Annotated in this window: 41 protein-coding genes and 2 pseudogenes (1 of these 43 running past the window's edge); 20 read left to right on the top strand and 23 right to left on the bottom strand. The window is 49.8% G+C overall.

The features are described from left to right. The first annotated feature begins 221 nt into the window (after positions 1-221). The 4 genes from KGA96_RS20625 to KGA96_RS20610 are packed head-to-tail and all read left to right on the top strand — an operon-like array spanning position 222 to position 6,259. Positions 222-1,433, top strand: a complete 1,212-nt coding sequence (locus KGA96_RS20625) for a site-specific integrase (protein WP_223514802.1) — start codon at positions 222-224, stop codon at positions 1,431-1,433. Beyond that, positions 1,420-2,928 (top strand): site-specific integrase, encoded by a 1,509-nt coding sequence (locus KGA96_RS20620; protein WP_223514799.1) that lies wholly within the window; start codon positions 1,420-1,422, stop codon positions 2,926-2,928. Before KGA96_RS20625 ends, KGA96_RS20620 begins: the two co-directional genes overlap by 14 nt. Positions 2,929-2,939: 11 nt before the next feature. Next, positions 2,940-5,870 carry a hypothetical protein gene (locus tag KGA96_RS20615; RefSeq protein WP_223514797.1) on the top strand — a complete coding sequence of 977 codons (2,931 nt, stop codon included), beginning with the start codon at positions 2,940-2,942 and terminating at the stop codon, positions 5,868-5,870. Further along, complete coding sequence (locus tag KGA96_RS20610) at positions 5,867-6,259, top strand: hypothetical protein (protein ID WP_223514795.1); 393 nt, start codon at positions 5,867-5,869, stop codon at positions 6,257-6,259. The genes KGA96_RS20615 and KGA96_RS20610 overlap by 4 nt, the downstream gene beginning before the upstream one ends. Before the next feature lie 221 nt (positions 6,260-6,480). Here the strand turns inward: KGA96_RS20610 and KGA96_RS20605 are convergent, their stop codons facing one another. Both KGA96_RS20605 and KGA96_RS20600 read right to left on the bottom strand, forming a co-directional pair. After that, the gene (locus KGA96_RS20605) at positions 6,481-7,866 is read right to left on the bottom strand and encodes a DEAD/DEAH box helicase (RefSeq protein ID WP_223514793.1); all 1,386 of its coding nucleotides are present in this window, start codon (positions 7,864-7,866) and stop codon (positions 6,481-6,483) included. Continuing rightward, positions 7,863-8,444, bottom strand: coding sequence for a hypothetical protein (locus KGA96_RS20600; RefSeq protein WP_223514791.1), 582 nt, complete (start codon positions 8,442-8,444; stop codon positions 7,863-7,865). Before KGA96_RS20600 ends, KGA96_RS20605 begins: the two co-directional genes overlap by 4 nt. Positions 8,445-8,555: 111 nt before the next feature. On the opposite strand from KGA96_RS20600, the gene KGA96_RS20595 reads away from it, so the two are divergent. Together KGA96_RS20595 and KGA96_RS20590 are read left to right on the top strand one after the other, a co-directional pair. Next, positions 8,556-8,810 (top strand): helix-turn-helix domain-containing protein, encoded by a 255-nt coding sequence (locus KGA96_RS20595; protein WP_223514789.1) that lies wholly within the window; start codon positions 8,556-8,558, stop codon positions 8,808-8,810. 892 nt (positions 8,811-9,702) lie between these two features. Then, entirely contained in the window at positions 9,703-12,492 is a 2,790-nt protein-coding gene (locus KGA96_RS20590) for a hypothetical protein (RefSeq protein WP_223514787.1), read from the top strand. Positions 12,493-12,739: 247 nt separating this feature from the next. Here KGA96_RS20590 and KGA96_RS20585 read toward each other — a convergent pair whose 3' ends face one another. Then, positions 12,740-14,176: an IS1182 family transposase gene (locus KGA96_RS20585; RefSeq protein WP_223514786.1), complete on the bottom strand. Its 1,437-nt coding sequence runs from the start codon at positions 14,174-14,176 to the stop codon at positions 12,740-12,742. A 1,058-nt stretch (positions 14,177-15,234) separates the two neighbouring features. Between KGA96_RS20585 and KGA96_RS20580 the strand changes: the two genes are divergently transcribed. Then, on the top strand, positions 15,235-16,938 hold the full coding sequence (locus KGA96_RS20580; protein ID WP_411741595.1) for a hypothetical protein: 1,704 nt from the start codon (positions 15,235-15,237) through the stop codon (positions 16,936-16,938). 222 nt (positions 16,939-17,160) lie between these two features. Here the strand turns inward: KGA96_RS20580 and KGA96_RS20575 are convergent, their stop codons facing one another. Continuing rightward, on the bottom strand, positions 17,161-17,514 hold the full coding sequence (locus KGA96_RS20575) for a VOC family protein (protein WP_223514782.1): 354 nt from the start codon (positions 17,512-17,514) through the stop codon (positions 17,161-17,163). 311 nt (positions 17,515-17,825) lie between these two features. On the opposite strand from KGA96_RS20575, the gene KGA96_RS20570 reads away from it, so the two are divergent. The 4 genes and pseudogenes from KGA96_RS20570 (at position 17,826) to KGA96_RS20555 (ending at position 20,902) form a co-directional block, all read left to right on the top strand. Next, the gene (locus KGA96_RS20570) at positions 17,826-18,023 is read left to right on the top strand and encodes a hypothetical protein (RefSeq protein WP_223514780.1); all 198 of its coding nucleotides are present in this window, start codon (positions 17,826-17,828) and stop codon (positions 18,021-18,023) included. Between the two features lie 153 nt (positions 18,024-18,176). After that, positions 18,177-18,686 carry a hypothetical protein gene (locus KGA96_RS20565; protein WP_223514777.1) on the top strand — a complete coding sequence of 170 codons (510 nt, stop codon included), beginning with the start codon at positions 18,177-18,179 and terminating at the stop codon, positions 18,684-18,686. Further along, positions 18,683-19,549 (top strand): annotated as a pseudogene (locus KGA96_RS20560) (hypothetical protein). Before KGA96_RS20565 ends, KGA96_RS20560 begins: the two are co-directional and overlap by 4 nt. 45 nt (positions 19,550-19,594) lie before the next feature. After that, positions 19,595-20,902: a hypothetical protein gene (locus KGA96_RS20555; protein WP_223514774.1), complete on the top strand. Its 1,308-nt coding sequence runs from the start codon at positions 19,595-19,597 to the stop codon at positions 20,900-20,902. 243 nt (positions 20,903-21,145) lie between these two features. Here the strand turns inward: KGA96_RS20555 and KGA96_RS20550 are convergent, their stop codons facing one another. The 3 genes from KGA96_RS20550 to KGA96_RS20540 all read right to left on the bottom strand — a co-directional run bounded on the left by KGA96_RS20550 (position 21,146) and on the right by KGA96_RS20540 (position 24,551). Continuing rightward, a complete protein-coding gene (locus KGA96_RS20550) occupies positions 21,146-21,532 on the bottom strand; it encodes a hypothetical protein (protein ID WP_223514771.1) in 387 nt (128 codons plus the stop codon). Positions 21,533-23,056: 1,524 nt separating this feature from the next. Beyond that, positions 23,057-23,794 carry a DUF5677 domain-containing protein gene (locus KGA96_RS20545; RefSeq protein WP_223514768.1) on the bottom strand — a complete coding sequence of 246 codons (738 nt, stop codon included), beginning with the start codon at positions 23,792-23,794 and terminating at the stop codon, positions 23,057-23,059. Positions 23,795-24,041: 247 nt separating this feature from the next. After that, positions 24,042-24,551 (bottom strand): hypothetical protein, encoded by a 510-nt coding sequence (locus tag KGA96_RS20540; protein WP_223514765.1) that lies wholly within the window; start codon positions 24,549-24,551, stop codon positions 24,042-24,044. Positions 24,552-25,256: 705 nt separating this feature from the next. Between KGA96_RS20540 and KGA96_RS20535 the strand changes: the two genes are divergently transcribed. Next, positions 25,257-25,925, top strand: a complete 669-nt coding sequence (locus KGA96_RS20535; RefSeq protein ID WP_223514763.1) for a serine protease — start codon at positions 25,257-25,259, stop codon at positions 25,923-25,925. A 331-nt stretch (positions 25,926-26,256) separates the two neighbouring features. Here the strand turns inward: KGA96_RS20535 and KGA96_RS20530 are convergent, their stop codons facing one another. Further along, a complete protein-coding gene (locus KGA96_RS20530; RefSeq protein WP_223514805.1) occupies positions 26,257-26,589 on the bottom strand; it encodes a hypothetical protein in 333 nt (110 codons plus the stop codon). Between the two features lie 228 nt (positions 26,590-26,817). Between KGA96_RS20530 and KGA96_RS29760 the strand changes: the two genes are divergently transcribed. The 6 genes from KGA96_RS29760 to KGA96_RS20500 all read left to right on the top strand — a co-directional run bounded on the left by KGA96_RS29760 (position 26,818) and on the right by KGA96_RS20500 (position 36,685). Further along, entirely contained in the window at positions 26,818-27,162 is a 345-nt protein-coding gene (locus KGA96_RS29760) for a hypothetical protein (RefSeq protein ID WP_317850355.1), read from the top strand. A gap of 603 nt (positions 27,163-27,765) precedes the next feature. Then, positions 27,766-30,456: a type I restriction endonuclease gene (locus tag KGA96_RS20520; RefSeq protein WP_223514757.1), complete on the top strand. Its 2,691-nt coding sequence runs from the start codon at positions 27,766-27,768 to the stop codon at positions 30,454-30,456. Positions 30,457-30,639: 183 nt separating this feature from the next. Next, on the top strand, positions 30,640-32,013 hold the full coding sequence (locus KGA96_RS20515) for an IS1182 family transposase (RefSeq protein ID WP_223514753.1): 1,374 nt from the start codon (positions 30,640-30,642) through the stop codon (positions 32,011-32,013). 512 nt (positions 32,014-32,525) lie between these two features. Next, positions 32,526-34,004 carry an APC family permease gene (locus KGA96_RS20510; protein WP_223514750.1) on the top strand — a complete coding sequence of 493 codons (1,479 nt, stop codon included), beginning with the start codon at positions 32,526-32,528 and terminating at the stop codon, positions 34,002-34,004. Between the two features lie 60 nt (positions 34,005-34,064). After that, positions 34,065-35,258 carry an iron-containing alcohol dehydrogenase gene (locus KGA96_RS20505; RefSeq protein ID WP_223514746.1) on the top strand — a complete coding sequence of 398 codons (1,194 nt, stop codon included), beginning with the start codon at positions 34,065-34,067 and terminating at the stop codon, positions 35,256-35,258. After that, positions 35,255-36,685: an aldehyde dehydrogenase family protein gene (locus KGA96_RS20500; protein ID WP_223514743.1), complete on the top strand. Its 1,431-nt coding sequence runs from the start codon at positions 35,255-35,257 to the stop codon at positions 36,683-36,685. Before KGA96_RS20505 ends, KGA96_RS20500 begins: the two co-directional genes overlap by 4 nt. Positions 36,686-36,693: 8 nt before the next feature. Here KGA96_RS20500 and KGA96_RS20495 read toward each other — a convergent pair whose 3' ends face one another. Further along, complete coding sequence (locus KGA96_RS20495) at positions 36,694-37,590, bottom strand: LysR family transcriptional regulator (protein WP_223514740.1); 897 nt, start codon at positions 37,588-37,590, stop codon at positions 36,694-36,696. Positions 37,591-37,943: 353 nt separating this feature from the next. Here KGA96_RS20495 and KGA96_RS20490 point away from each other — a divergent pair, with 353 nt between their 5' ends. Further along, positions 37,944-38,162, top strand: a complete 219-nt coding sequence (locus KGA96_RS20490) for a hypothetical protein (protein WP_223514737.1) — start codon at positions 37,944-37,946, stop codon at positions 38,160-38,162. A gap of 114 nt (positions 38,163-38,276) precedes the next feature. On the opposite strand, the gene KGA96_RS20485 is transcribed toward KGA96_RS20490, so the two are convergent. The 12 genes and pseudogenes from KGA96_RS20485 to KGA96_RS20435 all read right to left on the bottom strand — a co-directional run bounded on the left by KGA96_RS20485 (position 38,277) and on the right by KGA96_RS20435 (position 55,311). Continuing rightward, positions 38,277-38,897: a tyrosine-type recombinase/integrase gene (locus KGA96_RS20485; RefSeq protein WP_223514735.1), complete on the bottom strand. Its 621-nt coding sequence runs from the start codon at positions 38,895-38,897 to the stop codon at positions 38,277-38,279. A 364-nt stretch (positions 38,898-39,261) separates the two neighbouring features. Beyond that, positions 39,262-42,081, bottom strand: a complete 2,820-nt coding sequence (locus KGA96_RS20480; protein WP_223457577.1) for a TrlF family AAA-like ATPase — start codon at positions 42,079-42,081, stop codon at positions 39,262-39,264. 312 nt (positions 42,082-42,393) lie between these two features. Next, entirely contained in the window at positions 42,394-43,257 is an 864-nt protein-coding gene (locus KGA96_RS29940; RefSeq protein ID WP_411740688.1) for a methyl-accepting chemotaxis protein, read from the bottom strand. Further along, positions 43,252-43,437: pseudogene (locus tag KGA96_RS29935) on the bottom strand (HAMP domain-containing protein); the annotation flags it as partial. The gene KGA96_RS29940 and the pseudogene KGA96_RS29935, both read right to left, overlap by 6 nt. Positions 43,438-44,533: 1,096 nt before the next feature. After that, the gene (locus KGA96_RS20470; RefSeq protein WP_223514731.1) at positions 44,534-46,996 is read right to left on the bottom strand and encodes an efflux RND transporter permease subunit; all 2,463 of its coding nucleotides are present in this window, start codon (positions 46,994-46,996) and stop codon (positions 44,534-44,536) included. Between the two features lie 4 nt (positions 46,997-47,000). Continuing rightward, on the bottom strand, positions 47,001-48,104 hold the full coding sequence (locus KGA96_RS20465; RefSeq protein ID WP_223514729.1) for a WD40/YVTN/BNR-like repeat-containing protein: 1,104 nt from the start codon (positions 48,102-48,104) through the stop codon (positions 47,001-47,003). Positions 48,105-48,180: 76 nt separating this feature from the next. Beyond that, positions 48,181-49,542 (bottom strand): DUF1329 domain-containing protein, encoded by a 1,362-nt coding sequence (locus KGA96_RS20460; protein ID WP_411740687.1) that lies wholly within the window; start codon positions 49,540-49,542, stop codon positions 48,181-48,183. Between the two features lie 12 nt (positions 49,543-49,554). Next, positions 49,555-51,258, bottom strand: coding sequence for a DUF1302 domain-containing protein (locus tag KGA96_RS20455; RefSeq protein ID WP_223514728.1), 1,704 nt, complete (start codon positions 51,256-51,258; stop codon positions 49,555-49,557). A 672-nt stretch (positions 51,259-51,930) separates the two neighbouring features. Next, positions 51,931-52,833 carry a transporter gene (locus tag KGA96_RS20450; RefSeq protein ID WP_223514726.1) on the bottom strand — a complete coding sequence of 301 codons (903 nt, stop codon included), beginning with the start codon at positions 52,831-52,833 and terminating at the stop codon, positions 51,931-51,933. An 85-nt stretch (positions 52,834-52,918) separates the two neighbouring features. Further along, positions 52,919-53,269 carry a Rieske 2Fe-2S domain-containing protein gene (locus KGA96_RS29930; RefSeq protein WP_223514724.1) on the bottom strand — a complete coding sequence of 117 codons (351 nt, stop codon included), beginning with the start codon at positions 53,267-53,269 and terminating at the stop codon, positions 52,919-52,921. Between the two features lie 18 nt (positions 53,270-53,287). Further along, positions 53,288-54,214: a VOC family protein gene (locus KGA96_RS20440; protein ID WP_223457563.1), complete on the bottom strand. Its 927-nt coding sequence runs from the start codon at positions 54,212-54,214 to the stop codon at positions 53,288-53,290. Positions 54,215-54,312: 98 nt separating this feature from the next. Continuing rightward, positions 54,313-55,311, bottom strand: coding sequence for a fumarylacetoacetate hydrolase family protein (locus tag KGA96_RS20435; protein ID WP_223457560.1), 999 nt, complete (start codon positions 55,309-55,311; stop codon positions 54,313-54,315). Between the two features lie 244 nt (positions 55,312-55,555). Here KGA96_RS20435 and KGA96_RS20430 point away from each other — a divergent pair, with 244 nt between their 5' ends. Beyond that, the gene (locus tag KGA96_RS20430; protein WP_223457557.1) at positions 55,556-56,197 is read left to right on the top strand and encodes a TetR/AcrR family transcriptional regulator; all 642 of its coding nucleotides are present in this window, start codon (positions 55,556-55,558) and stop codon (positions 56,195-56,197) included. A gap of 114 nt (positions 56,198-56,311) precedes the next feature. Here KGA96_RS20430 and KGA96_RS20425 read toward each other — a convergent pair whose 3' ends face one another. Together KGA96_RS20425 and KGA96_RS20420 are read right to left on the bottom strand one after the other, a co-directional pair. Continuing rightward, entirely contained in the window at positions 56,312-57,238 is a 927-nt protein-coding gene (locus KGA96_RS20425; protein ID WP_223457555.1) for a 3-keto-5-aminohexanoate cleavage protein, read from the bottom strand. Continuing rightward, a protein-coding gene (locus tag KGA96_RS20420) for a cupin domain-containing protein (RefSeq protein ID WP_223514721.1) crosses the window boundary here: on the bottom strand, positions 57,235-57,671 show its 3' portion. The gene runs 106 nt beyond the window's last position; only the last 437 of its 543 coding nucleotides appear in the window; its start codon lies off the right edge, out of view; it ends in the stop codon at positions 57,235-57,237. Before KGA96_RS20420 ends, KGA96_RS20425 begins: the two co-directional genes overlap by 4 nt.

Genomic DNA, 57,671 nt, shown 5'->3' with positions numbered 1-57,671 from the left:
TGTACGGGTGATCAGCGTTGACTTTGATGTTTCATAATCAAGGAAATCGTTGATATGCCTCATACACCCGCTCCCCCTGTGAGTTATAGCTCGCTTATCCCGCTCAAAAAAATTGCTGTCAGCCCATTAGTTGTTTTGGACAAATTAAACCAGCTTAAACCACAAAAAAAAATTATATCAAAATCATGCTACCCCTCATTGTACATATTGAGGAAAGCAGTATGAAAGTCCGTGAGTTTAAAAATACTGACGGAATACCCACAGCACTAATCTTCGACGACAACAAACCTGTGTTTTGGGCTAACTATTGGCTGATAAATCTAAAAAGACAAGTCAGACCCAAATCATTAATCACATATAGCTATGATATCTGCATAGTGATGTTGTTTTTTAGATATAAAAAAATTAACTACATAAAAAGATTCAGAGAAGGAAAATTCCTTACCAACGGAGAGTTATCAAAATTACGTAACTGCTTGATGGAAACCAAGAACACTATCGAACGCCGAATTTCAGGATTAGGCTTCATCAATCAAAACAATGTATGTAACTCAGCGTACGATAGAAGATGTCGGCTCGCAAAACCTTACTTACTGTTTTTGGCCGAAGAATTATTGGTTGACACTAAGGCAGAGAAAGGAACGGCAATTGTTGATTTTTCAAATCGACTTGAGAAGCAACTTAGAAGCAGTAACTCTAGTGATGATAATTGTGTAGAGCCTTGGACACAAGATGATTACACGATGATGGATCGTGCCATTAAACACAACTTTAATCGCAAATCTAAATTTTTATTGCATAGGGACCTTGTCTTATTTCATCTACTACGAGAACTGGGGGTCAGAAATAGTGAACTACTTGGAATAACCATTGATTGTTTTGATCGAAAAAAGCACGGATATGTAACAGTAAGAATAGAGTCAAACTCAGACTTGAGCACGGACCCTAGATCTTCGCCTGCCACCGTAAAAACATTAAACAGAGAATTAAAAATCTCTGACGCCTTATGGACCCTTATCGAAAGATATATTATCGAAAGAAACAAAATAAAATCATGCATAAAACATAATTTTTTGATAATTGGAATATCTGGCGCTCCATTATCGAATGATGCAGTTGGTAAAATATTCAATCTATTGAGCAACAAAACTAAAAGAAAAATAAATCCGCACAGTCTTCGGCATTCGTGGGCATGCAATTTTATACTTCGAGAATATGAAAAGGCCGATGGATTCACGGGACGCGATAGAGAGAGAATTATTTCCAACGCTCTAAGTATTCTACGAGTTCAGATGGGGTGGAGCTTGCGTTCAAAGATGCCAGAGCACTACGCCAGATACGCATTTCAAAAAATCGGGAACGACCGATTGTTTGCAGAGGATAACATATTAAACACAAAACTAATGATGGGTAATCCTCATGAAAATCTCTAATAAACATGACTACAAAAACGAAGCTTTCGAAGAAATAACTGTTTACCACCAGAAAACTCAGCTCACTTTTAATGTTGGGCCTGCACTCACTGTTACACACGAGTCTCTTCGTAGAAAAGGACATATCGAATTCGAGCCGATGCGAAAGTACCTGGAATTCGAAATTATAGAATCATTTCGCAACGAACTATGCTCTAGGATAGCAGAAAGTTATTCCCTTTCCTCTATTGAATCTTACTGCACCAAATTAAACGAACTTTGTAGAAAGCTTGAAGGATTCAGCTTACTGCAGAACAAAATCATACGAAAAATAAGTGAAACTAACGAATTATGGTCAATCTTCATAGAATGGCTAAACAAGAACCAGAACTTAAAAGGTTTTTTATCTTCATGTAACGGTGAGGATGGAGTGCTATGGAGCGAAGAGTACAATTTAGCAATTGATATGATCAGCAGCGCGAATTACAAAATATTAAGTCCTGTTAGAGCGGCAGATCCAACCAATGGCGCACTGACTGAGCTTGAAGTTAGAGATGTCACATTTGCGATCTGCAGTGGATATGAAAAAGGTTTGCTCCAACTTGAGCATCTAGCGATTTTCTTTCTTGCTTTAGTACTTGGATATAGGCAAAGTCAAATTCTCAAGATCAAGTTAGACGACTTGACTTACAGTCAAACTCAAAAGAACTGGATATTAAAAATCGAGATCATCAAACAAAAACTCAAAAGCAAATCTATTTATAGAAATATAAGACTCCCACCCTTAGTAAACACACTGATCAATTATATGATACCAATCTGCCGCAGCAGAAATAGAACTTACTTAATTCACAAATCCGTGGGTGTTGCTGGACTTGTGATTCCCGAAGAAAAAATCAAAGAACTACCTGATATCCCATGCTCTGCTTCTGTAATACTGACAAGATTGAAAGATGTGGTTTACGATCTTGGTGTTAGGAGCGACAGAGTTACTGACGGAAAAATAAACTTAAACTTCATTAGATTCAAACATACACTACTCACGCGCGCCGCTGTCCATGGAGCAAGTATACATGAGTTGATGTTTTTAGGATTACACAGCGATGCTTCGTCAGCCAGTTCATACATTGACTCCATTCCAGAATCTCAGGCCCGGATCAAAGAGGAGTTAGGCTCCGCGCTCGCATCTATCGCGAATTTATTTCTTGGCGGACCCTATGAGGGTGGATATGAACGGGCAATCATGGAAATGCCCGACTCGATACAGCGCCATTACGGAATTGCTCAAGCTAAACCAATAGGAGTTTGTGGCAGTATGAAAAATTGTACGGATCATGCACCAGTTGCATGCCTACTTTGTTCTAAATTTGAACCTTTCCGAGATGCGCCATTTGGGGAATACAAACAATATCTAATTCAAGAACACCAAAATCAACCTGACATTAAAGTAAAAAAAACTGTTATGGAATATATCGATGCTTGCGACATGTGGATTACCAAACTTAGCATTAAATAGGAGTATCTATCATGAACAAAGAAAATCCCCAACTAAATTTTGCGTGGTTCAAAGACACTTTTACTCCCCAATTCAGAGAACAGATCATCAAAAACAACACCATTGATATGTCATTAAAATATAAGCTACCCCACAAAATGCTGTTAAAAGCCGACCCATGTGACTTTACGCATGCCCTCCCTTCCACTTTCGATAAAAAGACTCCTATATTCGAACAAGTCTGCTCTGATGAAGACTGGATCATCGCCCTCAAACTATTTCACCTAATACGTTCGCTCGAGAACAAAAAAAAATGTCGTGAGGTCGCTACTGGGTTTTATTTTCTCATTGACACGCTTCCAAAATTCAAAAAACCTTGGGAATTAGTTAATTCAGACCTTGCCAGAGCCTCAAACAGAACCGATTTATCACCAGGACTTACCTATCGATTAGGAGCCGGCTTGGCGTGTATAGGCAAGACGTTAAAAAAATATAATCTCTCACCGGAGAAAATAAGATATCTTCAAAACCCTCATATTAGGCCTCAACGCTCAGCTAAAACTTTTTTACCAAACCTCGAGGCATGTAAAATTCTTGCCGAGTCGTTTAGATCCCCACTGAACGGGTTCGAAATATTAGTTTCATCAGCGTTTGCACTGTTGAACTATGCACCGTCCAGAGGTTCAGAAATATTGACGTTAGATGTCGATTGCATAACTACACTTAATGGTTTTGGACTGTGTTTTCCTAGGCCGGCGAAGAATGGAAAATCGACGGTTAAAAGAGCGCCATGTATCGAATTTGAGAAAGTGGTAACGGAGGCATGTCGAAAACTTAACGAGTTTGGCGAATCGGCAAGAAATGCTTCAGCGTGGTACAAAAAAAATGAAAGCATCTACATACCTGAAGACCTCGAACATTTGAAAGGCAAGAAGGAATATAGTATTCAGGAGGCGTTATCAATAATTGGCTACAGAAGGAGTGACAATAATTACTCACAACCGTTGTATTTTAACCGGCCAAAATCTCCACCTGCTGCAATGATGCCGCCGGGACTAAATAGGTTATTTCAATCAAAAAGCGGAGTTTACTACCAAGATACTAAAATACGACTGGATGATGAAAGCTTCATAAGCGCCTCTAATCTTTATAAATGGGCAACAAATAACCTATCACCCACATTTCCTTTTATAGACGGTGTCTCTCAGGTTGAGTACAAAGATTGTTTATTTGTACATCCATATGCTTCTCGCACTCCCTACACAAAAACATATTGGCAATGTGAAAACGTACCATGTTTTTTTACGACTACGAAACTTCAGCAATGGTTTGGCAAACTTTTTTTCCGCGGTCGTAACAGAGAGGATCTTTCATTAGGCACTCACGCAATGCGACATTTACTCAATACCTTGGCGCAAAGCAAACAGATTGATCAACGCTTGATTGCCATATGGTCTGGCAGGAGCTCCGTAGACCAAAACAGCTCATACGATCATCGTACGCCCACAGATAAAATTGATCTCGTCGATGAGAATGCGAACGGATCAGGATTTGAGTTTGGAGGCTTTCTCGATGAGTTATATGAAGATGAGTACAAGCCGACGGGAGTGTCAACGGAGGATTTTTTCAAGAATGTTATTGGATCTCTTCACGTCACCGAGCTAGGTCTATGCCGGCACGATTACAATTCTGGACCCTGCCCCAATATATTTCAGTGCATTGATTGCTCAGAACACTGTTTTAAAAAAGGTGATGAGAGATCATTGGCAGTTGCGCACAGAATGATCGAAAAATTAACACCTGTTATTGAAGCCGCTCAAATAGCAGTAAATAGTGGAGAACCTGGTGCGGAAAAATTTCTTAACTCCCATAAAAGAAAGATTTCCAGATACAAAAAACAAATAGATATTTGTTCTGACCCAACAATCTCCAGTGAGGCGATATGCGCCTTACCGCCATCTACACAAACAGACAATATAGTTTCAAAGGCACTTGCCCTACGCGATAACAACACAAAGCAACTGAGACAAAACTTGTATGAAAGGGGCAGAATTGGTCATTGCGACATTGATCGCGAGACGGTAAATTTGTTCAACTCATTAATGACTTCCTGGACGGTGGATAGAGGGCTTCCTACTTGGGATAATGTTTGTGAGATTTTCAGGGATAAACACGACATACAGATAAAGCATCAGTTTATTAAGTGCAATAAGGAAATGGCACGATCCTACGAAAACATGAGCAAGCGACTACTAGAGAACAACTTAGTCAAGCGAGACTCTTCTTCAAGATGGCATTGGAATATTGAATACATAGTTTCACACATTTTGGACAATTGGCACTTCGAATCTCTTGGCTCGCCCTCTCTTTCTAAAGTTGCACAGTACATACAAGAGAAATATCCATATGCAAAAACACCCCCTATGGCTCTTCAACAAAATCTCAAAACACGAAAGCTTCTTTCAGACAAGTTACTGGATCTACATGCCAAGGGAATGATATTTCTTTCTGCCCATGGATGGGTAATTTGTGAGCGAAAACTAACTTCACAACATAGTACATATTTAAACATTCATGAATCTTTCGCTGTTTTTGCGGAAGACTGGGGAGTCAAGGATGGACTTCCTTTCGTGGACATTATTCTAAAGAATTTTTCGGAGAAAACTGGATTTACGTTTAGAAAATCATACCTTTTTTCTGATAAAAAACTTCTTGAAAGCCTCAACAAAATAAAAGAAAGCGCTCTCAATACGGGCTTCGTAAACTACGGCAGATCAAATGTACCCTCCTGGAATGTAGACCATATAGTTTCATCTTGCTGCATTAATACTAATAGAACCTTAAAAACCGATCACACCAATGAAATGTATAACAACATTATATCCCTCTTCCCAGGTATTAAGCTCAACGAACGCGATTTCCTGAGAACATTGAAAACTCAGTTGCATGAGGATTCTGAATGAAGCGCAGAAGAATTACCGACGACGATGCCGCGACATTTATTAATATCCTCAAAAGCTGGGATATTAATAAAGACGGCGAACTAAACTGGAATAGCTTTATCGCCAGCATTCAGGTGATAACGGGCTATTTATATGAGAGAACTTCACTATACAAAACAAAAGAAGGAGCAGTTTACAGAGAGTTTGAGGCGGCTAAAACCCAAATAAGAACAGGAACGAAACCGAAGGGAAATTCCATGTCTAGGAAGAACTTATTACTAGCACATTCCAAATTGAAGTTTGAGATTGAAACACTACGCGCCGAAAACCTCAGTTTACTTCAACTACACGCTAGGTATCTGAAATTATTGTATGAAAACGATATAGTACCGGAGCTCGATGGGCTGTGAGGATTATCACCTGTATTGGATACTATTGCTGTGGCCGAATTAACTCAATTGGCGAGATATTGCTAAACCAATATATTCCTCGAAACAATCGCCGGACGAGGCTGCCTTGGTGATTTTTTTGCAAAACCAATTTGACATTACCGTTGGCTGGAAACATATCTATTGGAAAGCAATGCATTCCGGCGATCGGCAAAGACTACTACTTAATTTGGATAAACCCATTACAAAACGGCCAGCAGTTGCTGGCGATAGCTTTTCGAAAAATATATTCGATAAGTCGATTCGGAGGTCAGATCGGCAAACTGTAAGATCTTCTGCACGGAGGTGGTAGGAGCTTGGCTGATTGGCTTATTTAGTTCACCGTTCACCGGGCTATCCAACTCGCCGTCTATTGAGCTAGCCTCAGGTGCAGGTACACCTACTTCGCACACGACAGCCAAATGTTCCGGCAGATCATCTGCGATACGCTGTGAGAACTGCTTCAGCGTCGGCTCCGCCAGGACGAACAACCATGCTTGATCGTCAATGTCGCCTATACGGCGAAGGACCCTCCCTAAGACCTGACGATAATGCAGTTCAGTTCGAATTCGACTGAGATAGCAGCAAACCTGTAGCCGAGGTATATCTGTTCCCTCGCTGATCATTCCCACAGCAACAATCCAACGGCAATCGCTAATTTTAAAACTGTTGATTACCTGCTGCGCATCTGGTGTTCTCGTAGTCACGACTTGGAAGCTTTCACCCTTGCTCTTTAGCGCCAACGCTACTTGGTGGGCATGCTCGATATTAGTAGCAACAATCAATCCCGCAGCATTCGGCTTGAGCATCCGCAACTCACCGAGTTTCCTGCTTCCCAAATCGAGCAATTGGTTGAGCGCGTCTTCATGATAAACCAGATCCTGGTATGAGACCGGAGATTCACGTAGCAGTTTAGCAATGCTGGGAAAAAGTTTGACGGTGCTATCATTCGCGAAATCCTCTTTGAATCTCACCATCTGGTTATCTAGCAGAACAATGTGAGGTGACCGGCACACGCCATCGGAAATGGCTTCCTTGAGCCCATAACGATAGTCGCAAATCAATCGGCCTTCCGGATTGGAGTAGCGAGCCAGAGCAATGCTACTGTCATCGGAACGCCATGGCGTGCCCGATAGCGCCAAGGTAAAAGCGGCACGGTCCTGCATTTTCAAAAGAATTTGTTGTCCCCAAGCATTGCTCAAAAGCGGATCGTTTCCTGAGCAGTGATGAATCTCGTCGAAGACTGCAAACACGCGGTAGTCATCAAAAAGCCGCCAGAAAGACTCATCCTGATGATCCATCGCTTGATAGGTACTCGCGGTTCCAACAGCACCGATAAGTCCATCCAGACGCCTCCCCAATACAGAAGAGAACGTCGAGCGAAAGCCGTCGACGACTTGGCATGACGGAGCAAAACAGAGCACAAGATCAATTTTGCCACTTTCCAATAGTTGTCGAGCCAGCTCCGCGGCCATTCGTGTTTTGCCGGCTCCTGGGGTGGCTTGACAGAAGAAGTGCGGCGTTGTGGTGTAGTGCTTCAGCGCAATTTCAATGCATTGGCTCTGCCATTTTCTCGGCGATGCTTTCATCGTGTGGACATAACTGTCTTGAGCGTCTTTTCGACCGCTCGGAGATGCCCTAGAAGACGAGAGCTTCGATCTCGAGCTTCGAGAAAATCACCTTCGACTTGGTCTTTCAGATGCGGCATTTCGTCGAGCAGTTGCTTATAGCGCTCCGTCTCTCCCATGGAGGAAAGGAAGTCGAGCCGAATCTCTTTGAGTATGGATTCCAGGTGTTCGACCAAACCCGGCCCAGGCCGCTCTGAGTCGATGCTTTGTGCGGACTGTTTCAGCAATTTATTCACTGACTTGAGACTGTTCTCGTACCCATTATCGATGAGCTCCACCTGCTGGTTCGCTGGAATACTCTGCCAGTGATAGATCTGCCCCCGCTTTTGTCGTTTTTCATCCTGAATAACCCATCCGGTACGCAGCATCCGTCTGATCTGCTCATAGACATATCTGCGGAGGTCGCTGCTGTTGAACGTAATACCCGCCAATTGAGTGGCGTAAGCGTTACGTAAGTCGTTGGTCGTAAACTGGTTTAGGTGCCCCTGCTGAAACAGGTCGTAGAGCCGCCTGTCGAAGATGAATGAATCGGGTTTCATGCAGGCACCTGGAAGGGAAATTCGGGGAACGATCAAAATGCGGATTATAGTCCGTGGCCGATGCATCCGCAAACACAAGATAGTGCCGCCTCAGTGGAGACCGAGGCGGATATGCATCAGCTTGCAAAGGCATTGGGCGAAAGAATACGGACACAACGGAAAGCCAAAGGGTTTTCCCAAGATGCCTTGGCGCACTCCTGCAGTGTCGATCGTAGCTATATGGGGCGTATTGAGCGCGGCGAAGTGAATATCACCGTAGAAAAGCTATATCGCATAGCCAACGTTCTGGAGTGCGAGCCTCAGTACCTCTTGCCTGAAGCGCTTTCTCTCCACGAGTTAGCTTCTGATCCGGCGGCAAGCGACTGAACCAAAATTAGTCGGCACTCAATGACCAGAACTGACAAATTACTGATTCATATGCGCAGCATCCCTTGGCAAGGGCCAGTATGAACCCTATCCGGCACGCCACCTGCCATGAGTTTTCACTTCGATTGGAACTCTTTTCATTAAGAATGGAATCAACGCGAGCAGTAAGTAGGCTGGAGATGAATGAGAGGCAGGAACCCTCTCTCCAAAACGACCCAGGCATCTTGCTGATGGAAGATCACCCCTTTCAGCGCATCGCTGCCTTCCAACGACCACGTCCGACCTCCATAGAGATTCATTAGATTTTGAACCAGGGTCATTAAAAGCTGAATCGGCCCGTAATGGCCCTACCCTTCACCGACATTTCATTTGACTGAAGCAACCATTGCAGAAGCTGCGCTTGATCGATTACAACCCTTGCCAACGGGCAGAAATCGGCCAGAAGTTGTCTTTCGTGAATGGCAGAAACCCATACCGACAGCTTTAAAACACTCCAGAAGTGGCTTATGGTTGGGCTAAAACTGGCCGAATAAGACCAATCAGATTTTTGTCAGTTCACCCCAATATTGATTGCATCAACTGCGGCATTCTACACGCCATAAACCCTTTAAAATCTTCAGGGCTCAATGATTGCACGACTGGTAGGCGCCCCACTCAAAGAAAATTCGAGCAGGGAGGAGCGGCCTTTTTCGGTAAATTTAAGAGTGTAGTAAAGCCTGCCGAGCACAGGAGAAGCATCTACGGCTTCATAGTTCGCTTGCAGGTCAAAAAGAGCAAGCACAGCCTATCACCAGGCGTGAAAACGTATTTTTAACGTCCCACTAATGCACACCGTTTCAGATTTCTATACAATTATTGTCAAGCCAATTATAGTTATCCGAACAGGACTCTCATGTCAGCGGAAGATAAAGTTTTAATCCAGCAGATAGCCCAACGACTTCGTACAATCGGCGCAAATGAGCTGCAGGTATTAGCTGAAGAAATGGCCATCCTTGCTTGTCCGGATCGCTTTAAATGGCAACCACTAGTTAGGCAAGGTAGAAACATCGACGGCCAAACCAATAAAGGTTGGCCTGATGCTTACGTGCAGACATCTCCAGGTGTCGTGGATGGTATTGAAGCCACGCGAGATGTGCAGAGCTGGTCAAAGCATCTGACTGCTGATCTAGAGAAAGCCAAAAACCCTCTGAACTTTAACCTATCTGGATATTTTTTTGTCGCTGGCTATCCTGATCACGAACCTACCGGAGCAGAAATTAAAGAGTGGTCCGAAAAGTTTGTAAATTTAGGTATCCCTGCAAAAAACATACAGCTTATGATCGGCAAACATCTCGTGATGGAGCTGTCTCGGCCGAAATACGCTCAAATTCGTCAATCACTTTTAGGTCTCGCGTCCTCCTCTATCTACTTTGAAAGTATTCGTGAAAGCTTGCTGTTAAAGAGATCTGCCAATTTAATCCAACCAACCGAGGATGAATTTGCCTCAGGGAAAGTTTTCAAACCGAACGTCGCAGACTCAGTTATTGAAGAGCTCCAAAATGAGGGCCTTTGTTTGGTTCGAGGTCACGGCGCTTGCGGAAAGACTACACTTGCATACTGGATTGGTCTGAGCGATAGATACTTTCCCGCGCCGGTATATTACTTCGACCTTGCCAATCAGAATGAAGCTCCTATTGGTGCAATAAAAAATGAGCTCGTAGAGCTTACCGGCACGGGCGCTTTGTTTATCATCGACAATATTCACATTAATGAGAACTGGGCCGAAGTTTTGTTGAACCACTGGAGGGAGCATTGCGAAATCTCTGGCAGCCACTTATTGATGCTGGGGCGGGAGACTGGCGCAAAGGATGGGACCTCACTTGGGAGTGTCAAACCTAAAATCATGCACGCAGGAAAGGAAGAGTTTCGGCAACTTGTCAAAATTCGGCTGGACGACAAAATAGAAGTTCCTGACTCAGTTCTTGATCAATGGCTAAACATCTTCGGAGGAAGACGAGGGCTATCTCACGGCAACCGGATGGTAGTTGTTGACTTGATTGCCTTTGGTGCAGCACTAGAACGTCGACAAACATACATTCAATCGGGAAATTTCAAGTTAGCTGCAAGTGATGCTGTAGAGGCCATCCGTGAGAGATACCTCCAGCCTATTTCAGATCCTGGAACAATGGCAAACCTTCTCCGCTTGGCAGCGGTATCCGAATTCGAGTTGCGTGTGCCTCGCGCAGCGCTTAAATATCCTGCCGCAGGATTAGAGAATGACTGCGTTGCTACGGGCTTAGTATTGTCTCACCACGGTGGCTTCGCTTTAGCACATGCGGCCTTAGGACCGCTGTTGCTGGAAGCTGCTCCCGAATTCGATATCCCATCAGAGCGCGTAGATATAGCTAAGAGCTTCCCTTATTTAGGGTTGGGGATGGTGCGGACCGGGATGCAGCCCGAAGAACATGACGCCATGAAAGAAGTACTAAAGGACATTCTCCACTCCGACACCTGGGTCAAACAATGCTCAAACCTGCATGATATTTCAGGCGTTGTGCTTTCGGCTATTCGAACATTAAAAATCGAAAAATCAATATTAGATTCAGTCGTAAGTAGTCATGCTCACTTCAGGAAACTGATTCTGAAAACCCGAAGCCTAGAAACGTTAACTTCTGCAGCCGGCAGTTTAAAAGGTGTCGGGCTAGTTAACTCTGCTAGCACCATCCTCGAACCATCAGACTCTCAGGGACTGACTGCTATATTGGGGCATCTAGTATCAGCCAGAAATGGTGAGGTTTTAGGATTTCTGAAAAGTCTTGGTCGCCCTAAATGCAAAGAGTTTTTGACTAAGATCAACATCAACGAGTGGACGTCTTCCCGTTCGGTTGTTGCGGTTGATCACGCCTCAATAACCTGCCAGCTCTGCCGCTTTTTAGAGTCTATAGGTCACAAGGATCTAGCAGCTTCGCCGGCGCACGAGACAATAAAAAAAATCAGCCCAAGCTATCTATTTCGCTCAGACCTTGGTGACATATCAAATCTGATTCGATTAGCATCTCCTGAAGACAATATCCTTGAGCCATTCCTTGAGCACTTGATGGAAACGGGTTGGCTCAGAACAGCATACTTAGAGACTCGTAGTGGCCAATTGTGCGGAGCGCTAATGTCCTTCGCGAATACAATCCCTAGTTGCTTTAGGTACAGAATGCTTCTTCCCGAAATCGTCTCTCGATTAGAGGATGAAGCTACTAAATTATTAGTGAGCGAGGATGAGTATTATTCTTATTGTTGGTCTAGAGGCATACGAGAAGAACGACTACCATTTGAGCTCGCAAAGCACCGTAGCATAGCTAGGTTCGTTTGCATGCTAGGGGCTGGATACGCGCTTTGGGGATCTTCACTTTCAGCGGTCCAATGGGCATGGCCCGAAGAAGCTACTATTGAAGACGTTTACTTCTCCAGGTCGGCTGCAGACTCTGAATCTCTTCATCTTGGCATGTATGAACTTCAGTATTGGCTCGGCCTGAAATTCCTCCATCAAATAAAAATCGACTTGCCCATCATAAGCGACAACACACTTATAGATAATTTCGTGAGGCGATTAGAGGCTAGCCCGGCCCCTACAGACGAAGGCGCCATACTACGACTCTCCCTACTGGAATGGGTTAACCATTTCTCGTCTCCCATGGGCCGAGCTTCTTGATGACGAGCGCGGAAGAAGGAGCTTGGCGCGCCTGGGCCACAGGATCGCTTTCAGCAATGTCCGCTATGGGTCCAGGCTATGTGAAAACACACTGAATACGTCTAAAACTGAGAGTTGCGTGCGTTGCCTGCGAAACCAGCAGACGGAAGCACGAATTGCCCTGGTCAGCTACATAGGTGTTTGTAAATGCGGTTTGGGCCGCGCCAGCGGCCCAAATCGCCGCTCACGGACGATCACGCGGCTGGATTCACGCCCTGATCGCTTCAAGCAGTCCTGCGATGCCGAAGATGCTCATCATTCGCTTGAGGTTGTAGGCGAGCACATGAAGGCTCATTTCAGTGCTCACTCTCGGCAGTGTTTTGGTCAGGAAGTGGGTACTTCCCATCCAGTATTTGAGCGTTCCAAAAGGATGTTCAACGGTCTGTCGACGAACCCTCATCATCGCTGGATCATGTTCTAGCCGAACCTGCATCGCGTCGACTACCGCTTCATGCTCCCAGCGTTTCACACGGCGCTCCTTACCCGTCGTACATTGCTTTTGCATTGAGCAGGACTGGCAGCCCGAGAAGTAGTAACAATGCAATAACATGCCGTCTTCCATCGACGAATGCCGCCTGGTTAGTAATTGCCCCGCAGGGCATCGATACGCATCCGATGCGGCAACGTAGATGAAGTCCTGCTTACCAAATCGGCCTTCGGCTTTGCTGCCAGATGTCAGGGGTTTCGGTACGAAGGTGGTAATGCCGGCCTGCTCGCAGGCAAGGATTTCCAATCCCTTGTAATAGCCTCGGTCGGCCACCACCGTCAGCGATTCAGCCCCGATTTCTTCACGCGCCTGGTTCGCCATATTGCTCAGTTGCCCACGATCATTGCGAACGTTGGTCACCTCATGGGCAATGATCAGATGGTGCTTGTCGTCGACTGCTGTTTGTACGTTGTAGCCAACCGTTCCGGTGCCTCGGCCGCTCGTGGCCATTGAGCGTGCATCTGGATCGGTAAGAGAGATTTGTTGGTCTGGACTTTCGTGAAGCTGCGCCTCGATGTCCTTGAGTTTCTGCATCTGCTTTTTCAGCGTTTCTATCTTTTCTTTCAGCCGCTCTGCTTTGGCCTCGGCCACTTCGGGCATTGCCCTATCCGCTGAATCCATCGCCGCCAGATAACGGTCAATGCTCTGCTCGATCTGTTGCATGCGCGCCTTCACTTTGCCCTGGGTGAAGTTATGGTCACGGTTGTTGACGGCTTTGAACTTGCTGCCGTCGATGGCGATGATTGATTCGGCGAAGAGATTGAGGTTGCGGCAAAGCACTACGAACTGGCGGCATACGCTGCGAATGGCTTTGCCGTTGTCCTTGCGAAAGTCAGCAATGGTTTTGAAGTCCGGGGCCAAACGCCCTGTCAGCCACATCAACTCGACGTTGCGCTCGGCCTCACGCTCTAGTCGGCGGCTGGACTGAATCCGATTGAGGTAGCCGTAGATATAGATCTTCAGCAAGATCGCGGGATGGTAGGCCGGACGCCCCGTTGCAGCAGGATCAACCCCTTCAAACCCAAGTGCACCCAGGGCGAGTTCATCGACGAAAACGTCGACCACTCGCACTGGATTTTCTTCGGTAACGTAATCGTCCAGGCACTCCGGCAGCAACGTGACTTGCGTCCGAGCCTCACCTTCAATGAATCGCTTCATGATCGTCCCCACCACGATCTAGACGATCAGAAGATTAGACAATCGCAGGCGTTTTCACACAGCCTGGGTCGTTAGCTGCCCTCCTCGAAGGGCAGCTATATTGGGTCGATGACTGCCCTGGGTGACAGACAGAAATCGGCCAGAAGTGGACTCTCAAAAGCTCACGGTAATGGCCAACGGGGAAGGTTCGCGAATAAGTGCGAGTTTTGCGGCTTCCTTGGATATTCCTATAAAATTGATGGTAAATTTTTGGCGCAGTGGTAAAAACGACAGCGGTGCTTAGGGAGAAACGCCGCTATTGGCAACGCTCAAATCAGACATAAAAAATGGTCTAAACAAAGACACATTCTTACCAAGATCACCGGACGTTAAAATACCTTTATACTCATGCGCCACCAGAATTTAAAATATTAACAACTTGCAAAAATAGCCAAACCAACATTCCACATAGCCATCAGCGATAGAAATGAATACAATCAAAATAGAAGAACCGGAACATACTACGCAAGGTGCCATAAGAAACCTAGCATTGCACACTTTAGGCTGGAAAGCTTTCCAGGATCTTTGCAGTCAAATATGTGAAGAAATCCTAAAATTACCAGTTTCCATTTACAGAGAAGCTCAAGATGGAGGTCAAGACGCCGTATTCTTAACCAGTCCAAAGTGCGGAGAACCTTCGAGCACCGGAACGATTCAATGCAAGTTCACTAGCAACCCAGAAAAAAGACTGAAACCAAGCGACTTAACACCTGAGTTAGAGTCTATAAAACAACTAGTCACCGATGGGGCGGCGACCCACTATTACTTCATAACCAACATGGGGGGTTGACGCCCCAGTTGCCCAACAAATAAGAAGCACTCTTTCAAAACTAGGCGTAGAGCACCCTCAGGTTTATGGAAAAGAATGGATCACATTAAAAATTCGAGAGAGTGCAAGGCTACGAGCGCTTGTCCCTCGCATATATGGTCTCGGCGACCTTTCAATAATTTTAGACGAGCGTAAGGCAGAGCAAACCCAAGCTCTACTGGGGCATCTACAAACCGAGCTTAGATCTTATGTGCCAACTGAGGCTCATAGAAAAGCTGTCAAATGTCTAGATACTAACGGAATAGTGCTTCTCCTCGGCGCTCCTGCTACTGGTAAGTCTATGATTGCAGCCGTCCTAGCCACTACAGCTCTAGACGACATAGAACATCGCTGTTTTCAACTCGACGGCCCTAATGAAATTACAAATCACTGGAATCCAAATGAACCCGGCGGATTCTATTGGATTGACGATGCATTTGGCGCAAGTCAAGTTCGGAATGATTACGTTGACACATGGATATCTATAATGAGCAAAGTCAAGACAGCTATCGCCAATGGCAATAGATTCGTCTTAACTTCCAGGCAGCATGTATGGGCAACAGCAAAAGAAAAACTTGGAACAAGGAATCATCCTAGCTTCTCAGACAGCCAAGCAATTGTAGACGTAGGAAGCATCTCACCAGAGGAAAGAGCACAAATTCTGTACAATCACATAAAAGCTGGAACACAGGAAAAGAACTGGAAAAGCCAAGTAAAACCATATCTATACGAGATTGCATGCAATGAAAGTTTCATACCAGAAATAGCTAGAAGAATTGCAAATCCTCAATACACAAAAAATATTAAATTAACCCCCCAGGACCTTAAAAATTTTGTTTCAAGCCCAAAATCCTTTCTATGCGAAACAATTAATGAGCTTGACAAAAAACTTCACTCCACCTTACTTCTAATCTTCCTAAATCGATCAAAGCTCACGCAAGACAATATTACATCCCCTAAAACAGCAGATACCGCCAAGGAACTAGGCATATCAACGTCTGAAATATTCCACAGCCTGAACGCCCTTGAAGGGTCATTCATCAGAAAAAGAACTGAAAATCACAAAAACGTCTGGATATTTTCTCACCCTACAATATCGGATGCTTTATCCCATGAACTGTCAACTCGTCCTGACTTAATAGAAATATATCTTAGCGGAGCAAGAGTTGAAACACTGTTATCCGAAACCTACTGCGAGGGAGCCCCTCCCATACTTAATGCCATATCCATACCAAAAAAGTTCAATCAGATACTTTATAAGAGACTGTCTGAAACCCCTGACGAACCAGCCTTAAACAGATCATTATTTAACTATCTAGAAACACGAACTTCCGATCAAGCACTTGAAGAACTATTAGAGTCCGACCCCAGCATACCCGACAGACACCCGGAGCCAAACAACTGGGACATTTGTTTCGATCCAAAAATAAAACTATATTCGCGTGCGAATGAACTAGGACTACTAAACCACGACCAATTAGCACAGGCGGAATTAGCACTTGAGAACGCCATCACCAACGACCTTGACAGTTCGTTTATAGAGGACAATTCAATACTCTCACTAATTACCCCTAAAAGACTTATGCATATCACGTCAAAACTAATAGAAAACGCCGAAAACGACATAAATCAACATATAAATGAAACACTGGAAAGTCCAGACCATACAATCAATCCTATGGAAAATTTTGAAGAGATAATATCTCACACCTGCAATCTGAAATCTGCATTCCCGGAAGCTGGCGTACTGCAAACAAAAATAATTAAAATCGAAAATAATATATACGCTGCAATAAAAGAACTTGAAACCATCATCAACCAACAACATAGTGATTGGGTCGGCATAGACACCTCCCCAGCTAAAATCACAGCTAGCGCAAGTAACCGCTCTATTTTTTGTGATATCGATGAATAGAATTATTAACGTTCGACAGGAAGGTCCCTATGGGTCGGTTGCAGTCCTTCTGCGACTGGCAACAACCGGCCAAGAGCAGCCCATCGCATGGGGCGGAAAACGGCCAAAAACGGACATGACAGTTACACGGCTGTAGCAAGACTTACCTGCAATGACGGACACATCGCTGCCACGGTTAAGCATTAATGCCATAAAGTTGGTTTCTCGCGACCAGACCAGTCATCAGGAAGCCGACCATACGGCTAGCTCATAGCCATCCGGATAGATGAAGTGGAAACGGTGACCGCCCGGGAACGAGAAAACTTCACGACTAATGGTAGCTCCTGCTGCTTTGAGCCTGAGCTGGGTACAATCGAGATCATCCGCGTACAGGATGACCAACGGCCCGCCCGTCCGCACAGGTTCACCTGTAGTGAATCCACCTGTCATGCGACCGTCGCTGAATTCGATATAAGTCGGGCCGTAGTCGACGAAACTCCAGCCGAATATGCTTCCATAGAAGGTCTTGCTTCGGGAGATGTCGTTGACATTGAACTCAATGTTGTCGATCTGACGGTCTTTACCTCGAATGCCCATTGACGCTTCCTTGACTGATTGGGAGGAAGCGAGTTTAGGACATTCGGTCATACATATGTTCATGCACATAGCCATTACTGTTTCTGAAAATTGCTTGAGCTGGCGAGCGACCGCTAAGGGTTGTGCAGCCCTTCGCGACAGGCAGAAATCGGCCAAAGGCAGTAAATTGCGATCGACTGCAAACGGTCAGCGTCTCGCTGTCAGGCCATGGCAGAGTTCACTTACGCGTTGACGACCTCCGGCCCAGCAGCTGACACCTTGTTTTGCTATACCTAGGCCATACTCGGTCAAAGACAGCACAAGGAGACGCCATGGAAGTGCTGTTGGAGGTTGTGTTCGGCGTCATCTGCTACCGAGTCGGATATTGGGTGCTCAAGGCGATAACGCTGGGCCGGTTCACCGGAAAAAGCAGCTATTGGTTCGCAGTGGTCTGCACCGTAGGCGCACTGGTATTGCTGTCCCCTATCATCACAATCATTGCTTGGAAGTTGATGGCGAACGCCAGGTAAGCACTGACCTGACTATCGTATTTTTCGCTCAGAAGCGCCCCCCTCCCGCTCTTCCGTTTAGGGAGCACAACCTGGAAAAAAACACTACCTGCCATACAATTGGCAAACAAAGGCACATTTTTGTTTTCCGGCTAGCTAGCCCAGGTCAGGCCTATGAACCCCCGTTATCACGAGATACACCGGGTCGAGATCAAACGACGGTTGTATCGCCGCGCCGATCAACAGTGGGATGCTCTTTCTGGTGCATTCGCCACAAGCATTATCTTTGCTGGCTTTGGAGTCAGATTCTTTTTTTCGCCCATACCGGGAAGCTGGATCATAGGGTTCGTATTCTTTTCCTTGAGTGCACTTTTTTTCGCCATGTATAGGTGGTTACTTCGTACCCAGAGAAAGCGGGGAGCAGACAGCGGATGGCTCAATACATCTGATCAATTAATTTTCACAGCGCTTATTTGTCTGGCTATATTTTTATCTGATCCCAATCGATGGGTAATGCTTTTTTTCTTTCTTTGCGCAGGTGCCTACGGTACTTGGCGTCTAAGGCAGAACCTGCGAATTCATTTGAAGCGCTACTATTTTCGCGAAGCGCGCGAGTACATTCGAGAGATAGAACGTTACAGCCCTCGCCCTAAACCCTCGACCAAGCTGAAAGCGCCACTATAGGGAAAAGGTCGCAAGCTGACCTCTTGACCGGCAGTAAACGGCCGCGCTATGCGGTCGACATCGAGGTCCTGAGGCCAGATGGCGAACCAGACAGCCAACTGCCGATACTCGCCGGCGTGCCCTTGCCACTGCCCACCGGTGGCGAAGAAATGGGTATTTACGCCTTCCCTGAGGAAGGCACCTAGATGGTGGTGTGCTTCGCCTACGGCCTGCCGCACAAGCCCTACATCCAAACCATCCTGCCGCACGGCCTGAGCATGCCCAGCGTGCCGAAAGGGGATCAGGTCTGGCAGCACAGCGAAGCCTGTCAGCAGCGTGTCGACGCCGATGGCAACTGGTTGCGCCAGACTGACGGCAAGATCCTGGACAAGGCCAACGAGCGCGAAGTGGAGGCCATGGGCAACACGGAGCGCTTCCAGAATCACACCAGGACGGTGGACGACCACTCCACTGAATCAGTGGGTGGAATCAAGACGATCGAGGCGCTGGGAGCGCTGAAACTGTTGTCAGGAGGATCTGCGAGCCTAGCGGTGGTGGACGATCTGCACCAAGCGACCGGGCGGGATTTGAACCCGGTAGTGGGGCAGAAGCACAACGCCACAGTGGGTGGCGACATGCATGAGAAGATCCAAGGATTACGTGAAAGTATTGCTATCGTCGGACAGCACCTTCAAGCACCAAAAACGTGGTTAGGGTCTGATGATGTGAACGTGCTTCGGGTCATGTGCCAGCTACTGGATATAGTAGAACGCATGGGTGTTCAGTTCGCCGGGCATACGCATCTACCAGGACCAAGCTATTTTGTTCAGGAAGCACAAAATGTGGCGGTGCTTGGCATTAGCTTGAAGAGAATTACAATCTAGTATATTTAATATGTTCTAGCCGTTTGGTCTTGGGGGAGTATGGAGATGTCAGAGCAAGTAGAACGTTATTATAAAATAATGGTTTACGGGGCAGAGCAAAAATACCTTAAGTTGCCCGACGATGTATTAAAAGCAAAAAACTTCGAGATCCATTACTGCCCGCTGAAAGCTCTTGAGCGATTTAATGATTATGACGGAGTAGTGGTTTTTAATCAGACCTTCGAAAGCTTTGAGGTATTCAACGGAAGTTGGGGGGAGTCTATCCGTCATCGTCATAACTCAAATGAAATGGATAAACGACAAAAGGAACTTCAGCTATTACAACGAAAGGGAGGGTTTGTTTGCTTTTTAATGGATGATTCATTTATTGACAATACAAGTTCTGGCAATTATCAAAACACTGACCTATCTAAAGTTTGTTTGAATAAGCGCCGTTTACATAGGGAGAATTATCGCTCGAAAGTTCATGAGCTGGAAGTTAAAAGTGACGACTTTAGGACATTTCTCAATACGCATGGGGTAGCCTCAAGCTTTTTTTCTGATCATTACCATGATAGTGAAATAAAAGTCATAGCGACTGATGTTGCGGGGAGATGTGTTGCGATGCAAGTCAATAGAAATGAGTTCTATTTGCCTGCAATTTTACCTGTCAATTCTCATGAGAGAATTAATGAATACTTCAATTCACTAATAAGTGGTCTCACATCATGCTATAGCAAGTTGGCGGTGGAGATCCCTGACTGGGTCAAAGCGTATCCTTTTGTTGAGGATGAGCAAATTGAAGCTGAAACAGAAGCGCTGAATATTAGGATTCTTGAGTTGGAGAGCCGTCGACAAGTGATCAATGTATATAAGTCAACATTGCTTTTTTCAGGTGATGACTTGGTTTCAAGTGTTGCAGAGGTATTTCGTTCCGGCTTTAAAATTGAGGTCGACGCTCTCGATGATCTTCGTGAGGATCTTAAGCTTCTAGATGAAAATGGTAAAATATTTTGTCTTTGTGAAATAAAGGGTACAAATAGAGGGATTACTCGCGAATTCATAAATCAAACTGACTCGCATCGAGAGCGCTCGGGTTTGGGTGCGGATTTTTCTGCTGTTCTTATTGTGAATGGAAATATAAAGAACTCCAAAACTATCGTGGACAAAGAAGTAAACCAAGAGATCGCGTCGGATCAAATAAAGCACGCAGTAAAAATGAATGTCCTGATCTTTCGTACTATCGACTTGCTCAATCTACTAAATTCCTTCGTTCGAGGGCATATTACAAGGGCTGAGGTGCTACAGATTTTTAAACTGCGGGGTGGTTGGTATAAGTGTACTGATAATGAAAGAGGCTTGCTGGTTGAGTGATGCTGCCAGTTTTACCAAGCTCCTGCAGTAGTAGACGCATTTAAGTAGTGAGTTCCACTGCTATATTAAATGCGCGCTACATATCGCACACCTCTAAGTTTGTGTACAAGCGCAATTTTCTACATATTAATTTGTGTTCAATAAAACTTCATTTTAAGCGGCGCGCAAGCCTTTTAGCGATAGGGATATACACTCCCATAAAAGCCAATACATCGCAGATGTGAGAAAATCACTATTTGAGAATTAAGTAATATGATCCAACTTCATTAAAGGCGTACAGTAGTTGGCAACTTTGAACTCAAAGCTGCCAGCGGTATGTCGAACAAACTTTGTTTCTACGTGAGAATAGCCTGGATCTTTTAGTAAATATTCAACAGACTGTATTAGCTTCAAGCTTGCATTAACCCCAAAAATTACCGAGCGGAGCGCTTCCGGTGGGAAGTTTATTTCTCCAGACTTATTAGCGACAAGTCGGTACTCTTCCTCGTATTTCCATTTATCAGACTTAACCAGAAGATTTGCATGCATTAGTTCGGATAATTGACGTGTGTAAAAGTTGTCACCTGTTTCATCAAGAAAGCTATTGCCAGGCTCCCATGGCCTTGCAAATTCGCTAAACTCTTGTGCCAACTGTTCAAACAATTCTTGATAGGGGGGGGTGCTTGGCGTATTTCACTAAAGAACGTATGAATATTTCGTTCGCTACGATCAAGTCCGTATCAAACTCTAAGCATATTCCCGAGTGCGCCCCCCATAATGCGACCACAATAGCGCATCGGTATAGGTTGCAGATAAAGAATATATCCCCAGAGTAGAGATATACCATTGCAGCGCGCCATTGAGTCCCATGCTCCTCCCTCCCGCGTCAAAAAAATTGTGTTGATTAAGCATGTGTATGCAAAATTACTTTCTTAAGTATTCTTCGCTATGATTTGGCGGATACCGCTCTACAACTTTGTTGTATTCTTGATCAATGTTTATTTGAGAGTCGAGAGGATCATTAAGTTGCTTTGCATGAGGAAAATAAATCTTTCTAGATTCCAGTATTTTAAGGCTTCTGGGGCTGTCATCTCTATATTTGTATACAATCATACTTGTCATCTTGAGTATTGATTAGGGGGGCAACTTCAAGCGTCTGCGTTTTTGCTTTCTGTCACTAAACGTAGCATGTTTTTCAGGTGGTGGATGGTACTGATGAGGCGCTGTTCTTAACTCAGTCTTTCACCCCTCTCGGCACCACCAGGATTGCGCATAAGCACAGCCATCAATGCAGTGAATGAGCCTGCTCCACTAGGTTTCTATAGTGAGGCCCAGGGTGTGCGAGCAGCGCGGCACTGTCCTTCAGCATGGTTTTCCACTCCGCAACCGTCCCAGCTTTTCTGTTCGGTGTTTCGAGGTGTTCACGGGTCATAACTCGGGTCCTCATGGAAACAGATAGCGCGCGGTATGAATAAACAGAGTGTGTGCCGCAAGTGAATCGACGGCACTTGTCCGACGAAATTCTACGGAGGCGCCATGAGGGAAAGTTATCTCGCGAAGAAAAAAACGACGGAAAAAGCACATATCCCCCTCCCGCCGACGGGCCTTGCGTCCCTTTTTTGTGCAAGCCCGCAGGGTGGTGCAATCAGGGCGCCAGGCCAGGCTGGCCGTGGGGCTTCAAGGGGCAATGGTCATTGCACGATGTGAGATGATTTGCAAAGAAGTGCAGCGCAGTTACATCGCAACGCTGTAGACGGTCAGGAGAGGATAGTTGCTGAAGGCCTCGATTTCATTGGGCGAAAAACTAAAAAACGCGAATCTGAGTACGTTTTCAAAAATAGAACGGTTCATCACAACGATCTGAATGCTCGTGGCCTACGTTGTGGCAAGTAGAGCTATAGCCCTTGCTGGCTATGCCTCTAGCGAAACCATAGCCGTTTCAAAAGCCTGCACCCATGTGCGAAATTGCACTCCACTTGACCACCCGCTTGCATTCGACCTGACCAGTCATTTGCATTCGTTCTGACCACCGATTGCATCGGATTTGACCAGCACGCTTTGTAACCATGATCGGCAGAGAACGGCCAAAAGCGGCCATCTTGAGAGCAGCGGTATTAACAGCAAGATATCTCGTGGCACGATGCTAGGATGCTGCAAGTAACATTTGACAAAATGTTATCGCTCCACAGATTGGTCTAGGACACTGTTCCATTTCTGATTCATCGCTGCAAAAACCGAGTCAAAATGACTGTCGGGAAATCTGGCGATTTTGCCGAACTGTTGTGTTGCATCCATGAGTACCAGCAACGCTGTGGAGATGACTGATACTACAAGCTCCGGGGAGTCGCCCTGCTTATAGACCATGCTCTTTTCTCCCTGATGCCGGAGAGCCAGGACGGCCAGGTCGTTATGAGAGAATGCGCACAGCATCGAGTACGGCCCAACCAAATGCCATAATTTCGCTGCGCCAAAGTCGTCGCTGATTTTTTTCGGCTTGCGGCCTGCCGCACGAAAAGCCTCACACTCAGATATGCAAATGTCGTTTTTTTCCTTGATCGACTCCTTGAGGTCATCGGGAATATTGGGGTCATTAAATACCCCTGCATAGACGCGTCTCTCACCTCTTAGCTTTTCGTACTTCATCTGGTCGACATAGCCACCATCGGACTCAAGCATCTTCATCGCTACGAGTGCTTCGATCATCGACCGAGCATGCGTAGCGGAGTGCGTAATCATATGGGCCTTCGCGAGTCGCAACGTCGCCTCAAACTGCTCGGTGATCGTTAGTACTAGGCTGACCCGCAAACGGTCCGGTCCACCCATCGGAGGGCGGGAGCGGACAATGAGACTTTGAAGATCATCAAGAATCTGCCCCGCGGTGTGGAGAAGTTGTACGACCGTTATTGTGTTCATAGCCCTCTACTTAGGAGTGGTTCAAATCTTCATAAATCATAGCAAGGTTCACGGAGGCTTTTTTGTACACTGCGGGAGGATAGTTGCCTGTTGCCACCGGCAGCAATGGGTCGGTGACAGCTTTTCGTGACAGGCAACAATCGGCTGTGGATTCAACCGGTCGATGCAATAGATTGGCTAAATCGTTCAGCGGGCGTTTCGAAACTTAGTGTTTTCCGATGGAGGCTATTTAGTTGCCTTATCCACTTCAACCCCTCCTCGCCTTCCTTATTAAGAAAGCCAAAATACAAAATCCGACAACACCGGAAAGCCCGTACACCCAAAAATCAATTTTCATACCGTTCGCCTGACGATACTCAGAGTCTGCTCTGCTGATAATTTCTTTTCCGTCCACCACCAGGACAACCAACTTTCGGTTTTCCACTGCTAAAAACACAGGTTGGTAGTACCAGTAAACAGTTGCGTTTTTTCCATCCAACCCCGGAAAAGCCTCCGTGGTAAGACACTTAGTGTATGATCCGAGCCTGTCAGCACAGGTAAACAAATACTTTGTTTCGCCATCAGTAATCTTGGTCATAATATTTCTGCCAACTCTTTCCTCCGAAAGTACGCCTGATAGTCTGTTCAGTTCACTCGGAATGTGAGATGACCACTGATAGAAAAAGACAACAAACGCAAACACGATAGAACCAACACAAAAAATTATCTCGGACATCCTGCGCCGTCCACTAGGACTATCGGATTTACTTTCGGGCATAGTGCACTCCCCTCAAAGCCAAAATACTCCAGCATCAGTGAAAACGATCTCCACTCCCCCACACACAAATAGTCAATAATCTTTCAACTTGAGATATCTACCCATGACTGAGTTGCTCTGTAAAGTCAGCTATATTATTAAAGTGAGCAGGAATAGCTAGCTAAATTCGTTAGGTGTCTGCTGTCTCGAGTGACCGCTCTGCGGCTGTATCTTCGTCTTCAGCAATAATCGCACCCATACATACATAGCTCGTCCCTGCTCCTGATGAAGAGACACTGGGGGGAGTGTAGACCAGAAATATCAGGGAGAATTAAAAGCTCTTAGATCAAAATATAATCATGGCGTTCTTTGTTTAGATATAAATGACGACTACTTGTCCGTTTGTATACGTGAATCCGTTCAAGCAACTTTAATCCTAGCCAGCCCTCAGTTTGATATAGACGGGATATGCAACCAAATCATCAATGACAGCTTCGGGTCGCACGCTGCCCTTCGCGACAGGCACCGATCGGCCAATAGCAGTCGATGGACAGAACTGTAGTAAATAGGTAGTGTCAACCTGATACGCTAAGTCTTTACTGCGGTTGCGCTTGGCGCCAGCCATATTGCGCTTCTGCTATAACTAACTACACTCATTCCATTCGCTAGGCAGTCAAATGCTAGTATTTTGCCTGTTGGCTATTTTAAACATTAGAGACCTCACGCATGATCCTTTCAAACATTCTTTACCGAACATTTTTTATAAAGGCAGAGCAATACGGAACGGCCTTCACCATCGAGGTCGAAGGCGCAGAATATCTGGTAACAGCCCGGCACTTGCTCGACCCGAACGATAGCGAGCCTGTCATTCGAATTTTTCGCGAAAACGCATGGCTACAGGTTCAAACAAAAGTAGTTGGTCATGGCCGCGGTGAAATTGATATCTCAGTCCTACAACTAAGTTTCCGGCTTACAGATCTGGAGTTTATTGTTGTCCCGTCTACGGACGAAATTATTCTCGGTCAAGATGTCTACTTTCTTGGTTTTCCATACAAAATGTGGGGCGATGTAGGGGACTTCATGGATGGCTTGCCATGCCCATTCGCAAAGAAAGGGACTCTCTCGTCCATCAGTATTACTAAGCCGCAAGTGTTGTACGTCGACGCAATCAACAACGAAGGATTCTCAGGCGGTCCGCTGTTCTTCTATCCAGCAGGAAAGCCTAATGAACTTCGTATCGCTGGTGTCGTTTCTAAGTTTCGCGTCGAACAGGAGGCAGTGCTCGACGAAAAAGGAAACCCAACCCAGATGACAGTGCCATACAATACTGGGTTTTTAGTTGCATACAGCATTAAACATGCACTCGATATCATTCACCCACAATCATGTGGCTAACATACAATTTTAGATCGTTTGCTTCGCTAATTCATGACGAGCAAAAGCCGCCCTCTAGACATGGTGTTCGATGGGGGGTTGAGGTGAGGTAACAATTCGGTGCTTTCCGCTACTGGCCGATTTCTGCCTGTCGCCACCCTCAGTTATGTGGCTTGGGCTGGCGACCAATTAACATTGAGAACGGTATGGAGTGATGATGTTAAATCCAGTCCGGGATACGACTACCGTCCCCTAATGTTTGAGGCTTCATTCGACACGAACCTGTTGGGTGATCCGCGGTAACCGAATGCGGTTTAATGCCCAGGCGGGTGAGCCAAGTGGAAGTGCCCACTTACATCGACTTGACCGATACCACTTCCACAAACCTGAATTTTTTTCTGGCCGTCTTAGTAGCTTCTTGTTCTGCAACCAGGGAGCTCAGCGTATCGGCCTCATGTACCATCTCGTGCATCTCGCCTTCAAATTCATTTCCCACGCGGAGCGTGACTCTCAACCTAGGTGTGAAGCCTTTTGAGACTGTCTTTTTCTTCGCTGCCTTCACCGGTTGCACGATCACAACATCCGGGACTGTGTCCTGCACGTCTGGGTGAATTGCCGGCGCAGAGGGCTCAGGATCACCGAATAGCGCCCGGCGCATCTCATCTTCCATCAATTCTGTATTCATACCATTTCTCAGAAGGGTGTTATCTATAACCTGATCGATTCTATCAGGATGGCCAGACTCTGTTGTAAAGCGTCGTTGGGGTGAGACCTCAAGTGGTAAGGGCCAGCAGATACCGGCGAGCGTCAGCGTCTCCATCTGCCGCCTATCATTGCGGGCAGCTGTCGGGCCAAGTACAGACGCTTTCCCTAAGCGCTTGTTGTTCGGGATCGGTGCGCAGACGGATAAACAATGGACGGCCTAACGATTCCCCTCGTCTCTGAAGAAATCGTCCCTTGCGACCAAGCCAAAATCATCAGCGGCGTCAGCAGCTTTGTCGCTGAACAAATTCTCGGTCCGCCGTTCCTGCTTGAGGTAAGCAATGGTCTTGAAGAAGCAGTCCTCACAGAGATGCAACTCATATCGCTCGCCGTCATGTCTGGTGCCATAACCCCAGTGAGCGTGGAGGCTGGCGTATTGAAGTCCGCCATTCTCAGAACGCGTGGAACTGCTGCATGCATCACACAAGACGTCAATGACTGTCTCGATCTCGACTCTTCCCGTGATCTTCATTGCTGCCCTCTACCTATGTATTGAATCAAGACCTCAGCATACAGCTTGCGAGCCGGACCTATTGAATCGTTCGATGCATGCCAAAGTGTTTGCTTAAGGCGGTTGCAGCCCCACGTGACAGGCACCTTTCGACCCAACGATAGCAGTGACGACAGGCAAGAATCGGCCGATTCTGTTGAAAGAGTCGGTTCGCCCAAACAGCCTGGTCATTGACTGGTTAAAACGCCTTTTTTGCACACTGCTACGTGAAATCCGAGTCCGGAGGCCTCTGCCGAAAGTAAAGATTTCAATCTCGGCCGCGTACTTTTCTGCTGCGCAAACCATGGTCGACTTTTTCAACAGAGTCGGCCAAAAGCGGTCAGTCAACGCACTCGAGACTAGGGGCGATTCATGTTTTTGGACAAGATAGCTCTGGCAGCTATGCCACCGGAGACGGCTCTTCAGGCCTGCAGTCGGAGAGCTTCAGACTGCATCAAAAATCGACCTGCGAACGGGCTTCTTGCAATTGATCCGATGACCTATTCTATGGGCTGAAAAGCTCGATACGGAAAAGCGTTCAGATAGCTCCATCTGGCAAGCCTCCTGCGACAGCTCAATAATTAAATCGTTATTTAAGGGACTGAAAGGATGGCGATCAAATTTGAATTACCGGCGGCAGGTGCAATTGTTACAGAGAGCGACGTAGAGCAAAAAATAATTTATCCGCTGCTCGTAGCCTCCGAAGATGTCGGACTCCAGTATCAGTCCGCTGAGATTATCACCAAGGGAGATATTCGAAAGCTTGCTATCGACAAGCTTACAAAGAAGAAAATCTATTACCCTGATTATATGGTGGTTATTGGCGGATTCCCTTTGCTTGTAATAGAGGCAAAAAAACCTGATGACATCGATGTTGAAGAGGCCTTTAGAGAAGCTCGACTTTACGCTAATGAGCTAAATGCTTACTTTCCGACTGGAGTTAATCCAGTTCGAAAAGTGATTGCAACAAATGGTCTGACTCTTTTGGCTGGCTCAAGTGACAATATTAAGCCGCAGCTCGAAATGAATGTTTCGGAACTAGTCGCCTCATCTCAAAAATATCATGATCTGTTTAAGGACTTCTCCAGAAAGTCACTCGATATCTTAGTGGAGAAATTTAATCAAGATCTTTACCCAGGGTATTTATCTAAGCCACGGCGGTTAGTAGGTGGAAGGGCTGTTCAAGACGAGGAAATAGGGCATAACTCTTTTGGGGCAAATATCGCTTCAGACTTAGGTCATATCTTCAACCCTGCAACTATTGAAGATAGGATATTCATCGCGAAAAATGGTTATATTCCCTCAAAAAGGCGCGAGAGATTTATTGAGCCTATTGATAGATTGATTAGAGCCGCAAAACCCCCGAGTGAAATTAACGCAACCACAATCGAGGACACGTCGGCACCTCGAGAATTGGTTGCTGTTCTCGCCAAGCAAAGTAAGCTTCTTGAGCGCAAGGTTATTCTCCTTGTGGGTAGCGTAGGTTCAGGTAAAACGACATTCATTGACTACCTCAAAGAAGTTGCGCTGCCGGCTGACGTCATTGATAGAACTGCGTGGGTTCGCATAAATATGAATGAATCTCCTGTATCTCCTGATGAGATTTACGGGTGGCTTAGGCATGAGATAATTGAAGGTTGCAAGTCGAATACTCCACAATATGATTTTGATACGTTAGAAGGAATTAAGAAAGTCTATTCGGTTGAACTAAATCGCTTTGAGAAGATTTATAAGCCTTTGTATGATGGTACGCCAGAGTACAACATAAAGCTGGGCGAGAAGATTGAAGATCTGGAATCAGACTTACATCTTTCTGCACTGGCTTATACAAGATTTTGTACAAATGAAAGGGGCAAGCTATTAATAATTGTTCTTGATAATTGCGACAAGCGCACTTTGGATGAACAACTACTGATGTTTCAAGCCGCACAATGGCTACAAAAAGAATTTCGTTCTCTTGTGATACTCCCGCTGAGAGAAGAGACGTACGACAATCATCGGGATCAACCGCCTTTGGATACGGCTCTGAAGGACTTGGTGTTTCGAATAGAGCCACCGTTGTTTCAAAGTGTTCTAGCAAAGCGAGTGCAACTTGCTTTAAGAGCACTGGATGGAAACGGCGGTCAAAATATGCTGACTTACGAGTTGCCAAACGGCTATACGGTTGAGTATAGCAAAAATGACACGTCATTTTACTTGACGTGCATCTTGAAATCGATTTTCGAAAACGACAAGTATGTGCGTCGCATTATTGTGGGGCTGTCGGCTCGAAACATTAGGAGAGCCTTGGAAATATTTCTTGAGTTTTGCACTAGCGGCCATATCGCAGAGGATGAGATATTCAAGATACGACAGACCCAAGGGATGCACACGCTACCACTTCACATAGTATCTCGGGTTTTGTTGCGAATGAATAGAAGATACTATGACGGTGATCACTCACATGTTAAAAATTTATTTACAACATTGTCATTTGGAAAGAAAGGTAACTATTTCTCTCGATTAATGATTCTGAGGTGGTTAAAGCAAAAGTTTCACAACATTGGTCCGTCAGGCGTTCAGGGTTATTTTCCAGTAATTGAGTTGAAAGCAGAGCTAATTCCATTGGGAGTTGAGTCTGATGTGATTATCAGAGATTTGGAATTTTTGCTCGCTGGACACTGTGTCGTTTCTGAAGATTTCACCATCTCAGAAATTGCTGATGACAATTTGATTAAGCTCGCACCAGCCGGTTTTGTGCACTTGGATTTGCTAACTAACGTAAGTTACTTGGCGGCACTTGCTGAAGATACTTTGTATACTGAGGAAAAAACAGCCAGGGAAATTACTGAACGAATAAAATCCCTGGATGTACAGTACAATCAACGTACCGCATATCAAAACGCAACGGATTTTTACAATTACATAAAGAAACAATACGAATCCTTGGTTGCCAGCACTTCTAGTTATTTGGAAAGTAGTAACCTTGCTAGTTTGGCTTCCGTGTCAGAGATGGAGCCAAGCTTGCAAATGTTTAAGAAAAATGCCTTGCCGGCCATCTGGCAAGAGGCGGAATTGCATTACATTCCGGGTGAGCAGTATACCTGCGAAGTGGTCAGGTATGCAAAAAGTGGACTTATTGTAAAAATGCATTTGGGGATGACTGTTTTTGTTCACCCTAACCAACTGCCAAAAAATTATATTGAGAGGGGTTATAAGCGCGGCGACAAAATTGAGTTCCTAGTGAATTCAATAGACGTTTTTAGTCAGAAAATACGTTTGGACTCTGTAACTACATCGCCAGTAGAAGAGCATGATTGATCTTTGCAGTGTATAATGGCGATTAATGAAAAATTTGTCGCCATTATATACCAGTCAAATATCGAATCACCCGGTTTGCAGGTATATCTGAATGACTGCATTTGGCCGATTCTGTTGAAAAAGTAGCTCCCCTGTCTGGCCTGCGGCAAAATCTCTGCATTGGCCAGCAGGGAAGCACGCAGCATGATGGGACAGTTATCGAGTGGGCAGGAGCGGCTGTTTTACTCGTTCAACCTTGAAGATCACATTCCCGCCAATCACCTTCTGCGCAGCATTGATCGGTGTCTTGATCTGAACGACCTGCGCCATTACCTCGCCGATTTCTATAGCCCGATTGGGCGTCCGTCGATTGATCCTGAACTGATGATCCGCATGCTGATCTTGGGCTATTGCTACGGCATTCGCTCCGAGCGGCGGTTGTGCGAAGAGGCCCATTTGAACCTGGCGTATCGCTGGTTCTGCAGGTTGAGCCTTGAAGATGAAGTCCCCAACCACTCGACCTTTTCCAAAAATCGACACGGCCGCTTTCGAGACAGTGATCTGTTTCGCTGGTTGTTCAATGAAGTGCTGCGTCGCTGCATGGACGCAGGCCTGGTTAAAGGCGAAGGCTTTGCCGTGGACGCCAGCATCATCAAAGCGGATGCGAGTCGGCAGCGTGGCGTACCGGGTGATGAACCGGTCAACTGGAGCGATCCGGCCCTGAGCACCCGCGCCGTGCGTGAGTACCTTGAAGGCCTCGATGAAGAGGCTTTGGCCGAAACGCTACCGAAGCGCCTGTCGCTGACGGATCCTCAGGCTCGCTGGACCGCGGCTCCAGGCGGCCCAGCTTTCTACGCTTACTCCACGAATTATCTGATCGATACCGAGCACGGCGTGATCATGGATGTGGAACCCACACCGGCTCATCGCACCGCAGAAGTCGAGAGCACCAAGACCATGATCGACCGGGTCGAAGCGCAGTTCGACATCAAGCCAGAGCGCCTCATTGGCGACACCGCTTACGGCACTGCGCCGATGCTGGCCTGGATGGTGGAGGACAAAGACATCGAACCGCATGTGCCAGTGTGGGACAAAACTGAGCGCAAGAACGACAGCTTTTCGAGTAACGATTTCCACTGGAATGAAGAGGCTGAGGAATACCGCTGCCCGGCCGGCAACGTATTGCGCAGCGAATGGCGAGCCTTCAAGAACGAGCGTTCGCACGTCACCAAAGCCAACACCATCATCTTCCGATCCCGGCAGACCGACTGCGCGACATGTCCGATGAAAGCCAAGTGCTGCCCGAACACTTCGATTCGCAAGATCGTCCGCAGCGTCCATGAAGCCGCTCGTGATGTGGCTCGACGCATCGCGGCGACGCCGGCGTATCAGCGCTCTCGCCACGAACGTAAGAAGGTCGAAATGTTGTTTGCCCACCTCAAGCGCATCCTGAAACTGGATCGCTTGCGACTACGTGGCATGAGTGGCGCGTCCGATGAGTTCACGCTGGCCGCCGCGGTGCAGAACCTGCGACGTCTGGCCAAATTTACCTCTCAAGGGCCACCTGCTACGGGATAGGTGCGTCTGCACGAAGCAAAAAACCTCAAACTAACCCACTAACCGAGCTGCAAAGCACAACGAAGGGCCGAAAAACCACTCAATGTGGTGAGTAGGTTCTCCGGTGGTGGTCGTGCCTGAATTCAGGCGAGCTGAAAATCCGACTTTTTCAACAGAATCGGCCAAAAGCTGCCAGTCGAGGCAAGGACCAAACGACCGGGCCCTGCCCCTCGGGATCACAGCACTTTAACCTCGCAACAATCTCCGGTATCGCACCGCTAACCGCTCCCTTACAAACATATAAAAATCCAGAACCCAGCCTACAAACATATGAATTTTTATCGATGTTTGGCTGCTTTAAGCTGCGTGCACTCCTCATGAAGGAGACCGTTTCGTCGGTACGCCTGCGCCAAGGGCGATCCTAAAAACAATCTGTCTGCCGACCAAGGAATTTCAATGTCACCTACCCTCGCACGCAGCCGTGCCGGTCATTGCGCACCGAACAGCGCTCCCGCTTCTGTTGGAGGTGGGCAATGACCTCCCCGCTTTCCCAGAAAAACGCCGATGAATCGCTGTTGCACAGTCAAGGCTATGCCCAAGAACTGCACCGCGGCCTGTCGCTCTGGTCTTCGTTTTCCGTCGGTTTCGCCACGGTATCTCCGGTGGTGGGTATTTACTCGGTGATGTCGCTGGGCGCGATGAGTGCCGGGCCTTCCTGGGTCTGGATCGTCCCGCTGTGCCTGGCGTTGCAGTTGCTGGTGGCGCTGGTGTATGCCGAACTGGCTTCGCAGTACCCGCTGGCCGGCGGCTGCTACCAGTGGGTCAAGCGTCTGGCGGGCGACCGTTGGGCCTGGTTCACCGGGTTCATGTACCTGGCCTCCGCGCTGGCTTCGCTGACCACCGTGGCCTATCTGGGCGGATTCTGGTTGTGGTTGTTTTTCACCGGAGAGCCACCCTCCGCGAACGCTCAAGTGTTCAGTGGCGCCGTGCTGTTGTTGCTGGGCCTGGGTGTGAACCTTTTTGGTATCAACCCACTCAAGTACTTCGTGAATGCCGGCATCATCGCCGAGGCCATTGCCTCCATCGGCATTGGCGTGTTGTTGCTGCTGTTTTTCCGTAACCATTCACTCTCGCTGGTGTTCGAAGGCCTGGCCTTTACCCAGGGTACTGAAGGTTCGTACCTATCAGGCTTTCTGACGGCCATGGCGGTCGGTGGCTGGGCGTTCCTCGGTTTCGACGCCTGCTCGCAGGTTTCCGAAGAAACTGCCGACGCCCGTACATCGACACCCCGTGCGATCCTGCGCTCGATGATTCTGGTCGGCCTGACCGTGATGCTCACCGCCTTCGCCGTCACCCTGTCGTACACTGATACTGCCGGCATGGTGTCCGGCCAGATCATCGACCCGGTCACCCCGGCTGTTGTCGACGCCTTTGGCGCATGGTCCGAGCGGCCGTTCGTGGGCATCGTGCTGGTGGCATTCATCGCCTGCATCGTCTCGGTCCAGACCTACATCGGTCGTGCCGTGTTCGGCATGGCCCGGGATTCCATGCTGCCAGCCTCGGCCGTGCTGCGTCGGGTGGACAAGCGCAAGGTGCCTTTTGCAGCGATGGTGTTCAGCACCCTGTTCGCCAGCTTCGGCCTGGCCCTGGGCTTGAACGCAACTGCCGTCGGCACGCTGATCGCGTTCGGCAGCGGTGGTTTCTTCGTAGTGTTCCTGATCGTCGTCACCTGCGCATTGCTCGCTCGCCTGAGCGGCAAATGGAAAGCCGAGCCGGGGACCTTCACCCTTGGGCGCTGGGGCATCGCGGTCAATCTCGCGGCGTTCTTCTGGCTGGTATTTGAAAGCATCAACGTCGCCTGGCCACGGGAGTCGCTCGCACCACCGGGAGCGCCATGGTTCCAAGTCTGGGCAGTAATCCTGGTGTTCTCGATCCTCGCGGTGCTGGGCCTGATCTACATGTTCCGCGCCAAGCCTTACCTGCGTACCAGCCCTCTGCTGCGTACCGAATAACACCCTCGTTTTGTCGTGCGGGGCCCGTCCACCCGAGGCCTCGCTGATCTGGAGTTTCTGATGTCTTCTCTTCACTATTGGAACTACCCCACGGAGATCTTCTGTGGGCCTAGTGCGCTGGATGCATTGGCCGAGCGCTGCAAACTGCATGGCATGAGCAACCCCTTGCTGGTCACCGACCCTGGCATGCTCGCGCTGGAGCCGATGGCGCTGATCAAGGCCCATTTGCAGCAAGCCGACATCAAGTTCGCGGTGTTCAGCGACATCGCCAGCAACCCGAGCCTGGACGACGTCGCCAGGGGTGTTGCGGCGTTCAAGACCGGCCAGCACGATTCGCTGATCGCCCTTGGCGGCGGCAGTGCCATGGATGCCGCCAAAGGCATCAGCCTGGCGGCCGTCGATGCCCAAGGCCTGGAGCAGTACGAATGGTCCCGCGTCATTGCCCACTATCCAAGTCTGGCGGACTTCCCTCGCCTGGATCTGCCCCGCCTGATCGCCTTGCCGACCACCGCGGGTACAGGTTCCGAACTGGGCCGTGAAGCCGTGCTGACCGACAGCGAACAAAACATCAAGCGCGTGATCAGCCACCCAGAACTGTTGCCGGCCAGCGTCATCCTCGACCCGGTCCTGACCCGCGGCCTGCCGCCTGCGCTGACCGCCGCCACCGGCATGGATGCGCTGACCCACCACATCGAAGCCTTTTGCTCACCGCTGTATCACCCGATGTCCTCCGGTGTCGCGGTGGAAGGCATTCGCCTGATCCAGCAGCACCTATGTAACGCCCATCGCGATGGCAACGACATGGTTGCACGCGAAGGCATGCTGGTGACGTCCGCCATGGCTGCCGTGGCCTTTCAGAAAGGCCTGGGTGGTGTACACGCCCTCGCCCACCCGCTGGGCGCGCGTTATCACAAACATCACGGGCTGTTGAATGCGATCCTGCTGCCCTACGTGCTGGTCGCCAACCGACATACCATCAGTGCGGACATCGCCCGACTGGCGCGCTACCTGGAATTGAAACAGCCGGATTTCGACGGCTTCCTCGACTGGGTGCTGGAATTGCGCCAACGCCTGGGAATCGCCCATTCGCTACGTGATATCGGCCTTGATGCCGAGGATGCGACCTGGGTTGGTGAGCAGGCGCTGGCCGATATTTCCTCGTCGGACACCAACGCCTGTGTGCTTAGTGCTGCCGATTACAGCCAGATTTTTCGCAACGCCGTATATGGCGTCCTGCCGGGTGTGACCCCATGACTGCCGCTCAGTACATCAACGGCCAGTTGCTGATCGGCGAAGGCGCCGAGCAGATCACCGTCTACGACCCGTCGCTGGGCCAGCCCTTCGCCGAACTCAAGGCTGCCAGCGCTGCGCAGGTGGACCAGGCCATCGCCGCTGCGCGCCACGCCCTTCCTGCCTGGCGAAACGTCAGCGCCACACAGCGCGCGGGCTATCTGAGAGGCTTCGCCGAGCAGATCGAACAGCGTCGCGAGGCCTTGATCGCCCTACAGATGCAGAACAACGGCAAGCCCCGTCATGAGGCAGTCGTCGATATCGATGATGCCGTGGCAACCTTCACCTATTACGCGGGCTTGGCCGAAGGACTGGCAGAGCATCCGTCCCGTGAAGTGACGCTGGCCGTGCCCGGTTTTACCGCCCATACCCACCTGGAACCACTGGGTGTGGTCGGTTTGATCGTGCCGTGGAATTTCCCCTTGGTCACCAGCGCCTGGAAAATCGCCCCGGCCCTGGCTGCCGGCTGTACGGTGGTACTCAAGCCCTCGGAAATCACCCCCCTGATCGAACAGACCTACGGCCAGATTGCCGATGTCCTGGGGTTGCCGGCGGGTGTGTTGAACATTGTTTGCGGCAAGGCCGAAACGGGCGCGGCGTTGAGCAACCATGCCGGTATCGACAAGTTGTCGTTCACCGGCAGCAATGCCGTCGGTACCCAGGTCATGCGCAGTGCCGCGGCCCATTGCCGCCCGGTCACCCTGGAGTTGGGCGGCAAGTCGGCCATTGTTGTGTTCGACGATTGCGATCTCGACCAGGCGGTGGAATGGATCGTCGCCGGCATTTGCTGGAACGCCGGGCAAATGTGTTCGGCCACCTCGCGCCTGCTGGTCCAGGACAGCATTGCCGACGCCCTGCTGGAGCGCTTGAAGGTTGCCTTCGAAACGCTGCGGGTGGGTAACCCCCATGACGAAGTCGACATGGGCCCCCTGACCAGTCAGGCTCAATGGTCCAAGGTCGCCGAGTACTTCGCTATCGCCCGGGCCGAAGGACTGCATTGCCTGGCCGGTGGCGAAGCCCTGCGCGACCCTGGCTGGTTCGTCAGCCCGACCCTCTACGCCGATGTCCCGCTGACCAGCCCTCTGTGGACCGAAGAAATCTTCGGCCCGGTGCTGTGCAGCCATCGCTTCAGTACAGAGGAACAAGCACTGGCCCTGGCCAACGACAGCCGTTTCGGTCTGGTGGCCACGGTGATCAGCGCCGACCTGGTGCGTGCCGAACGGGTTGCCGCTGCACTGGACGTCGGCCACGTCTGGATCAACTCGATCCAGGCCGTGTTCGTCGAAACGTCCTGGGGGGGCACCAAAGGCAGCGGCATCGGTCGCGAACTGGGGCCCTGGGGCCTGTCAGCCTATCAATCGGTCAAGCACGTCACCCGCTGCCTTGGTTGATACCGGTTTCACAGCCCGTGCTCGGCCAACAGGTCGGCGATAAAGGCGCGAACGGCTTCGCTTTGCGGGTGCCCCACGTGGGTGATCATGCTGTGCTGTACCTCATAGCGTAACGTCGCTGGCTGCAAGGCGCGCATTTGCCCACTTTGCAGCCAGGGCTGGGCGTAATGCACCGGGAGATACCCCAGGTGAGTTCCGGCCAACACGCCATGGGCGACCGCTTCCATGTGGTGCGCCGTGGCTGAAGCGCGATCTGGTGCAATGGGCAGCACCTGGTCGGCGGGCAGGAAGCCATGGCGGATCCAGTCGCTGGCCTTGAGCTGTTCCAGGCTCGGCGCCTCGACACTGAACAGCGGGTGAGCCTGACCGCAGAAAATGCCGATTTCCTCCGTGTACAGCGGCTGGTAGTTCAAGGTCGGCAATGGGCGGCTGAAATAGGAAATGGCGACGTCCAGATGCCCATCTATCACCGCCAGTTCGAGTTCGGTGGGCGAGTTCACGAAGATGTGCAAGTGCATGTCGTGTTCTCGCTGATAAAACCGTGCGATGGCCGCGTCGATTCGGGCTGTTGGCAAGGTCGCGATATTATCTGCCAAGCCCAGGTAAAGCTCCCCCACCAGCCGCCCGGCAAGATCCTGGGCTTCATTGCGAAACGCATCAACCGCGCCGAACAATGCCGATGAAGCCTTGAGAATCCTCTGGCCTTTTTCGGTCAACCGAAAGCCGCCCTTTCCCCGCTCGCAAATCCGGTACCCCAAGCGTTTTTCCAGGCCGGAAATGTGCGTACTGATGTTCGACTGGCTCATGTTCAATTCGGCCTGGGCAGCCGTGAATCCCCCGCATTTCACCACGATGGAAAAAATACGCAACAGCCGCAAATCCATGTCGGTAATGTTTCTGAGCACAGTGCTTCTCGACAGATTGGAAAATCTTTCGCACGCGCCATCGGGCACGAACATGAGCTGGGACACACAATGACTTACTGAAACTGTTTGTCACCGAAGCATCCAGCCACAATAGTATCGAGGAGGCGCTGAGGTACCACAACGTCAACAATCGGCCAAATTAAGTCGGTGCTGACCGGCAGTTATGGGTCGACCTCTGCCGGTCATAACCAGGGGGCGTGCTGGTCAAATTCGGTCCAAAGGGCTGTCAGGTCGAATGCAAACAGCTGGGTAGATCTGGGTAATCAACCACCAGTCTAATCCAACTGCGAGATGAGCTAGGCTTCCGGCATCATTACTCAAGGGCGACCGTCATGCCAAATAACTCAGACTGCAAGATCGCCACAGCAGACGCTCTGACATTGCTCCTCCACAACCAGCACGCCCTAAGTGCAGCGATAGAAGAAATAACCAAGTGGCTCTCAGAAAATGGAGTAGGCAGTGTCGCCGCTAATGCGATGTCGGCCATGGAAACACTGGACACTAATGCTCAAGCCATCACAGATTCCATTTTAAGGATACGCCAGTCGTAGATTACTCAGCGCAAGACTGCCCTCTGATTTAAATGGCCTCTGATTTTGTAGTCACAATTGACTAGCAGATATTGGCGGATAGCGACGGTCTAGCATCGACCGTCGCGTGACTGGTCAGACTTCCGTCTGCTCGGCCATTTCCAAGGCATCATCGACCTCGATTCCCAAGTATCTGACAGTGCTTTCAAGCTTCGTATGACCAAGCAGGAGTTGGACTGCTCTCAGGTTTTTTGCCCTTCGATAGATCAACGATGCCTTGGTTCTCCGTAGCGTGTGGGTTCCGTACATGGTTGGATCAAGGCCAATGGCTGTCACCCAAACTTTGACTATTCGAGCGTATTGCCTGGTGGAAAGATGGTCTGAGGCGTGCAACCGGCTCGGGAACAAGAAGTCCTCGCTGCGGAGACGCGCCTGGCGCATCCAAGCCTCCAGAGCCGTTCGGGTTTGCTCAGTGATTTCAAACTGCACTGGGTGCTGAGTTTTTTGCTGCATCACGATGGCCCGTGACGACACATGCTCCCCATGGGCGATGTCTCGAACTCGCAACTTGGTTAAGTCACAGGCACGCAGCTTGCTATCAATGGCCAAGTTGAAAAGCGCCAAATCACGCGTCTTTTCAGCAAGCTGAAGTCTTACGCGGATAGCCCAGATATCTCTGACTCGAAGCGGAGCTTTCTGCCCGACAAGCTTTCCCTTGTTCCAAGGTTGATGGCTGTATTTAGCAATGGTGTTCATGTCTCGTCCTCCACGTTGAGGGAGGTCAAGGGTGGATCAGTCAAAATGGCTGGTAGTCGCTATCCGACCCATAGCAGCCGTTCGCTAACGACTGCAAATGGCCGATTTTTGCCTGTCGCCATCGTCCGCTTTGGGTCGATTCTGTTGAAAAAGTCGGCTTCCCCAAAATGCTCGAATACTGGTGGGCGAAAACACCTCTTTTGCACGCTGCTACGTAAAATCCGAGTCCGGAAGCCTCTGCCAAAAAGTAAAGATTTCAATCTCGGACGCGTACTTTTCCGATGCGCAAACCATGGCCGACTTTTTCAACAGAATCGGCCAAACGCGGACATTTAGTTCAGTGTGCTTCGCCGAGCGCTACACCCTAGAAATTATATTTATCGAGTCGACGCTTAAAAGCTTCTGCGGATCCCTCCATGATATCGAGCACAGCGGTCGTGGTATCTGTCTGATCGAGCCCACCCGCGGCAAGCCTAGCGCCTCGACCCTGTGCAACCTCCAAGGCATATACCAGGTCCGTGTCGGCATTCACCGGCAAGTTGGCGTTATGCGTGGCCAAGATTAACTGACGCTGGTTCTTCACTTGGCGCAGCAGTGGCACCAACTCTCGATAGATGAAATTGGAATCCAATTCGTCTTCTGGTTGGTCAATGATGATTGGCCCCTCCCCTTTGGCCAACAGCAAATTCAACACCGCCGTGTTTCGCTGCCCTTCTGACAAGGCATTGCTCTGCACGCTTCCCACCAACGTTCGATCCGCCCGGTACAACTCAATATCGACTCGCTCTTCAACCCGGGTTAGCCGGGCATTGCGCCATTGATTCTTTTGTTCGTTGAAGTAGAGTTTTAGCTCTGCCTTATACTCCAGCAGGGGTAACGGCAGCTGACGATCTTCAGCAAGGACTTCTCGAATATGCAGCCAGGGCGAATCAGCCTCGGGCTGAACTTCTTTCAGGTGTTGCAGAAAACTTTCAAACAACACCTTGCCAATGTGCTCCCATGCCCGGCCTAACCGACTGCGACCATCGGGCGCCATGAGGTTCCATGCTTGAAGAAAGCCTTGATCATCCGCCATTTGCTGAATCAACACGCGAATAGAGCCTCGAGCCTTGTCACTGATCTCTGCGGCAACACGCTGGCGAAGCGTAAACTGACGAACCCACAGCAGGCTCATGTCGTGTAACGCCGCACTCAGGCGGTCGCGTTGCGGAGCCAGTACGTCTAGGCGCTTTTTCTTGTCTTGCAACGATTGCTGTTTGGCCTGACGAGCCTTGTCAATATCCTGCAACCGCGCGACATCTTGTGGTTGTAGACCCCGTTCACGACAAGCGGATAAAAAGACTTCTTTGGTGCCATCCAGCGCCGCCGAGATTTGATCCCAACCGTCCCCTTGTTCAAATAATTGGGTCGCGTCTTGGCGCATCTGCTGCGCAAGCGCCGCCACCTGTGCCTGGTAGCTCTGCCTAAGCGCAGCGGCCTCTTGAGTCAACGCATTGAACCAATCGGCCCTGGGCCATGCCTCAACCCGTCCGTCATTCAAAATGCCACGAGAAGACAGCTCACCAGCCAGCGTGCTCAAGCGATTGATATCCTCAGTCACTTGGCTTTTGACCTGTTCGACGTAACGCCGAGCAGTTTCCGCTCGCTGGTAAAGTTGAGCCTCCTCCAACACCTCACTGCGAGCTTGCCACTGGCGGTTTAACTCCTGGAGCTCTTGATTGAGGACCTTGACCTCCGTGTTCAAGGCGCTGAGCTGATCCATGGCCGCGAACAGTTGTTGGATCTCGGCATGCAAAGTGTCTTCTTGACCTTTCAGTCCTTGTAGCTCTGCTGAGCAGGCCTCATCAATCATCGTCAGCAGACTGCCGCCACCATGGACACCGGTTAGCTCACTGATTTGCTGCTGACTGTAGAACTGAACGGGTAGCTGTTGCAGGTACACCGCGAGGTCGTGAGCTTCCCCTTGCAGCAGTGCATGCCCCTGCTGCGGCTTCAGCGAGATAATATCGACCTGACCTGGAACACTTTCCCAGCCCACCTGAATTTCAGAGTCATCGGTGTAGGTGGCTTTTACCCGATCGAACTTCGCACGCGTCGAGTCCGAGAAGGTATCGCCTTGATCCCGGCCGAACGCGAACCTAAGGAGTTCCAGCGCCGTAGACTTCCCCGTCCCTCGCCCACCAATCAAGGTATTGAGATTCGGTGAAAAGTGGATTTCCAGGTCGGCGAGGAATTTGAGTCCCTGGCACTTCAGAAACACGACCCGCGGATGGGTTTGCTCATCTGAGGGACGTAGGAGCTGCAGTCGCAGTCGTGATTTTCCATCCAGAAACGCTTGCCGTAGCGAGGCAATCGACGGTTTGGACGACTTGACCCACGTGTGACGATAACCCAGCGCATTCGGCAAGGGGCGGCCTTCTGCATCTGCTTTCAGCGACTTTGCATCAGAGGACTGCACATAGGCTGGTTGTAGTCCGGCGCGCGACCAATCCTTGTTGCGCCCCTGGAGAATGGAGCGGTATTTCTCTGAAATGGGGTAGCCGGTCAACTCTAACGCGAGCAAGCCTGGTAATTGATAGTCATCAATATTTCGCGAAGCGGACAGCAAACCATCCTGCTGATCGGCATGCGCCGCGATCACAATGCCGCCATGCTCCTTCTGCACCGTGTCGAGCAGCGTTTTCAAGCTGATCGCCTGCTCGCCTCGGCGAAGCGCCGTCGGTTCACCCCCCCTGAAGCGCTGGTTCTCCGCCAAACCCAACTTGATCAGGATCATGTTGACGCGTTGCACGTGGCGCATTTTGGTGGCGGGGTCGAACAGACATAAGACGTGGTAGCCGATGTCGACTTCAAAACCGGGCAGAATGAAAAGGGGCGCACGGCCAAGCTCCTTGGCGACCGATTTATTCTGCTCAACCAGGTGGGTGAGGAACCAGTCGCGTGGCTCGGATTTTTCCGCGAAGTTGTGGTCGGTGATGCCAATCACTTCCAGTTCAAGCTCATGGCAGCGTTTAAGAAAGCGCTTGGCTTTGCTCTGAATATCTTCCTCGTTAGGCACACCGTTTTGAAGGGGCCGCCGAGGGCTCAGCAGACGCAAGTCATCATCCGCCCAGTGCTTGTTGTCTTCTGGCGTCTGGATCTGAAAATCTGTTTTGAACCAGCGCATGCCTTGGTATTCGCTCACCCGACCTCCCTTTCTCTCGCAAGCTTTCGCAATTGATATTAGCGGTATTTAGCGTGGATGAAGGGCTTCACTCGCAACCATTGATTTGAAACCACGATACCCACTCTGGGTCCAGAGCTCCGTCAGGAAAGCATGAGTTTGTGCGACTGACCTGCTCCGTTCGAATGGCATCGTCATTTAAACCTCCACGCGTGAGGTCGTCAGTCCAAGACAAGGCGACCTGCACTATGCAAGCGCAGCCCAAGCTCTTTTATCCGGCCGCGACTATTCAGCTATCCAATGAAGAAAACTTTTCGCACTAACCGTTAATATTTATGTGCAAAAGTGCCCGACCGCAGCATTCAACTCTGCATCCACCTGCTGGAGTTCGAGAGTCAAATTTTGCAACTTCACACTTTCTTGGGCGCTCTCCTCTGCCACCTCGCGCACCCGAACTATGTTCTGGCTAGCCTGTTCCGCCAAAACCCGTTGCTGCTCCGCGGCCCCTGAGATTTGTTTGTTCATCTGTTCAATGCTCGATACGGCGCGAGTAATTCGTGTCAGCGCCTGAGATGCCTGACCAGCAAGGATCACTGTTTCACCTGTCAGTGCATGGCTACCCTGTAGCCGTTCAGTTGCCTGCTGGGCGACGCCACGCAGGCGACTAATCAAGTCTTCAATTTCGGCGGTAGAACTCTGCGTGCGGCGTGCCAAACCACGCACTTCGTCAGCTACTACCGCGAATCCCCGACCGTGCTCACCTGCTCGCGCTGCTTCTATGGCCGCATTTAACGCCAATAAATTAGTCTGTTCTGCTACAGCTTTAATCACATCAAGAACGCCGCCAATAGCCGTACTTTCTGCCAGTAACGATTGCATTGCTTCAGCGCAGCCGGTCATTTCTAAAGCCAGTTGGTCGATCTTGGAGCCGGCTTGGCGCGCTAAATCGTCACCTTCGCGCGCCTGGTCATCAGCAAGAGCTACTGCAGCACTAGCGTCCTTGACGTTACGTGCGACTTCGCCGGCCATCGTAGTCATCTGTTGCATTGCGGTAGCGGCGATTTCAGTCTCCTGTCGTTGTCTCTCAACTCCCTGGCTGCTGCGTTGAATGACTTCTGCCAGGCTCCCTGCCGTTCCATTGAGCAGGCCTACCCCGGTACCAATTCGACCAACCAAGCCTCTCAGACTACCTAGCATGCTATTGACAGTACCCAATAGCTGCCCAAGCTCATCGTGCCGAACGTTTGCACCATCAGGCACACAGCTCAGGTCACCTGCAGCAACCTGCTGAGCCAAATGAACAGCCCGACGCAACGGCTGCAGTATCAAATGACGTATTAATAGACTCGCGCCAATACCCAGCGCTAAAGCCAGCATGCTAATAAGGCCAAGCTGACTGTATGCGTTGCGACTATCGCGTTGAATCGCCTGGTTCTGAAATTGGTTGGCCTTATCTAACAACTCGCTGACTTGCTGGGTTTGCGTGTTCATCGCTTCGCTACTACGAGCGCTTTGCTTGCGGCTGGCAACAAACTGTTCGAAGGCTTTTCGATAATCTCCCAGTGCATGACTAGCAACCTGCAGCGAAACCTTCTCCTGATCATCGAGATTGAGCACCTGCATTGAAGACAGCAGGTCGCTCATGCTCATCTCCCAATCGCTACGGAAGCGCTCCTCACCATCCAACGAATAATAAAGCTCGCTGTCACGGAGCTTGGCCAGCTTGTCACGTAGAGCAGTGGTCTGTTCCAGCAACAACAGTTGCCCACTGTCCGGAGACGTACCTCGTTCCTGTTGCGCACTCAATGCATCAAGCTGGTCGAGAAATACCAAGGTGAAGCTTTCTCCCGCTGTCTGCGCGAGTGTTTGCATGCGCAAGCGAGCCTCTCGTGCTTGCTGAAGAGACTCGGCATAACTTAGGAACTGCTTTAAATAGTCGCTGGACGCATCCCGCATCGCGATGTCGGCGCTATTTTGTTGGGGGAGGCCATCAAAATGCCGAGTGATCTGCTCAACTGCACCTCGCACTTGATCCTGCGCCTGAGGAGAAAGACTCAGCGCATATTCTTTTTCCGCAATACGAGCCTGCAGGACCAACGTTTGAATCCAGTCCTCGGTACGAAGTTGTTCACCGCGAAGCCCTAACAGACTCAAAGAATGGAAGGCGGTAATCCCCACCCCGAGAGTGAATAGCAACACCAACCCAAAACCGATCGACAGCTTGGCTCCTACCGAGAGATTACCCAGTAGCCGGCACACCAAAGACATACAAATCTCCTCTTCACGCTAGTGGTGGTGCACCCAGGAACAGGAAAACATGCCCACTGACGGAGCCACTACTGCTTCTCCGACGAAGGAAGGGTCACTGGCCGGATAAACCTGAACCAGGTCCAGGATTATCCGGGCGCTACATGCCCCCACCGCAGTTGTTATGAAAGCCCTTGATCAAACGTAATACGCCGTGGCGCGCCAATCAGGAGTTGGCGCTGTGCAGACGCAGTGAATGACCTGGAGTGGATTGTTCACTCAACGCCACCGGGTTAGCCACCTTGCGGCCAGAAGCATCATTGCGTGATGTGGAAGGCAAGAGGAAGTAAGCCAGTGCCGGCAGCAGTAGAAGAGCTCCCACCATGTTCCAGACAAACATGAACGCCAGGAGTACACCCATGTCAGACTGGAACTTGATTGGGGAAATTACCCAGGTACCCACACCTATCGCCAACGTTATCCCCGTGAGCATTACAACCTTGCCGGTGGAGACCAGGGCGCGGTAGTAAGCTTCGGAGAGGCTTTTACCTTCGCGCAAGAACCCCAGCATGATGGTCATTACATAAAGCGCGTAATCAACGCCGATACCTACACCTAGAGCGATTACCGGCAGGGTCGCCACTTTGACACCGATACCTAAACCGACCATCAGTGCCTCACACAGAATCGACGTGAGCATGAGCGGAATCACGGCACACAGAGTGGCTCGCCAGGACCTGAAGGTGACGAGGCAGAGCAAAATAACTGCGCCATACACCCAGAACAGCATCTCGCGATTGGCCTCTTTGACCACAATGTTCGTCGCCGCCTCAATTCCCGCATTACCGGCGGCAAGCTGGAATTTGACCTCATCAGTGTCATTAGCCGCTGCAAACGCTTCGACGTGACTAACCAGGCGCGAAAGGGTTTCGGCCTTATGGTCTTTGAGAAAAACGTAAAGCGTCAGCAGGCTGCAGGACTCGTTGTAAAGTCCACGTGGCGCGCTGGCGGTAATCATGTTGAGCATTGCCTGGTTGTTTTGCAGCTCGTACCACTTCGAGTTGCCCTCAGACAGCCCAACCAACATACGACGATTCAGCAGAGCCATGGAGTTCGTTGAGTCTACCCCGGGCAAACTACGCAACTGCCAATCCAAATCGTCGACCTTACGCAAGATATCGTAGCGCGAGCAGGCACTCTTCGGCGTCTTCACCATAATGGCGAACAAGTCACTACTGGCTCCGTAGCTGCGCGTCATGAAGGCATCATCCAGGTTATAACGCGAGTCCGGACGTAGCTCTGGCGCACCAGCATCCAGATCGCCAATTGCCAGATGCAAGCTGACCATAAAGCCCAGCACAGCGGCCACCAGGCTGACACCTACGCTGATCAAGGCCCATCGCTTGCGAGTAAATAGATCAAGGAATCGCCAAAAAGCGTGTCGCGCTTGACCACTCTGCTCTGCCCGTTCGCTCTTGAGGCTTAGTTCGGCCGCGCGGGGATTGACGCCGACATAGGAGAGCAGGACGGGTAGCAGAATGAGGTTGGTGAAAATCAGAACGGCAACGCCGATGCTAGCTATAACGGCCAAGTCTTGTATGACTTTGATCTGAATAATCATTAGCACGGCGAAACCCACAGCATCACACAGCAGCGCAGTCAGACCGGCGAGAAACAGGCGACGAAACGTGAAGCGCGCAGCAACCACTCGGTGCATGCCACGACCAATATCCTGCATGATGCCGTTCATTTTCTGGGCGCCATGACTCATGCCAATGGCAAACACGAGAAAGGGCACCAGGACCGAATACGGGTCAAGCTCATACCCCAACAACGGCAGCAATCCAAGCTGCCAGACTACCGCCACTACCGAGCAAAGTACGACCAGAAATGTGCTCCGCAGGCATCGGGTGTAGCCATAGAGCACTACTGTCGTGATAGCGATGGCGGCGGCAAAGAACAGCATAATCTGCCCCAACCCATCAATCAGGTCCCCCACCTTCTTTGCGAATCCCGTGATGTGAATGTCGACGTTTTCACTTTGATACTCGGCGCGAAGCGCTTCCAACTGAGCAGACAGTTTTGCGTAATCGAGGGGCTGGTCATCCGGCGTGCGTGCCAGCAAAGGAATGGAAATGATGCTGGACCGCTGGTCGAAGGCTACCAGTTGGCCTATCTCGTTAGACAGCTGCACATTGCTGCGCAACTCAGCGAGTGATGCGGGGCTGCCGTCGTATTTGTCAGGAATGACCGGCCCGCCATCGAGCCCATCCTCCGTCACCGAAACCCAGCGGGTGGCAGGCGTCCACAGCGACTTCATGTAAACGCGGTCCACGCCTGGCAGCAAAAAGATACGATCGTTCATGGACTGCAAAGTACGCAGGTAATCCGTGTCGTAGATGTCCCCCTTCTTGTTGGCAACAGCGATGCGCACCGTATTACCGAGTCCGGAGAGCTCCTTTTGATTGGCTAGATAATTGGCAATATAGGGGTGTCCAGTAGGGATCATCTTCTCGAAACTAGCGTTCAATCCTAGTCGAGTGGATTGCCAGCCGAGCAAGACCGTCATCAGCAAACATAGCAGAAGCACCCAGTGGCGATGGTTGAACAGAGCACGCTCAACCAAGGTCCCTGAGCTTGGATCAAATACGCCTGATTCAGGCAGGGAAGGATGACGAGCGGAATTCATATGCTCACTCCGAAACTTCAGTGGCGGGATGTGAAAAACGTGACAAACCAGCAAAACCGGAGGTAATCAGACTGCCGTCGACTGCCTCGACAATGCTGCTCACGGGAGTTCCCAGCGGTTTGCCCACCGGGTCAAGCGCTAAACCATTTGAGGTGGAGCTACTGAACAAATCACCCGTTTGATTGGCTAGCAATACGCTTCCATCGGGCAATCGAGTGGAGCTACTGATTGAATTCGGCCGGGAGCCTCTCAATTGATGAAAGCTGGCGCCATCATCTGAGGACAAATAGGCATGACCTTTAAGGCCCGCGATCAGCAGAGCTCCGTCACCCCGTACATTGGCGGTGAAGAAACTACCGTTATATGGGCTTGGTAACTGTGCGAAAGACTCTCCGTCATCAGTTGAACGAGCCACATAACCTTGCTCACCGGCAAGGAACCAAAGGTGGTCTTTGCGAGCGATCGCGTAGATGTGCACAAGCGACGGATTTTCGATGCGTCCAATCAACGACTGCCATGTTGCCCCTCCATCCTGAGTAGAAAACACCATTCCGTAGGAGCCCGCGACAAGGCCGCGCTTGGCGTCAAGAAAGTGCAGCGCCAAGAATGGTTTATCAGGCCCATCCGCTATCAGGCGTTCGGCATTGGAGATGCGCATATCAACCGCTTCGGCATCGACTGCACTGGCCTTGTTATCTTGAGCAGTCTGCAACTCAATCTCTGCAGCCTGTATACCCGTAAGCTGGAGGCTCCAGCGCTCGCCACCGTCGACAGTGGCCAACACTGTGCCAGCGTGTCCGACTGCCCAGCCATGCATAGCGTCCACGAATTGAACCGCAACCAGACTAACTGAGACCGGAACTTGCACCTGCCGCCAGGACTGGCCGTTGTCATCGGACAGTACGATGACGCCCCTTTCACCAACGGCAATCAGTCGATCACCGGCACGTGCCAAATCAATCAGAACAGCATGAGCGGGTGTGGCTATTTGCATGGCCGGTGAACTCAGGGCAGAGCCAACAACCCCGCCTTCAGCACAAGCCAGCGAAGCGAAAGCAGACAAAGCCAAAGCTAATGCCAAGGCACTTAAACGACTGTTTATTATCATTTTTATTATCTCTAGAATCGCGTGTTGCAAAAGCACCGACAAAGAGATTGTCGGTGCTTTTCAGAGAGGCTTAGCGTTAACGCACACCCTGCCCCGCCATGACTGTTGGCGAAAAATCAGACTTCTTGAAGCGATCGACAATCCCCCATTGCGAGGGTTGCCCAGTTAGCAGGTCAAGTACAAACCAAGTACCGGACGTAAAGTCATAGAACCCCGACGACACAGAAGCCAGGGCAGGAATATCTGGCATGACAGCCGGTAGCGCCCACAGTGTTTTCGCCAGTTGACCACTTGCATCCCAACGATCGCCCAGCAGCGCTTGCCAGGTATCTTCATCCAGGTAGTAACGGCTTTTAACCATTTGATGCCGCTCGCCAGGCTTTAGATTTGCCTCAACGACCCACACACGATGCAATTCCCAACGCAAGACGTCCGGATTAAGATGCCGCTTGCCAAGTACATCTTCAGGTTTGCCCGCGGTAAAGAATTTATTGGTGTTATAGGGAATATATAATTCCCTCTTGCCTACCAGCTTCCAGTTGAAACGATTGAGTCGCCCTTTATAAACGGACAGTTCATCATATGCCATCACGCCTGCTGATGATGGCGCCGGCGTGTCACAGCAGGAGTTAGGTACCTTTCGCACTCGCCGTTGACCGGCAAGGTAGATATGCGTTTGTGATTTGTCGGCATTGATGTTGGCCCGATCCATCGCCTGCTCACCGGCTCGAATGGGCGGACCAATATTAAGCAGGCGGATCATCCAATAATCGCCATCAAAAGTCTGCGCTGAGCCATCCTGGAAGTAATAAGGCATCTCCTGGATAGCACGACCATCGGTAGTCATGACCTGTTGACCATCGGCTGTCATCAGATAGAAGCGAGCGTCCCTTGTAATAGAAGTACCGCTCCAACTCAGCAGATGGTTCCACATCGCCTCGTCGCCATTTTTCGGAATCGGAAACGGGATGCCACCATAGGCCCCTTCAGGCATTGGACCCGCGCTACCCTCTACCAGCTTGGCATTAACCGCATTCTTGGCTGTATTGTCATATACCCACTGCGGAGCCGCTGCCGTTCGACGCGTTGGGTAGATATCCATTCGATAGGTGTCTGGATACCGTTTGAACATTTCTTTAACACCATCGCTCAGCTTTTCTGAGTACTGGGCCATGTTCTTTGAAGTAATGCTGAAAAGAGGCTTATCCGCGGCGAAAGGATCACCACGCTTACCACCCTTCTGATAAGCCGGATCAACGGTGGTATATCCACCATCCCATGCCGGGATACTTTTATCAGCATTACCAGCCCGCTCCGCCCCCAACGGTGTCAGGCTTTTACCCAAATCATCTACTCCGGAAGCCATCGCGGACGCACTTAGAGCAACAGCACTCATTATGACAAAGTAAGCGGCACTAAATTTAAATCGAGAAGTCATGTCAAAATCCTCTTAGAAAGTGCTCTTGATCGAGAAGGCCAAGTAATCCCGATCCTTTAATGCTTGCTTATAATTGAACTGGCTTGCTTCATTGAGCGTGGTGTCTTCTGGACCGTAATAATGTGTGTACGTCAGACCACAAGTGACACGATCAAGGTAGGTGGCGGTTACACCGATATTGAAATCACCACCTTTATCAGGCCCGAAACTGCCGACCACAGCCGACTTACCCATAGGGAAATAGCTGACACCCAACGGAACACTAAGATCGATGCCCGAGAAGACCTGACGATAAGTTGGCGTATACACCAACTTCAGTCCTACACCGTCGTCTGTAGCATTCGGATCCAGAGCTGATCGGTTTTCAGTAACTTTCAGCAACCGGTTCCACGCAATTTCACCTATCAAGCTGGCCTCATTGGATATGAAGGATGGCTCAAGAGAAGCGAGAACGTTCAAATTCACATGGGCTGTCCGCCCGACCGCATATAGCGGATGATTGTCGTTGTCGGCTTCTACACCAGGCAGTACGACCTGACCATTCGATACCAGGGGCATGTTCCAGCGCATAGACGCTTCCCCAGCAAAGCTGTACTCACCCACTGATTTAGTGAAACTTGCGCCCAGTGCGCGAATATCCTCCGGATACACCCAGTAGAAATCACCCACTTGCCCGGTGGCAAAATTCGGGCCGGCTACACTAGGACGGAGGTACAACTGGGGCGTTTTATCGTGGTATTGGATAGCATAAAGCCCGTAATCGACGGTTTCAGCTGCGTAGCGCAACTGCAATCCACCCTGTCCAGAATTCCTGGCTTGCTTGTCCTTGCCGTGGAAAAAAGCCGCAGGGCTACTTGGATTACCACCAAGAAAATTCGGGAATGGCTCCCCAACAATCAAGCGCTCGGCCCCCTCTCCAAGTATGTCGAGAGTGGAGAAATAGCTACCGACAGCAGGTAACCGTGTTTTTTCCCACTCAAACTGATAGAAAGCGCCTAACGAGAGCGCATCAGTAAGCTGGTAGGAAGTAGACAACTGACTTACTGGTCTGGTGATCTCTTTGAACTGGGTATTCGGTACTGAAATAGCCTTCACCACGTCCACCGGAGCCATGCCGCCCGCAATCCCGTTGGACCCGTAAAACAGACTTTCCCCCCAAATCAAGGCATGCCGTCCCAAGCGAACGGACAAAGCACGATCTGCAACTTCACCATTCCAATAGACGAATGCATCTAATAACTCACCGTCGCCGCCATGCAGATGTCGAGTGTCATCAGTGAATTCGTCATAGGCAACTGAGACCTGGTTCGCGCGTGCGGGGTTGTTGTTATCGTTGTCCTTCTGGTATTCGGTGTCGAACCAGGCTGCCCCGCTCACACGACCACCGAAATTGCGGTAAGCGATATCCATTTCCGAGAGAAGGTCGAAACGGTTAGAGATCAGGCCCTTATCGAAAGCACGGTCACCATCATCCTGGTTCAGGCTGACTTGGCTTTTGGAAAGCTTGCTGCTTTGGTCCTTCAGACGCCATGCAGAACTGTACTTGAGGGTGTTATCCCAGCGGACACGAAGATCGCTGTCGCCCGTGTCAATTTGAAATGCACTGGCACTCATCGATATCAAACTCACCGCACCGCCAGCGAGAACGCATGCCAAGTACTTCGGCCGCCCTGAAGGCGCCAGATATGAGTACGCAGTAGACTTGAATACACGCATATACGAACCTCTTTTGTTTTTGTATTAGGCTTCGCTGAATTTCAATTTTGACGCCGCTAACCGCTCCTCCCGAAAACTCATAAAACCTACCCGGCTCTCACCGAGCACCTGCGATAAGACAATTTCCACCAATTTTACAATACGGGACGTTTCGTATACTTACAGCTGTCAGCTATGCCTGTCAAGCCCGTGGTGATGTGTTTTGCCTACGGTTCTATGGCAGGGGATTTTTGCCTGGTACCCCATTACCCCGGCAGCCGGAAGATCCGCGGAGCCACTACCAGCAAGCGTGAAAGAACAGAGAGTTATGATCTTTTGAGATTTGGAAGCTGCCGCCCCTTTCCTGACGCCTGAACAGACGAAGCGCTGGCGCAACCTCACCTCTCAGCTGCTAAGCGGTGATAATTATAAATAAAACAATACGCACCGTTTAGATAGTTCACATTTGTAATGTTTTGCAAGAGGGCCTGCAAGAAAAGTTAACGTTTTGAGGTCGTCGTTGAACGGGACAAAATAGCGTTACGTATCGCTTCTCTTGTATTTTAAGAATCGATACGCGCTGAATGGCGGGTAGAGGTCAAGAGTTCAGTAAAACCAACATCCCCCAGCAGTGATTTTCATTTAAAAAAAACGCTTGCATTAGAAGCCAAGCGTGAAAATTGCAGCACCTAATTAAAATTTAAACATTCCATTGAGCATCACTGCGTCACCTTCCGAGGCATTTCGGGCATAAACATCTTTCTGATAGCTGAGTACTATTCCAAAGTCCCGACTTGCGTAGCCCAGTTGTGGTCCGACTTTTATTGACTTGGTTCGATTACCTACATCATCCCCGTGGGACTGGTCATCATTCAACTGCGTCGATAAATACCCACCAATACCTGCCAGCCAATTCTGGGTCAGCCGATAATTAAACCCATAGTCAACAGCGACCTGGACACCAGACTTATAATCAGTCTTTGGATTTTCGTAACTGTAGTTAACACTGACCTTCGAGCTGACCTCAACTTGCGGCATTGGAAACCAGGTAAAAGCGTAGGCAGCATAGATTGCTTTACTATTGTTTCCTGGATTGACCAATGCGTGCTCATCATATTTGCCCCAAGGCGCTACAAAATCCAACTCCAGGTTATGTAGATAGGTTGGAGACTGCCAACTGACCAAGGCACCGAATAATGGATCGCCCATTCCATTCGAGGAGTCTCTACCAAATGGCCCCAGTGCAGGGATATCCAGGTGACCGTCAACGTAAGGAACTGCGAGCTGCAATGAAACGTTACCGCCAAGTAGTGTTGGCCCATCAAGCGTGTGTACTAACCTCAAAGCATGAGCGTGGACTCTTCCTTTAGCCTTCGGAAATACTTTATTTCCTTGCCTATCTCGAATTGAGTCTATGGCAACAGTTTTATTGTATGTATAGGCATGAGTTTCGCCTGGAGCACCTACTGCCCCACTCATGACAGTTACAATACCCAATGGATAACTGGAAGTGCCACCTTCAAGCGCCATCGATTTGGCGGTAAACAGCAATACACCAACACAAATCACCAGGCGAAAATCAGCTGGAGTCTTCATCACACTTTCCTTTCTTGTTCTTGTTCTTGGCAATGGTAATTGACGCAATTAAACAACTAAAAATCTGCCAAAAATCTTTGGGATGCTACTCTCCCAAGAAAAATATTTCTCCCGCCTCAGAAATTTCCAAACTCACAGGAGTCAAACGCAAGCCAAGACAGGGACCTTTTATGCACAAACCTGAATTAATTTCAAACAACGCACCATGGCCACTACAAACGATATGCCTGGACTCACTGTCGAGATATCGGTTCTTGCGCACCGGCATAGTTGAACCGGGCCAATGGGGACAAGAATTTTTATAGCCAAAAATATTCCCGCATTCATTGACTAAAAAAATGTCGTCGTGACCTATGCTTTCCGTCCTGAACCCCAAAGATTGCCCTGGTGCAATTTGCTCGAGATGGCAAAGCCTGCGGCGATCAGATTTTGCCATCTTTGACTTACCCCCTTATCAATCAGGCTTTCCGCCGGGAGCCCATTTTTCACGCCAATGGAACAGGAACACTTGGGAGTTATCGGTGATTGCAGGGGCTACGCGCGGCGACCAATCATCGTCATGCTGATCCATATCGGCGTCGTACTCGATGTGGCAACCCAATGGGGTGTTGAAGTACCAGAACCAGTTAGACCCAAACTTATGTCGCCCAGGCCCCCAATATGACTCGTAACCTTTAGCAGCAAACGCGTAGCCGGCTTGCAGTACTTCCTGTGGCCCCCCCATATGGAAGGTAAAATGCTCGCATCCCTGCAAATGCGGCGGGGTTTGAATGAAGAAAAGGGTATGGTGATCGAAAGTACCCGCAGGACGCAGGAATGGGCCCATTCCGACGAATTTGTCTGTGAGTTTGAAGCCCAGACGATCCGCATAGAAGCGCTCGGCCTTCTCGGCATCAGGAACGAAATAGACAACGTGGGAGAGCGTTCGTGGCTTGGGAGCGAGCTCGGAACTGTCATCTACACCGGTCTTGTTCGCAGGACGGTGAATATCTCCAGGCGCGTTTACACGCTCGGCGGCCAGTTTATGCGGCTTTCTGATCGAGACTTGGAAGCCCAGAGAGAATCCGAGATCGTCCACTAACTCCAGCGAACCATCGGCCAAAACCTTGACTTCACGCTCGCCCTCAAACTCCTTCTGGATACTCTCGAGAGTCGCGATGTCTTTTACGCCGTACACTGTCTTGCGCAACATGTTTGCAGTCGGCAAATTCCAGGCAGGTAAAGCCGGATCGTCACGATGCTTGATGACTACACCAGTTCCATCTAATGCCTCAAAGCGTCCGCCCCCTACCGGCTCAAGGCCGTAATCCTCCAGGAAGCGCTCGCAGAGCGCGACATCGTCAACACCAAAATACAAAGTGTCCGGGCCAAGGATGTTCATTTCAACACCTATCAAAGAATGCGTTTTTGTTTTATCAGGCCCGTACTTTTGCGCCCGGGCCTGAGATCTCTGATGCGCGCGTGAATTTCAAATACACGTCACATGAATGGCTTGCGTTCTTCGGGCCACCAAAGACCCGAGATAGGTTGCCCCATTGTGTTGCGCAGGGTTCCGACCCCCTCAACAATCATTTCGACGACATCACCTGGCTGGAGCTTACGATCAAGCTCCAAAGCTGAACCACCGCCCATGGTACCCGAACCGATCACATCGCCAGGCACGATGGCTTCACCAAGGCTGGCCCAGGCAATGAGCTCGCCAATCGTCCACAGCTTATTGGAGCTGTCACCTTTGCCCCAAGTCTCGCCATTGACGCGAACTTCCATGCCGATCCGGTCCAGGTCTTTGAATTCATCTACGGTGGTAATCCAAGGCCCGATACCGTAGGCGAAATCTTTACACTTGGTGGGGCCCATCCCAATCGGCATTTCGACTGCCTGACAATCGCGGGCACTGAAATCGTTGAAGATGGTGATACCAAACAGGTGATCAAGCGCGTTATCAGGACGCAGACTTTCTCCACGCTTTCCGATGACGTAGCCAAGCTCCAGCTCGTAGTCCATGTGCTGGATGTATCCTGGCCACGGAACTTCCGCCTCATGCCCAATGACCGTATGCGGGGTACCTTTGAAATAGCCAGGCACCTTCAAAAGATTTGGCGTTGGCGGCTGGCCAATTTTTTCATGGAAGCCCTTGATGTGCCCCACGAAAGTCAGCCCATCTCGCACCACAGAGGGATCCGAGGCTGGCAACCACTGCACGCTATCAAATGAGATTGAATGTGCATCCGGCCGCTTTGCATTGATCTTTTCAGCTGCCTGGGTAAACGGTGTGCCCAGCGCAATTGCCGCCGACATACTGCCAGGGAAAACAGCATTGGCGTATTGCAGAGCAGCTTCCCGGGAAGAGCCGTCCTTGACCAACTGTTCATGGAGCGCGCGCTTCAGGTCAATGACCCGGCGCTCCTCTGGGACTACCAGCACCAAACGAGCTTCCGCGCCGTCGGGCCCGTTAACAGAAATTCGGCCGAGCTTCATGTGATCTCCCTCTTTTTATTGACTAAATGAGCCTGAATCAGGTCTGTAGGACTCAAATCTATACGACACGCACCGTTTTGTAAAGAGCAAAAACCAGGATGAGTATCGATTGATTCCTGTGGCTCTAACCAGAACCTTTTCCTGGCTAGAGCCACAGAGAGTTGAGGGAACCGAAACAGCTTAAGTGGCAATTTAGCTAGACGAACAATATACTATTCGTCTCGTTTCGTTTTTAAGATTTACAATGAATCAGTCAGACCACTTCAAGCCCGCAGAGCCAAAGAACCCAATGCAGGTCAAGAAAACCTCATCGCCTGCTGGACGCCCTCGCAGTGAAGCGACGCGTCGACAGATCCTGGAGGCTGCTATCAGCCTTCTTCAGGACAAATCGATTCAAGCGATATCTATCGAAGCAATAGCTCGAGAGGCTGGTGTCAGTAAGGCGACCATTTATCGATGGTGGGAATCCAAGGCGTCTGTGGTCATCGATGCGTTTATTGAGCAGCATTTGGTAAAAACAACGCTTCCTCGAGGAATGCGCCCACGCGACGCCATAGCACATCATTTCCGTTCTTTGGTGATGCAGTATTCGGGATGGCCTGGCCGGCTCGTCGCTCAGATCATTGCCGAGGGTCAATCTGATCCTGCCATTCTTCGAGTCTTCCGTGAGCGATTTCATTACGGCCGCAGAGCAGTCGTCAGAGAGATGCTTGAAGAGTGGAAAAACAGCGGCGACATTTCAAAAGATTCAAATGTCGAAGTGCTAATGGACTTGATCTATGGGCCGGTTTATATGCGCCTGATGATAGGTCACGCCCCTCTGGACGAATCCTTTGCTGAATCGCATATCAATTACATATGCGAATTGCTGGGCTCTAAATTCTGAAGATCGTTATAGTTTCCAAAATACAATGCCGGCCTGATGGCCGGCATTTGTATTTCACAACAGAGTCAACGCTTTATCTACAGGATGCCCAGCCACTTGGTGGGCCAGCTGGATCTAGAACGCAGTATTTGTCTTTCCTTTTAGCGCGAGCATTTCCCTCGCCTCTTGAGGCGTAGCGATTTCAAATCCCAACTGCTCCACGATACTTCGGATTTTCCGCACTTGTGCGGCATTAGAAACCGCCAACTCACCGCGCCCAATGTACAAGCTATCTTCAAGACCCACTCTGACGTTGCCGCCCATAATGGCCGCGAGAGTCGCTAGTGGCATCTGGTCTTTACCTGCGCCCAATACCGACCAGTGATACTGATCACCAAATAGACGATCTGCGGTTCGCTTCTGATGCATCACATCTTCGATATGAGCCCCCATGGCACCACGCAAGCCAAAAATTGTCTGAATGAACAACGGCGGCTTAACCAGTCCTTTATCCAGGAAATACTTTAGCGTGTACAAGTGGCTGACGTCGTAACACTCGAACTCAAAGCGGGTACCGGTATCCCCAATGGTACGCAGGATCCATTCGATATCGGAAAAAGTATTACGGAAGACAAGATCCTTTGTGGCATTAAGATGTTCCACTTCCCAACTGTAACGCCACTCTCGATCCTTGCTGGCCATTTCGGAAAGGTTTAGGTTTATAGACCCCATGTTCAGGGAGCACATCTCCGGTTGCAGCGCAACACCTGCCGCCGCGCGCTCGCTAATTGCCATTCCCGGGCCTCCACCGCCCGTAGAAATGTTCACGATGGCATCCGTTTCGGCCTTAATTCGAGACACGAACTGACGGAAGATTTCAGGATCGCCAGTGGGCCGACCATCCTCAGGGTTTCGGGCGTGAAGATGAACGATCGCCGCTCCCGCTTTTACTGCTTCGATCGCCTGATCGCCAATCTCTTCGGGAGTAACCGGCAGATGAGGAGACATCGACGGCGTATGAGCACCACCTGTGATAGCGGCGGTTATGATAATTTTTCTCACAGTTTTTCTCCTTCTTTCAGCGCTAACAGGACAAACAGCATTCGACAGTTACGCCCTGAACGATTCGACCAACTGTGGTTCGTTGCGCGCTGTACCAGTACGTCTCCTGGCCGCATAACGGTCTCACCGTGATCCATCATCGCGACAATCTCGCCCTCGAGTACCACGGCGTAATCAAGCGATTCCGTTTTGTGGAACCAGAAATGTCGAGGCTTCTTCTTGTCGCGAACACCTTCGTTATCGAGAAATTCGACCAACTTTTCTTGGTCATAAGCCTCGTCTGGTGGGAAGTCGACTATCCGAAGAAGCGAACCATCCTCAGAATGAAAACCAAATTTGTGTCCGGCTGGCGCTGGATCCAAGCCGTCCGCGCGCCCCGCACCCGTTGCCCAAACGACTTGTGCGACCGGTTTACCAGCTTGTGCCAGAACAT

The organism is Pseudomonas sp. GL-R-26, from assembly GCF_019947365.1.
In the GTDB taxonomy this organism is placed as follows: Bacteria; Pseudomonadota; Gammaproteobacteria; order Pseudomonadales; family Pseudomonadaceae; genus Aquipseudomonas.
Note: the sequence above shows the minus strand (reverse complement) of the source record. Positions and strands in the feature narration are given on the sequence as shown.

Coding starts and splice junctions, on each gene's coding strand:
- KGA96_RS20450 (WP_223514726.1), bottom strand. CDS start 52,833: ATGAAGACTCCAGCTGATTTTCGCCTGGTGATTTGTGTTGGTGTATTG.
- KGA96_RS20620 (WP_223514799.1), top strand. CDS start 1,420: ATGAAAATCTCTAATAAACATGACTACAAAAACGAAGCTTTCGAAGAA.
- KGA96_RS20470 (WP_223514731.1), bottom strand. CDS start 46,996: ATGAATTCCGCTCGTCATCCTTCCCTGCCTGAATCAGGCGTATTTGAT.
- KGA96_RS20505 (WP_223514746.1), top strand. CDS start 34,065: ATGTCTTCTCTTCACTATTGGAACTACCCCACGGAGATCTTCTGTGGG.
- KGA96_RS20515 (WP_223514753.1), top strand. CDS start 30,640: ATGATGGGACAGTTATCGAGTGGGCAGGAGCGGCTGTTTTACTCGTTC.
- KGA96_RS20565 (WP_223514777.1), top strand. CDS start 18,177: ATGAACCCCCGTTATCACGAGATACACCGGGTCGAGATCAAACGACGG.
- KGA96_RS20540 (WP_223514765.1), bottom strand. CDS start 24,551: ATGCCCGAAAGTAAATCCGATAGTCCTAGTGGACGGCGCAGGATGTCC.
- KGA96_RS20520 (WP_223514757.1), top strand. CDS start 27,766: ATGGCGATCAAATTTGAATTACCGGCGGCAGGTGCAATTGTTACAGAG.
- KGA96_RS20555 (WP_223514774.1), top strand. CDS start 19,595: ATGTCAGAGCAAGTAGAACGTTATTATAAAATAATGGTTTACGGGGCA.
- KGA96_RS20465 (WP_223514729.1), bottom strand. CDS start 48,104: ATGATAATAAACAGTCGTTTAAGTGCCTTGGCATTAGCTTTGGCTTTG.
- KGA96_RS20570 (WP_223514780.1), top strand. CDS start 17,826: ATGGAAGTGCTGTTGGAGGTTGTGTTCGGCGTCATCTGCTACCGAGTC.
- KGA96_RS20440 (WP_223457563.1), bottom strand. CDS start 54,214: ATGAACATCCTTGGCCCGGACACTTTGTATTTTGGTGTTGACGATGTC.
- KGA96_RS20600 (WP_223514791.1), bottom strand. CDS start 8,444: ATGAAACCCGATTCATTCATCTTCGACAGGCGGCTCTACGACCTGTTT.
- KGA96_RS20575 (WP_223514782.1), bottom strand. CDS start 17,514: ATGGGCATTCGAGGTAAAGACCGTCAGATCGACAACATTGAGTTCAAT.
- KGA96_RS20490 (WP_223514737.1), top strand. CDS start 37,944: ATGCCAAATAACTCAGACTGCAAGATCGCCACAGCAGACGCTCTGACA.
- KGA96_RS20610 (WP_223514795.1), top strand. CDS start 5,867: ATGAAGCGCAGAAGAATTACCGACGACGATGCCGCGACATTTATTAAT.
- KGA96_RS29760 (WP_317850355.1), top strand. CDS start 26,818: ATGGACGGCCTAACGATTCCCCTCGTCTCTGAAGAAATCGTCCCTTGC.
- KGA96_RS20435 (WP_223457560.1), bottom strand. CDS start 55,311: ATGAAGCTCGGCCGAATTTCTGTTAACGGGCCCGACGGCGCGGAAGCT.
- KGA96_RS20605 (WP_223514793.1), bottom strand. CDS start 7,866: ATGAAAGCATCGCCGAGAAAATGGCAGAGCCAATGCATTGAAATTGCG.
- KGA96_RS20625 (WP_223514802.1), top strand. CDS start 222: ATGAAAGTCCGTGAGTTTAAAAATACTGACGGAATACCCACAGCACTA.
- KGA96_RS20595 (WP_223514789.1), top strand. CDS start 8,556: ATGCATCAGCTTGCAAAGGCATTGGGCGAAAGAATACGGACACAACGG.
- KGA96_RS29940 (WP_411740688.1), bottom strand. CDS start 43,257: ATGCTAGGTAGTCTGAGAGGCTTGGTTGGTCGAATTGGTACCGGGGTA.
- KGA96_RS29930 (WP_223514724.1), bottom strand. CDS start 53,269: ATGGCAAAATCTGATCGCCGCAGGCTTTGCCATCTCGAGCAAATTGCA.
- KGA96_RS20455 (WP_223514728.1), bottom strand. CDS start 51,258: ATGCGTGTATTCAAGTCTACTGCGTACTCATATCTGGCGCCTTCAGGG.
- KGA96_RS20510 (WP_223514750.1), top strand. CDS start 32,526: ATGACCTCCCCGCTTTCCCAGAAAAACGCCGATGAATCGCTGTTGCAC.
- KGA96_RS20535 (WP_223514763.1), top strand. CDS start 25,257: ATGATCCTTTCAAACATTCTTTACCGAACATTTTTTATAAAGGCAGAG.
- KGA96_RS20500 (WP_223514743.1), top strand. CDS start 35,255: ATGACTGCCGCTCAGTACATCAACGGCCAGTTGCTGATCGGCGAAGGC.
- KGA96_RS20530 (WP_223514805.1), bottom strand. CDS start 26,589: ATGAATACAGAATTGATGGAAGATGAGATGCGCCGGGCGCTATTCGGT.
- KGA96_RS20430 (WP_223457557.1), top strand. CDS start 55,556: ATGAATCAGTCAGACCACTTCAAGCCCGCAGAGCCAAAGAACCCAATG.
- KGA96_RS20485 (WP_223514735.1), bottom strand. CDS start 38,897: ATGAACACCATTGCTAAATACAGCCATCAACCTTGGAACAAGGGAAAG.
- KGA96_RS20615 (WP_223514797.1), top strand. CDS start 2,940: ATGAACAAAGAAAATCCCCAACTAAATTTTGCGTGGTTCAAAGACACT.
- KGA96_RS20590 (WP_223514787.1), top strand. CDS start 9,703: ATGTCAGCGGAAGATAAAGTTTTAATCCAGCAGATAGCCCAACGACTT.
- KGA96_RS20545 (WP_223514768.1), bottom strand. CDS start 23,794: ATGAACACAATAACGGTCGTACAACTTCTCCACACCGCGGGGCAGATT.
- KGA96_RS20460 (WP_411740687.1), bottom strand. CDS start 49,542: ATGACTTCTCGATTTAAATTTAGTGCCGCTTACTTTGTCATAATGAGT.
- KGA96_RS20585 (WP_223514786.1), bottom strand. CDS start 14,176: ATGAAGCGATTCATTGAAGGTGAGGCTCGGACGCAAGTCACGTTGCTG.